A 55,793-nucleotide genomic window follows, 5' to 3' on the forward strand; every position below is an offset into this window, starting at 1 on the left:
ACCCTGCACCACACCCCCATCGGCGTCCTGCGCAGCTTCAAACGACCGGTCTACGACACCCTCATGTCCGACCAACTCGACGCAGCCGTCGAACAGCACGGCAAGGGCGACCTGTCCACGATGCTCGCGGGCGGCGACACCTGGACCGTCGTCGGCTGACACACGCCGTCGGCCGGTACGTACGGCGGCGCTCGGGCCCGGATCTCCCAGGAGGTCCGGGCTTCGTCGTGTCAGGCTCGGTCAGGTTCCGCCGTGTCAGGCTCCGTCAGGCTTCGCCGTGTCCCGCGGCCCGCGCCTCGTCGTACGCCGCACGCGCCGTGAACACGTCGTCCAGCCGCCGTTCCGACCAGCGCGCCAGCCCCCAGACCTGCTCGGCGGCCTCCCGCCCCAGCCCGGTCAGCGTGTAGTCCACGCGCGGCGGGATCACGGGCTTGGCGTCCCGGTGGACGAAGCCGTCGCGCTCCAGCGTCCGGAGGGTCTGGGCGAGCATCTTCTCGCTGACGCCGCCGACCTCGCGCCGCAGTTCGCTGAAGCGGTACGAGCGCTCCAGCAGGGCGGCGAGCACGAGCACGCCCCAGCGGCTGGTGACGTGCTCCAGGACCAGCCGGGAGGGGCACATCTGCCGGTTGACGTACGGCCTGTCGCTTACGGTCATGCCAGTACCTTACTTCAAAGTGGGTACTTTCCCTTGGATAGTACCCACCATAGGGTGAGTGACAGAGACCTACCAAACCGCACCAACTGGAGAAATCCCCCATGAGCATCGTCGTCACCGGAGCCACCGGGCACCTCGGCCGCCTCGTCATCGCCGCCCTGCTGGCCGCGGATGTCCCCGCCGAGGGGATCGCCGCCGCCGTGCGGGACAAGGAGAAGGCCGCGGACCTCGCGGCGCACGGCATCGAACTGCGGCTCGCCGACTACGACCGGCCCGAGACGCTGGCGGGGACGTTCCGGGCCGGCGACCGGGTGCTGCTGGTCTCGGGCAGCGAGGTCGGCCGACGCGTGCCGCAGCACACCGCGGTCATCGAGGCCGCGCGGGCGGCCGGGGTGGCGCAGCTGGCGTACACGGGCGTGCTGGGCGGACCCGAGGCCGACTTCCAGCTGGCGGCCGAGCACCAGGTCACCGAGCAGCTGATCCTCGGCTCGGGGCTGCCGTACACCTTCCTGCGCAACGGCTGGTACACCGAGAACTACACCGAGAACCTCGCCCCCGTGCTGGAGCACGGCGCCGTCGTCGGCAACGCGGGCGAGGGCCGTGTCGCCTCGGCCGCCCGCGCGGACTACGCGGCCGCGGCGGCCGCCGTACTCACCGGTGAGGGGCACCTGGGGAAGGCGTACGAGCTGAGCGGCGACACGGCGTGGTCCTTCGCCGAGTACGCGGCGGAGCTGTCGCGGCAGACCGGCGGGACCATCGCCTACCGCGAGGTCCCGCCCGCGGCGCGGCTCGAAATCCTCACCGGCGCGGGGCTGCCGGAGTCGCTGGCGGAGGTGCTCGTCGATGTCGACCACGCGATCGGGCGGGGGCTGCTCGCCCGTACGACGGGTGACCTGGCCCGGCTGACCGGCCGCCCGACCACTCCGCTCGCCGACTCGGTCGCCGAGGCGCTCAAGGCCTGACCGCACGCGCCCCTCCCCGCCCGGCCGCCCCTGCGTCATGACCGTATGACGATACGGACATGACATTCTGTTCCGCGCGGCGCTACCTTCGTGGAAGTCGCCGTCTGGGGGCGGCGGGCGTGCGGTGGGAGGGCAAGTGAAGGCGGACAGCGAGCAGCGGGCAGGTCTGCTGTACGGGATCGGCGCCTACGGGATGTGGGGGCTGGTCCCGCTCTTCTGGCCGCTCCTCAAACCGGCCGGGGCGATGGAGATCCTCGCCCACCGGATGGTCTGGTCGCTGGCGTTCGTCGCGATCGGGCTGCTCGCGCTGCGCCGCTGGGCCTGGGTCGGGGAGCTGCTGCGCCAGCCGCGCAAGCTGGGGCTCATCGCTGTGGCCGCCACCGTGATCACCGTCAACTGGGGCTTCTACATCTGGGCGGTCAACACCGGCCGGGTCGTCGAAGCGTCCCTGGGCTACTTCATCAACCCGCTGGTGACCATCGCCATGGGCGTCCTGCTGCTCAAGGAACGGCTGCGGCCGGCCCAGTGGACGGCGGTCTTCATCGGCTTCGCGGCGGTGCTGGTGCTCGCGATCGGGTACGGGCAGCCGCCCTGGATCTCGCTGACGCTGGCGTTCTCGTTCGCGACCTACGGCCTGGTCAAGAAGAAGATCAATATCGGCGGTCTGGAGTCGCTGGCGGCGGAGACGGCTGTCCTGTTCCTGCCGGCGCTCGGCTATCTCGTCTGGCTGAGCGCGTCCGGCTCGGCGACCTTCGCCGCGGAGGGCGCGGGACACGCGACCCTGCTCGCCGCGACGGGCCTGGTCACCGCCGTGCCGCTGGTCTGCTTCGGCGCGGCGGCGATACGGGTACCGCTGTCGACGCTGGGGCTGCTGCAGTATCTGGCCCCGGTCTTCCAATTCGTGCTGGGCGTCGCGTACTTCCACGAGGCGATGCCGGCGGAGCGGTGGGCGGGCTTCTCGCTGGTCTGGCTGGCGCTGACGATCCTGACCTGGGACGCGCTGCGGACGGCCCGCCGCAACAGGGCGCAGGCGCTGCGGCTGTCGGCGCTGGCGGCGGAACAGGGCGCGATCGTGCCGCCTCCGGCCTCCGCCGTCTCGGACCCGGAGCCGATGCCCGCGCCCTCCTCCGCCCCCGGACCGCGGGAACCCGCGACCTGACGCCGCGCGCCGGCCGCGGATGCCCGCCGGACCCGCCGCTACCGAGGCGCGGGCTCCGCGGGCCGGTGCGCCGTCTCGTGCGGGACGGCGGTGGCGACCGTGGACGAGCCGGACTTCCCGCCCGGTCCGCGCAGACCCGTCGCCGTGATCAGGGCGCCCAGGGCCACCATCGCCACCGGGACCATCAGCGCCGTACGGAACGCGTCCAGAGTGGCGGCCGGGGAGCCGTCCGTGCCGGCGACGGCGATGCCGTAGACCGCTGTCACCGCCGAGATACCGACCGCGGAACCGAACTGGGTAGCGGTCTGCAGCAGTCCGCCCGCCAGGCCCTGTTCCGCCGGAGCCACCCCGTCCGTCGCCGCGATGGTCAGCGGACCGTACGCCAGCGCGAAGGCGGTTCCGGTCAGGATCAGGGTCGGGAACATCGCCGCGTACGACCAGTCCATGCCGACCGGCAGGAACAGTCCGTACGACACGATCCCGAGGATGAATCCACCGAGGATCACCCGGGCGTTGCCGAAGCGGTTCACCAGGCGCGGGGTGAGTGTCGGGGCGACGACCGCGTCGATGCCGATGATCACCAGGGCGAGCGCGGTCTCCAGGGAGGACCAGCCGCGCAGCTCCTGGAGGTAGAGCGTCACGACGAACTGGAAGCCGAAGAAGGAGCCGACGAAGAGCAGCGCGCCCAGGTCGGCACGGACCATCGACGCCTTGCGGAAGATCGCGAGGCGGACCAGCGGGGCGGCCGAGCGGCGCTCGATCAGCGTGAAGAGACCCACCAGCAGCAGTCCCGCCGCGAAGGCGCCCGCCGTCAGCTGCCAGCCGGAGCCGCCGTGCTCCAGCCGTACGATCCCGTACGCCAGCAGCAGCATCGCCCCGGCCGCCGTGGCCGCACCCGGCAGATCGAAGCCTCCGGACCCCCGTACCGGAGGCTGTTCGGCGGCGGAACGCGGCAGCAGCCGTACCGCCGCGAACAGGATCGCCCCCGCCAGCAGCACCGGCGCGAAGAACACCCAGCGCCAGCCGAGCTGCGTCAGCAGACCGCCGATGACCAGGCCGAGCGAGAACCCCGCCGCGGCCGTACCCGCGAAGACCAGCAGCGCCTTGTTGCGCTGCGGCCCCTCCTCGTACGACGTGGTGATGATCGACATGGCGGCGGGGGTCATGAACGCCGCCGACACGCCTGTGATGAAGCGCGCGACGATCAGCATCCAGCCCTCGTTCGCGAGCCCGCCCAGGCCGGAGAAGAGCAGAAAGACCGTGAGCCAGCCCAGGAACATCCGCCGCCGGCCGAGGAGATCGGCCGCGCGGCCGCCGAGCAGGGTGAAACCGGCGTAGCCGAGGACGTAGGCGCTCATCACCCAGGCCGCGGTGCCGGTCGACAGGTCCAGATCGGATCTGATCGAGGGGACGGCCACCGCGAGCATGGCGACGTCGATGCCCTCCAGGAAGATCGTCCCGCAGAGGACCAGAAGCAGCGCCCAGGCACGGGCGGACATGGCCGGCGCGGCGGACACGGATGACATGGGTGACTCCTCGGGGAGCAACGGAAGCAGCAGGAAGCCGCAGAAAGGGAGGCGGTTACACGAGGTGGTTACCTGACCGATGGCCAGTTCCTTCTTGTAACCACCCGAAGCCTGCGGCAGCATGACGGGTTATGGAAGAAGGCACTTCGAAGTCACCGAGTAACTGCGCGCATACCGCCTCTGACGTCGGCTACGGGGACACCGACCCCTTCCAGTGGGACACCCGGGAGGACTGCGAGGTACGGCAGATCCTGGACCGGGTCGCCGACAAGTGGTCGCTGCTGGTCATCGCCCTGCTCGAACTCCGCAAGCTCCGCTTCACCGAGCTGCGCCGGGAGATCGACGGCATCAGTCAGCGGATGCTGACGGTGACGGTGCGGCAGCTGGAGCGGGACGGTCTGGTCGAGCGGACGGTGCATCCGGTCGTGCCGCCGCGGGTGGAGTACGAGCTCACGCCGCTCGGCCGCACGCTGCACACCACGATCCGCGCGCTGGTGACCTGGACGGAGGAGCACCAGTCGGAGATCGCGGCGGCGCGGGCCGCGTACGACGCTCGTACGGCGGCCACGGCTGCCACGGCGGCCACGACAGGGACGAGCGCACTCTGACCGGCAGCCGCCCTATACGGACACCCGTGCAATCGCATGGCCGACACGCGTGGCTCGATCCGATCGGTGTCCGCCATTCGGACGATCCCTGTCAGGAGGAGAGCGGCATCGGGCTCGGCCGCCGGATTCCCTTCCGGCGCGTACCGGAGGCGAAGACCGTCAGGGGACGGACCGGGGGCGTCCGGCGTCCGTTCAACGAACACCCCTGTCCGGATCCCGCCCTTGACGGTGACTCGATCTCTCACTGACCATTCAGCACGCACAGCGCACCACAAGCGCCGAAGCTCCACCAGCTCCAACGCCCCACGCCACCGTTGCCGTGGGGCGCTCGCACGTTCCGTCCCGTCCCCGTTCGGAATCCGGAGCCCCCACATGAAAATCACCCTCCCCGGAGTGCGCCACATACCCACGCGCACGGCCGCGGTCGCCGCGCTCGCCCTCGCCGGGCTGCTAGCCGCCGCCGCGCCGGCCGCCACAGCGGCCCCCGTGACCTCTCAGAGACCCGCGCGATCCGCACCGGCCCCCGCCCTCGAAGCGGCCGCCCTCGCGGCCCCTGACATCCCGCTCGCCAACGTCAAGGCGCATCTGACCCAGCTGTCGTCGATCGCCGCCGCCAACGGCGGCAACCGCGCCCACGGCCGCGCCGGCTACCTGGCGTCCGTCAACTACGTGAAGGGCAAGCTGGACGCGGCCGGATTCACCACCACCGTGCAGCAGTTCACCTCCAGCGGCGCCACCGGCTACAACCTGATAGCCGACTGGCCCGGCGGCGACCCGAACCAGGTGCTCATGTCCGGCGCCCACCTCGACTCGGTCACCTCGGGCGCCGGCATGAACGACAACGGCTCGGGCTCCTCCGCCGTCCTCGAAACCGCGCTCGCCGTCTCCCGCGCGCAGCTCCAGCCGACGAAGCATCTGCGGTTCGCCTGGTGGGGCGCCGAGGAGCTGGGCCTGATCGGCTCGAAGTACTACGTCACCAACCTGCCGAGCGCCGAGCGGTCCAAGGTCAGCGGCTATCTGAACTTCGACATGATCGGCTCCCCGAACGCCGGTTACTTCGTCTACGACGACGACCCGACGATCGAGCAGACCTTCAAGGACTACTACGCCGGCCTCGGTATCTCGACGGAGATCGAGACCGAGGGCGACGGCCGCTCCGACCACGCCCCGTTCAAGAACGTCGGCATCCCGGTCGGCGGGCTGTTCAGCGGCGCCGACTACATCAAGACCGCGGCGCAGGCCCAGAAGTGGGGCGGCACCTCGGGGCAGGCCTTCGACCGCTGCTACCACTCCTCCTGCGACTCCCTGACCAACATCAACGACACGGCGCTCGACCGCAACAGCGACGCCGTCGCCTACGCGGTCTGGACGCTCTCGGCCGGCTCCACCATCCCCTCGGGTGAGGTCTTCGAGACGCTCACCGATGTCTCCATCCCGGACAACGGCGCCGCCGTCACCTCGTCGCTCACCGTCTCGGGCCGTACGGGCAACGCCCCCACCGCGCTCAAGGTGGGCGTGGACATCAAGCACACCTGGCGCGGTGACCTGGTCGTCGACCTGGTCGCCCCGGACGGGACGGCCTACCGGCTGAAGAACTCCAGCAGCGGTGACTCCGCGGACGACGTGATCGCCACCTACACGGTGAACGCGTCGAGCGAGGTCGCGAACGGCGTCTGGAAGCTGCGGGTCCAGGACGTCGGCGCCCAGGACACGGGCTACATCAACAGCTGGCGGCTCACCTTCTGAGACCGGCCCGCTCAGGCCGGTGGCCCGGATCCCCGGGCCGCCGGTCACTGGCCATCGGTCACGGGGTGGCCGCCGGTCGACCGGCGGCCACCCCGGCTCAGGCCGTGATGTCCTTCGCCGTGAAGCGCGCCCAGGCCGCCGAGCCGAACACCGCCGCGTACAGCGCCTGCAGCCCCAGGTTCTTGACCACGTCGTCCCAGTAGACCGGCTCGCGCAGCAGATCGGCGAACGACATCCAGTAGTGCGTGAAGAGGTACGGCTGGATCGCGTGCAGCTGCGGGATCGTGTCCAGGATCTGCACCGTGATCAGCAGCCCGACCGTCGCCGCCATCGCCGCGATCCCGCTGTTGGTCAGGGTGGAGATGAACAGGCCGAGCGCCGCGAGCCCGATCAGCGAGGCGGCGACGACCAGCGCGATCAGCACGGCCCGCACCAGCCCCTCCCCGAAGGAGATCCGGGTGCCGGAGATCGTGGTGACCTCACCCAGCGGGAAGAGCAGCGCGCCGACGGCGAGCGCCGAGGCCGCCACGGCCAGCGTCGCGGCCAGGCAGAAGGCCAGCGTGGAGGCGTACTTGGCGAGCAGCAGCCGGGTTCGCCCGGCGGGGGCCACCAGCAGATAGCGCAGCGTCCCGCCGCCGGCCTCGCCGGCCACCGAGTCCCCCGCGATGACCCCGACGGCCATCGGGAGGAAGACCGGGAGCGTCGCGGCGAGCGCGGCGAAGACCAGGAACAGTCCGTTGTTGGTGATCTGGGTGAGGAAGGCGGGGCCACCGCCGCCCGGGCCGCCGACCCCACCGCCGTCGCTCGTCTCGATCTTCACGGCGATCCCGATGAGGACGGGTACGGCGGCGAGCACACCCAGCAGGGCCAGTGTGCGCCCGCGCCGGAAGGTGATGGTCAGCTCGGAGCGGAACAGTCCGAGCGTCCACCACAGGCGCGTCTCCCGCGCCCCGGGCCGCTCCGGCGGCGTCCCTGTCGCGTCCAGTACCTCAGCCTGCGACATCGAAGCCCTCCCCGGTCAGCGCGACGAAGGCGTCCTCCAGCGAGGCACGCTCGATGCCGAAGGACCGTACCCGCACGCCTGCCTGTACGAGCGCGGCGTTGAGGTCCGCGAGCTCCACCTCGCCGGCGGGCGGCTCACCGCTCACCCGGTCCTCGGCCACGGTCACCTCGGTGACGCCCAGCTCCTTCAGCACCCGCGCGGCCTCGCCCGGGTCGGGAGTCGTGACCGCCAGTCTCCCCCGGGCCCCGGCCGCCAGATCGGCGACCGATCCCTGGGTGATCAGCCGTCCCTGGGCCATCACGGCGGCATGCGTGCACACCTGCTCGATCTCGTCGAGGAGATGGGAGGAGAGAAAGACGGTCGTGCCGTCCGCCGCCAGCTCCCGCACCAGAGTCCTGATCTCGCGCATGCCCTGCGGGTCGAGACCGTTCGTCGGCTCGTCCAGCACCAGCAGCCGACGCGGCTGGAGCAGCGCGGCCGCGAGCCCGAGCCGCTGCTTCATCCCGAGCGAGTACGCCTTCGCCCTCTTGCCGCCGGCGGCGGTCAGCCCGACCCGGTCCAGCGCCTCCGCCACCCGGGTGCGGCGGGTGCGGGGATCGGCCGTCGGGTCGGCGGAGTCGTACCGTACGAGATTGTCCCGGCCGGTCAAGTACCCGTACAGCGCGGGGCCTTCGATCAGGGTGCCCACCTCAGGGAGTACGGCACGGGCCGCGCGCGGCATGGGCCGTCCGAGGAGGGTGGCCGAGCCGGCGGTCGGGTCGATCAGGCCCATCAGCATCCGGATGGTGGTGGTCTTGCCCGACCCGTTGGGTCCGAGGAAGCCGAATACGCTGCCTGCGGGTACGGCCAGGTCGAGGCGGTCGACGGCGAGCTGTCCGCCGCGGAAGCGCTTGGTGAGCCCGCGTGTCTCGATGACGGCTGTCATCTCGCTCCTCCCTTCGCTCGTGGGCGGTATGCGGTCCTGCGGTCCTGCTGGCTTGCGGTCCTGCTGGCTTGCGGTCCTGCTGGCCTGCGGTCCTGCTGCCTTGCGGTCCTGCTGCCTTGCGGTCGGCGGTGCCCGGCAGGAAGCCGGCCGGCCCCGGTCAGCATTCCGCCCCGCCGTACGGAGCGTACGACGGGGCGGGCGTTGCTGCCTTACTTGGCCTGGTTGGCGGCCTTGACCAGAGCGTCCTTCGTCACGGCGCCGACATAGACCCTGCCGTCGTCCGTCATCAGGGCGTTGACCAGGCGGGTCTGGAAGACCGTGCCCGAGCCGAACTTGCCGGTGACCTTGTCGCCCAGCGCGTCCATGAACTTCTGGGCGTCCTGCGGCATCTCACCCGACGTCGACGGCGCGGACGCGCCGTCCGAGGATCCCAGCACGTAGACCGCGTTCCAGCCCTCGCCGATGACCTTCGGCTGGTTGAGCTCGTTGCGGTCCTTGAGCTCCTTCAGGTCCTTGAGGTCCTTGGCGCCCTCGCCGCCCTTGGCGGACTCCCGCGCCGTGTCCTCGTCGGCCTGCGTCACCTTCGCGCCCTTGGGCGGCGTGAAGTCGAACGTCGACGCGGCCGGCCTGGCGAAGTCGACCTTGGTGAAGCCCACGTCGACCACGGCCTTGCCGCCACTGGTCGGCATGAGCGTGAACTTGAGCGGGGTACCGGTCTTCGCGTCGACCGCGACGGTGATCGAGCCGACCGTGGAGCCTGCGGCCTGCTTGGGCTTGATGAGCAGCTGGTACGCGTCGCGCCCGGCGATCCGCGCCGTGCCGTCGACGCTCACCGAGGTCGTGTCGCCCGCGGCCTTCAGTGCCTGCTCGGCGAAGTCCTTGGGCGTGGCGGGGACGCCCTTCCCAGCCGGCCGCTCCTTGCCCTGGTGCGAGCCGTCCGCGCCCTTCGGAGAGGCGGCGTGGTATGCCTCGTTGGAGGCGCTGTCGTACGCCCAGACCTCGCCGGCGTTGTGGATCAGGCTGTACTCGGCAGCGTCGTTCATGATCGACACGCGCTGCTTGTCGGGGCCGTCCGCCGCGACCCGCAGCGTGTGGGTGCCGGCGCCGAGCTCCATCAGCTTCGTGGTCGGGTCCGCCGTGGAACCTCCCTTGCCGTCCTCGGCGCCCTGCGGGGCGAGCGAGCTGCCCATCGCGCCGGTGAGGCCGCCCAGCGACGGGATGCCCAGGTCCGTGGTGATCTTCACCGAGCCCGAGAGCCGCTCGGTGTCCGACGCGGCGATCTTCTCGATGAGCTGCTGCGCGCTGATCTTCGGCAGATCGGGATCACCCGACGCGGCGAGTGCCGGGACGAGTCCGATGGTCGCCGCAGCCACCCCCGCCACCGCGACCGGGACCGCGTAACGCGTGAGGCGACGACGCCCCCCGCGGGCCTCCCCGTCCTCCTCGGTGATCTGTGCGCTGTCGTTCGGTGCCATGTGTGCCCTACCTCCGTGGTCGGCGGCCTTCCGTCCGTTGCACTCGTCCACCCCTCGCCGCCATTCTCACCCGAATTGGTCAGGAGTGGTGTTGTCCATCTGACCAAATCGAACTGGCGTAAGCGTCAGACCGCGGAAGCAACTTCCCGTACTGCTCTGGGATGACATACGGACGAGATGCCTCCCCCATCCAGTAGGGGACGCGTGGGGGACCGTCAGCCGGCGCGGTGGACCACCGCGTCGCACAGCTCGACCAGCGCGGACTTCGCGTAGCACTCGGGCAGCGGCGTCAGCGTGGCCCGCGCCGCCTCCGCGTAGTGCACGGTGTCGCGCCGCGCCTGCTCCAGGGCCGGGTGCGCGCGCAGCAGACGCAGCGCCCGCGCGTGCCGGGCGTCGTCCGTCAGATCGCCGTCCAGCAGCTCGACCAGCTCCAGGTCGTCCTGCCTGCCGTGCGCCTCGGCCTGCGCACGCAGCAGCAGCACCGGCAGCGTCGGGATGCCCTCGCGCAGATCCGTGCCGGGGGTCTTGCCCGACTCGTGGGAGTCGCTGGCGATGTCGAGGACGTCGTCGGCGAGCTGGAAGGCGACGCCGAGCCGCTCCCCGTACTGGGTGAGGATGTCGACGACGGAGTCGTCCGCGCCCGACATCATCGCGCCGAAGCGTCCGGAGACGGCGATCAGCGAGCCCGTCTTGCCGCCGATGACATCGAGGTAGTGGTCGACCGGGTCGCGTCCGTCGCGCGGTCCCGCCGTCTCCAGGATCTGGCCCGTGACCAGCCGTTCGAAGGCTTCCGCCTGGACACGGACGGCCTCGGGGCCCAGGTCGGCCAGGATGTGCGAGGCGCGGGCGAAGAGGAAGTCACCGGTGAGGACGGCGACCGAGTTGCCCCAGCGGGCGTTGGCGCTGTCCACCCCGCGGCGGACCTCCGCCACGTCCATCACGTCGTCGTGGTACAGCGTCGCCAGATGCGTCAGCTCGACGACCACGGCGGACGGGACGACACCGGGCGCGTACGGATCACCGAACTGCGACGCGAGCATCACCAGCAGCGGCCTGAACCGCTTGCCGCCGGCCCGCACCAGATGCTGAGCGGCCTCCGTGATGAAGGGGACCTCGCTCTTGGTGGCGTCGAGCAGACCCGCCTCGACAGCCGCCAACCCGGTCTGGACATCGGCCTCAAGAGCCTGGTCCCGCACGCTCAGCCCGAACGGCCCGACGACGGTCACGAGAGGTACTCCTGTCTGCTGACGCTCACACGCATTGTCGATGTGTCGCTGCCCTCACTCAAGTCAGCGTATCCGGTCGCGTTTCGATCACCATGGGCGCCTTCCCGGCACCGCCGGTATGTTCGGGGTCGCACATACGGCCAAGAGTGGAACTTCTGTCCGAAACAGCGGCCGACGCGGACCCGAACGCAGGGCGTACGGCCGCCAAGGACTCCATGGGTGACGACGGCGGGTCCGGCGCGGCGCGACGCGGGGGCTGGTGGGGCTACCGCCGGTACGGTTCCCGAACTCCCCGGCCCACCCAGCCCTTTTCGGTCGAAGCGGGCTTTTCAGCACTGACGCGGCTGGGCAACAGCGACGTAACGTGTCCTGCATCGATCCGGAAAGCGAGGCAGCACCAATGTCCGAGCAGAGCCCGCTCGAACCGGCCGAGGGCGATCCCTTCGGTCCGCACAACCTGCCGTACGGAGTCTTCTCCACCGGCGACGAGCCGGACCGTCGCCGGCTCGGGGTCCGTATCGGCGATCAGGTGCTCGACGCGGGAGCGGCGGCGCACGCCCTGGGCTCCCCGTACGCGGCGCTGCTGGACCGGCCGAGCCTCAACCCCCTGATGGCGGCGGGTCGCACGGCCTGGCGCGATGTACGCCGCGCCCTCACCGCATGGGTGACCGTCCCCGCACACCGCGCGGAGATCGAGCCGCTCCTCCACCCGCTGCGCTCGGTCACGCTGCATCTTCCGTACGAGGTCGCGGACTATGTCGACTTCTACGCGAGCGAGCACCACGCCACCAATGTGGGCCGGATCTTCCGCCCGGACGGGGACGCGCTGACCCCCAACTGGAAGCACCTGCCGATCGGTTACCACGGCAGGGCCGGCACGATCGTCGTCTCCGGTACGGACGTGACGCGCCCCTCGGGCCAGCGCAAGGCCCCGTCCGACCCGGCGCCGGTCTTCGGGCCCTCGGTGAAGCTCGACATCGAGGCGGAGGTCGCCTTCGTCGTCGGTACGCCGTCCCGGCAGGGCGCTCCGGTGGAGCTGGCCTCCTTCCGCGACCATGTCTTCGGGCTCTCCCTGCTCAACGACTGGTCGGCGCGTGACATCCAGGCCTGGGAGTACGTTCCGCTCGGCCCGTTCCTCGGGAAGTCCTTCGCCACCTCCGTCTCCGCGTGGGTGACCCCGCTGGAGGCCCTGGACGCGGCCCGGGTGACGCCGCCGGCCCGTACCGCCGAGCTGCTCCCCTATCTGGACGACGCGGACGACGAGGAGCCGGGCGGCTTCGATCTGCGGATCTCCGTCTCCCTCAACGGCCAGGTGATCTCCGAGCCGCCCTTCTCCACCATGTACTGGACGGCGGCCCAGCAGCTGACCCATATGACGGTCAACGGCGCCTCGCTCCGTACGGGAGACCTCTTCGCCTCCGGCACGGTCAGCGGCGCCACGCGCGAGGAGCGCGGCTCCCTCCTCGAACTCACCTGGAACGGCACCGAGCCCATCGAACTCCCCGACGGCAAGCGGACGTTCCTGGAGGACGGCGACGAGGTCACTCTGACGGCCTGGGCCCCTGGCCCCGACGGCACCCGGGTCGGTCTGGGTGAGGTGACGGGCCGGATCGCGCCCCGATGAACCGCCGCCAGGGCGCCGCCCTCCTCATACTCGTCCCGGTCCTCACCCTCGGCGCCTGCGCCGAGGGTGAGGACCGGAGCCCGGCCGAAATCTACGAGGACGGCTACCTCTTCGGCCGGGACGAGGGCCCGGCCAACCACCTCAGCGGCACGGACATCGACCGCGGCGTCGCGGAATCCGAGTGTGGCGAGCACGCGGAAACAGACAGCGTGAAGACCAGCCCGATCTGGATGGACGGCTGCACCGACGCCGCCCGCGACCTGGCCGCCAGCCCCCCGGCGCCACCCCCGAAGTAACCCGTCCCGTCAACGTCCCGCCACGCCTTCACACGTCCGCAGGACCTTGATCCGGTATCCCGCGGCTACGCTGAACGGACCCGCGAGACTCCGTCGCATGGGAGCACTGATGAGCGTCGTACCCGAGGCCCCGGAGCCCAGGTGGCCGATCCCGCCGGAGGGCGGCTGGACCGCCGACGACCTGGACCGGCTTCCGAACCTGCCTCCGCACACGGAGCTGATCGACGGGAGCCTCGTCTTCGTGAGTCCGCAGACCCTCTTCCATTCCCGGGCGGTCAGCTTCTTCGAATGGCAGCTGCAATCCCTCGCCCCCGCCGATCTGGAGATCATTCGCGAGTTCACCATCGACATCGACCGGTACAACCGTCCCGAGCCCGATGTCATCGCCGTGCGCAGTGAGATCGTCGAGGACCCGGAACAGACCCGGCTTCCCGCCGAGTCCGTGCTGCTGGCCATCGAGGTCGTCTCACCCGAGTCGAGGTCGCGGGACCGTGAGACCAAGCCGGTGAAGTACGCCCGTGCCAAGATCCCGCACTACTGGCGGGTGGAGAACAGCGAGGGCCGCGCCGTCGTCTATGTCTTCGAGCTGGAGCCGGCCACCGGCGCGTACACCAGCACGGGGATCTTCCACGACCGGCTGAAGGTCTCGGTCCCGTTCCCCATGGACCTCGATCTGAACGCGATCACCCCACGTCGGCGCACCACCGGGTGACCGGCCGCTCGCGTCAGGCGGGCGGGGGGACGGCAGAGGCCCGGCACCTGGGGACGGTGTCGGGCCTCTGGTGGGTGGAACGGGTGGCTAGCGGACGAAGACGCCCGCCTGGTTCGCCAGGTCCAGGAAGTACTGCGGGGCCACGCCCAGGACCAGGGTGACCACGACGCCCACGCCGATCGCCGTCATCGTCAGCGGTGACGGCACCGCGACCGTCGGGCCGTCGGCCTTCGGCTCGCTGAAGAACATCAGCACGATGACCCGGATGTAGAAGAACGCCGCGATGGCCGAGGCGATCACACCGACCACGACCAGCGCTCCCGCGCCGCCCTCCGCCGCCGCCTTGAAGACCGCGAACTTACCGGAGAAGCCGGAGGTCAGCGGGATACCGGCGAAGGCGAGCAGGAAGACCGCGAAGACCGCGGCCACCAGCGGCGAACGCCGGCCGAGCCCTGCCCACTTGGACAGATGCGTCGCCTCGCCGCCCGCGTCGCGCACCAGCGTGACGACCGCGAACGCGCCGATCGTGACGAAGGAGTACGCCGCCAGGTAGAAGAGGACGGACGAGACACCGTCGGGCGTCGCGGCGATCACACCGGCCAGGATGAAGCCCGCGTGCGCGATCGACGAGTACGCCAGGAGGCGCTTTATGTCCGTCTGGGTGATGGCGACGATCGCGCCGCCCAGCATGGTGATGATGGCGATGGCCCACATCACCGGCCGCCAGTCCCAGCGCAGGCCCGGCAGGACGACGTACAGCAACCGCAGCAGCGCGCCGAAGGCGGCCACCTTGGTCGCCGCGGCCATGAAGCCGGTGACCGGGGTGGGAGCGCCCTGGTAGACGTCCGGGGTCCACATGTGGAACGGCACGGCGCCGACCTTGAAGAGGAGCCCCATCAGGATCATCGCGCCGCCGATCAGCAGCAGCGCGTCGTTCCCCATGGTGTCGGCGAGCGCCGGACTGACGTTCTGGACGGTGCCGTCGACGACCTCCGCGATGCGCGCGTACGAGACGGAGCCCGCGTACCCGTACATCAGCGCGATCCCGAAGAGCAGGAACGCCGACGAGAAGGAGCCCAGCAGGAAGTACTTGACCGCGGCCTCCTGCGACATCAGCCGCTTGCGGCGGGCGAGGGCGCAGAGGAGGTAGAGCGGGAGCGAGAAGACTTCCAGCGCGATGAAGAGCGTCAGCAGATCGTTGGCCGCCGGGAAGGCGAGCATTCCCGCGATGGCGAACAGCGCCAGCGGGAACACCTCGGTCGTGGCGAACCCGGCCTTGACCGCGGCCTTCTCGCTGTCACTGCCCGGCACGGCCGCGGCCTGCGCGACGAAGGAGTCCGCGCGGTTGCCGTGGGTCTCCGGGTCGAGCCGGCGCTCGGCGAAGGTGAACACCGCGACGACCGAGGCCAGCAGGATCGTGCCCTGCAGGAAGAGCGTCGGGCCGTCGATGGCGATGGCGCCCATGGCCGCGATATGCGCCTTGGTCGTGCCGTATCCGCCGGCCGCGAGCGCGATCACCGCCGCGAAGGAGGCGGCCAGGGCGACCACGGAGAGGAAGAGCTGCGCGTGGTACCGCCCCTTGCGGGGGACGAACGCCTCGACCAGGATCCCCAGGACCGCGCCGCCCACCACGATCAGCATGGGGGCCAGCTGGGCGTACTCGATATTCGGGGCCGGGATCTTGTCGATCCCGTCGGCCGCCGTCGTTGTCCACAGGCTGTGGACAGCTGTCGCACTCACGGGGCGGCCTCCACCTCGGGCTTGGGATCGGTCTGCTGTACGTCGGACATCGTGTGCTGCACCGCCGGGTTGACGATCTCGGTCAGCGGCTTCGGATAGACGCCCAGGAAGAGGAGGAGCGCGATCAGCGGGGTGACGACCACCAGCTCCCGGACCCGCAGATCCGGCATGTTCCGGACCTCGGCCTTCACCGGGCCGGTCATCGTGCGCTGGTAGAGGACGAGCACGTACAGCGCGGCGAGCACGATGCCGATGGTGGCGATGATGCCGACCACCGGATACCTGCTGAACGTGCCGACCAGGACCAGGAATTCACTCACGAACGGGGAGAGCCCCGGCAGCGAGAGCGTGGCGAGACCGCCGATCAGGAACGTACCCGCGAGGACCGGCGCGACCTTCTGCACCCCGCCGTAGTCCGCGATGAGCCGCGAGCCGCGCCGGGTGATCAGGAAGCCGGCCACCAGCATCAGCGCGGCCGTCGAGATCCCGTGGTTGACCATGTAGAGCGTGGCGCCCGACTGGCCCTGGCTGGTCATCGCGAAGATGCCCATGATGATGAAGCCGAAGTGCGAGATCGACGCGTACGCGATCAGGCGCTTGATGTCGCGCTGGCCGACCGCGAGCAGCGCTCCGTAGATGATGCTGATCAAGGCCAGCACCAGGATCACCGGCGTGGCCCACTTGGACGCCTCCGGGAACAGCTGGAGACAGAAGCGCAGCATCGCGAACGTGCCGACCTTGTCGACCACCGCGGTGATCAGTACGGCGACGGGCGCGGTGGCCTCCCCCATGGCGTTGGGCAGCCAGGTGTGCAGCGGCCACAGCGGCGCCTTCACGGCGAACGCGAAGAAGAAGCCGAGGAAGAGCCACCGCTCGGTGCCGGTCGCCATGGTCAGCGTGCCGTCGGCCCGCGCCGCGGCGATCTCGGTGAGCGAGAACGTACCCGTGACGACATGGAGGCCGATGACCGCGGCCAGCATGATCAGGCCGCCGACCAGGTTGTAGAGGAGGAACTTCACGGCCGCGTACGTACGCTGCTTGGCCGCCGCCTCGTCCCCGCCCGCGTGGGCGCGGTCGCCGAAGCCGCCGATGAGGAAGTACATCGGGATGAGCATGGCTTCGAAGAGGATGTAGAAGAGGAAGACGTCGGTGGCCTCGAAGGAGAGGATCACCATCGCCTCGACCATCAGGATCAGCGCGAAGAAGCCCTGGGTCGGCCGCCAGCGGCGGTTCGGGTTCGCGTCCTCCATCGGGTCGGCGTCATGCCAGCCGGCCAGGATCACGAACGGGATCAGCAGCGCGGTCAGCGCCAGCAGCGCCACCCCGATGCCGTCCACGCCCAGTTCGTACCGCACACCGAAGTCCGCGATCCAGGCGTGCGATTCGGTGAGCTGGTAGCGGGCGCCGCCGGGCTCGAAGCGGACCAGCACGAGGGCGGCCAGCACGAGCGTGGCGAGCGAGAAGATCAGCGCCAGCCACTTGGCGGCGGTGCGCCGGGCGGCCGGGACGGCCGCCGTGACGATCGCGCCGACCGCGGGAAGCACCGCCGTCGCCGTCAGAAGAGGGAACGACATATCCGTTTACACCGCCCTCATCAACAGGGTCGCGGCGATGAGCACTGCCGTACCTCCGAACATCGAGACCGCATAGGTGCGGGCGTAGCCGTTCTGCAGCTTGCGCAGCCGGCCCGAGAGCCCGCCGAACGACGCCGCGGTGCCGTTGACCACTCCGTCGACCAGGGTGTGGTCGACATAGACGAGCGAGCGGGTGAGGTGCTCGCCGCCGCGGACCAGGACCACATGGTTGAAGTCGTCCTGGAGAAGATCGCGGCGGGCGGCGCGGGTGAGCAGCGAGCCGCGCGGGGCGGTCACCGGGACCGGCTTGCGTCCGTACATCACCCAGGCGATGGCGACACCGATCACCAGGACGACCATGGTGGCCGCGGTGACGGTGCCGGCGCTGATCGGCGGGTTGCCGTGCCGGTGTCCGGTGACGGGCTCCAGCCAGTGCAGGAAGCGGTCACCGATGGAGAAGAACCCGCCGGCGAAGACCGAGCCGAACGCCAGGATGATCATGGGGATCGTCATGGACCGCGGGGACTCGTGCGGATGCGGCGCGTTCCCCTTCTCGTCGGGCTGCCAGCGCTTCTCGCCGAAGAACGTCATCAGCATCACGCGGGTCATGTAGAACGCGGTGATCGCGGCGCCCAGCAGGGTCACGGAGCCGAGGATCCAGCCCTGCGTACCGCCCTTGGCGAAGGCCGCCTCGATGATCAGGTCCTTGGAGAAGAAGCCCGACAGGCCGGGGAAGCCGATGATCGCCAGATAGCCGAGGCCGAAGGTGACGAAGGTGACCGGCATGTACGTCCGCAGGCCGCCGTACTTCCGCATGTCGACCTCGTCGTTCATGCCGTGCATGACCGAACCGGCGCCGAGGAAGAGACCGGCCTTGAAGAAGCCGTGCGTCACCAGGTGCATGATCGCGAAGACATAGCCGATCGGGCCGAGGCCCGCCGCCAGGATCATGTAGCCGATCTGCGACATCGTCGAACCCGCGAGGGCCTTCTTGATGTCGTCCTTCGCGCAACCGACGATCGCACCGAAGAGGAGCGTGACCGCTCCGACCACCACGACCGCCAGCTGGGCGTCCGGGGCGGCGTTGAAGATCACGCCGGAGCGGGTGATCAGATACACGCCCGCGGTCACCATCGTCGCCGCGTGGATCAGGGCCGAGACCGGGGTCGGGCCCTCCATCGCGTCACCGAGCCAGGACTGCAGCGGCACCTGGGCCGACTTGCCGCAGGCGGCCAGCAGCAGCATCAGGCCGATCGCCGTCAGCTTGCCCTCGGTCGCGTCCCCCGCGGCCCCCAGCACCGGCCCGAAGGCGAAAGTCCCGAAGGTGGTGAACATCAGCATGATCGCGATCGACAGACCCATGTCGCCGACGCGGTTGACCAGGAAGGCCTTCTTGGCGGCCGTGGCCGCGCTGGGCTTGTGCTGCCAGAACCCGATGAGCAGGAACGAGGCGAGACCGACGCCTTCCCAGCCCACGTACAGCAGCAGGTAGTTGTCGGCCAGGACCAGCAGCAGCATCGCCGCCAGGAACAGGTTCAGATAGCCGAAGAAGCGGCGCCGCCGCTCGTCGTGCTCCATGTACCCGATCGAGTAGATGTGGATCAGAGTGCCCACACCGGTGATCAGCAGGACGAAGGTCATCGACAGCTGGTCGAGCTGGAAGGCGACGTCCGCCTGGAAGCTCTCGACGGGAATCCAGCTGAACAGATGCTGGTGCAGGGAGCGGTCTTCACCGGTCCTGCCGAGCATGTCGCTGAACAGCACCACCGCGATCACGAAGGACGCGGCGGCCAGCAGTGTGCCGAGCCAGTGGCCCGTGCGGTCGAGCCGGCGGCCGCCGCACAGCAGGACTCCAGCTCCCAGTAGGGGCGCCGCGACGAGCAGCGCAATCAAGTTCTCCACGATTCAGCGACCCCTCAGAGCTTCATCAGGCTGGCGTCGTCGACCGAGGCCGAGTGGCGCGAACGGAACAGCGACACGATGATCGCGAGCCCGACCACGACCTCCGCGGCGGCGACGACCATCGTGAAGAAGGCGATGATCTGGCCGTCGAGATTGCCGTGCATCCGGGAGAAGGCGACGAACGCGAGGTTGCAGGCGTTGAGCATCAGCTCGACGCACATGAAGACCACGATCGCGTTCCGCCGGATCAGCACGCCTGCCGCACCGATGGTGAACAGCAGGGAGGCGAGATAGAGGTAGTAGACCGGGTTCACTTGTTGATCTCCTCCTCCTCGCGGCCGAGCCGCTCCGCCGACCGCTGCTCCAGCGCCTTGAGGTCCGCGATGGCCTCGTGCGACACATCGCGGATCTGACCCCGGTCCTTGAGCGTCTTGTTGACCGTCAGCTCGGACGGGGTGCCGTCGGGCAGCAGCCCGGCGATGTCCACCGCGTTGTGCCGGGCGTAGACACCGGGGGCCGGCAGCGGCGGCAGCTGCGTGCCCTTACGGACGCGCTCCTCGGCCATCTCCCGCTGCGTCTTGGCCCGTTCGGTGCGCTCGCGGTGCGTGAGCAGCATCGCCCCGACGGACGCGGTGATCAGCAGCGCGCCGGTGATCTCGAAGGCGAAGACGTACTTGGTGAAGATGAGAGCGGCCAGTCCCTCGACATTCCCGCCGGCGTTGGCCTGGGCGAGTCCGGTGAAGGAGTTCAGCGAGGCGTGGCCGATCCCGCCGATGAGCAGGACACCGAAGCCGAGCCCGCAGGCGGCGGCCCACCAACGCTGGCCCTTGAGTGTCTCCTTGAGGGAGTCGGCGGCGGTGACGCCCACCAGCATGACCACGAAGAGGAACAGCATCATGATCGCGCCGGTGTAGACGATGATCTGGACGACGCCCAGGAAGTACGCCCCGTTGGCCAGGTAGAAGACCGCCAGGACGATCATCGTCGCGGCCAGCGACAGCGCGCTGTGCACGGACTTCTTCATCAGGATCGTGCAGAGCGCGCCGATCACGGCGACCGTGCCGAGGATCCAGAACTGGACGGCCTCGCCGGTCGAGGTGGTGGAGGCGGCGGCGAGCGTGTTCATGCACCGGCCTCCTTGTCGGACGGCGTCTCGCCCTTGCTCACCGCGGTCTGCTGGACCGTGCCGGGAGCGGCCTCGGTGACCAGACCCCGGTAGTAGTCCTGCTCGTCCGTGCCCGGGAAGATCGAGTGCGGCGACTCGACCATGCCTTCCTCGAGCCCGGCGAGCAGCTGCTCCTTCGTATAGATGAGGCTCTCGCGGGAGCTGTCGGCCAGCTCGAAGTCATTGGTCATCGTGAGCGCCCGGGTCGGGCAGGCTTCGATGCACAGTCCGCAGAGGATGCAGCGGGCGTAGTTGATCTGGTAGACGCGGCCGTACCGCTCGCCCGGGGAGTAGCGCTCCTCCTCGGTGTTGTCCGCGCCTTCGACATAGATCGCGTCCGCCGGGCAGGCCCAGGCGCACAACTCGCAGCCGATGCACTTCTCCAGACCGTCCGGATGACGGTTCAGCTGGTGCCGGCCGTGGAAGCGCGGCGCCGTCACCTTCTCCTGTTCCGGGTACTGCTCGGTCAGCCGCTTCTTGAACATGGCCTTGAAGGTCACGCCGAAGCCGGCCACCGGATTCCGGGGGGTACGGGGGGCGTCCCCCTGCGAAGAGTCAGACACCGTCAGCCTCCTTTCCATCACTCTCGGTACCGTCACTCACAGTATTGGCCCCGCCACTGACAATCAGCTCCCGCTCACGGCGCGGGCGCCTGCGCGGGACGGGCGGCAGCGTCTGCCCCGGCAGCGGTGGCACGGGATAGCCGCCCGCCATCGGGTCGAAGGCGGGAGGCTCCGGCTCGTTCGCCGCCTCGGCCTTCTCCTTCTTGTCGCGGAAGATGTCCGCGATGAAGGAGATCAGCAGGACCGCGATGACCGCCCCGCCGACGTACAGCACGATCGACTGGAAGTCGTAGTTCTCGTTCCGCAGTGCCCGTACGGTCGCCACGAGCATCAGCCAGACCACCGAGACCGGGATCAGGACCTTCCAGCCGAGCTTCATCAGCTGGTCGTAGCGGACGCGCGGCAGCGTGCCGCGCAGCCAGATGAAGAAGAACAGCAGCAGCTGGACCTTGACGACGAACCAGAGCATCGGCCACCAGCCGTGGTTCGCGCCCTCCCAGAAGGTGGAGATCGGCCACGGAGCGCGCCAGCCGCCCAGGAAGAGCGTGGTCGCGACGGCCGAGACGGTGACCATGTTGACGTACTCGGCGAGCATGAACATCGCGAACTTGATCGACGAGTACTCGGTGTTGAAGCCACCGACGAGGTCGCCCTCGGACTCCGGCATGTCGAAGGGGGCGCGGTTGGTCTCGCCCACCATCGTCACGATGTAGATGATGAAGGAGACCGGCAGCAGGATGATGTACCAGCGGTCCGCCTGCGCCTCGACGATCGCCGACGTCGACATCGACCCGGAGTAGAGGAACACCGAGGCGAACGCGGCGCCCATGGCGATCTCGTACGAGATCATCTGCGCGCACGAGCGCAACCCGCCGAGCAGCGGATACGTCGAACCCGACGACCAGCCCGCGAGGACGATGCCGTAGATCCCGATCGAGGCGACCGCGAGGATGTAGAGCATCGCGATCGGCAGGTCGGTCAGCTGCATCGTGGTGCGCTGGCCAAAGATCGAGACCTCGTTGCCTGCCGGGCCGAACGGGATCACGGCGATGGCCATGAAGGCCGGCACCGCGGCGATGATCGGCGCGAGGACATAGACGACCTTGTCCGCGCGCTTGACGATCAGGTCTTCCTTCAGCATCAGCTTGATGCCGTCGGCGAGCGACTGGAGCATGCCCCAGGGGCCGTGCCGGTTGGGGCCGATGCGCAGCTGCATCCAGGCGACGACCTTGCGCTCCCACACGATGGAGAAGAGCACGGTCACCATCAGGAACGCGAAGCAGAACACCGCCTTGATGAGCACCAGCCACCACGGGTCGCGGCCGAACAGCGACAGGTCCTCGGCCGCGAGAACAGTCTGCGGGGCCGCCGCGAATTGGGCGAAGGCGGTCATGCGCGCACCTCCGGTGCCGGGTTGGCGGGGCCGATACGGACCAGCGTGCCGGGGCGGGAACCGGTGTCGGCGAGGACACCGCCGCCCGTGGAGTTGAGCGGCAGCCAGACGACCCGGTCGGGCATCCGCGTCACCCGCAGCGGGAACGTGACCGTGCCCGCGGGGCCGGTGACGGCCAGTTCGTCGCCGTCCTTGACGCCCGTCTCCGCGGCCGTCGTGGCGGAGAGCCTGGCGACCACGGCGTGCCGGGTACCGGCCAGCGCCTCGTCGCCCTCCTGGAGACGGCCCTGGTCGAGCAGCATCCGGTGGCCGGCGAGAACCGCCTCGCCGTCGCCGGGCCGCGGCACGGGCCTGGACGGCTCCAGCGGTCCGTCGGCCCGGGGGCCTTCCCAGCCGCCGAGCCGGTCCAGCTCGGCGCGTACGGCCCTGAGGTCGGGCAGCGCGAAGTGCACATCCAGCGCGTCGGCCAGCATGTGCAGGACGCGCGCGTCGCTCGGTGCGAGCCGCCGTGTCATCTGCTCCGGCTTCAGCGAAGCCTCGAACAGCCGGGCCCTGCCCTCCCAGTTGAGGAAGGTGCCGGGCTTCTCGGCGACGGCCGCGACCGGGAAGACCACGTCCGCGCGGTCGGTGACCTCGCTGGGCCGCAGCTCCAGCGAGACCAGGAAGCCGACCGCCTCCAGCGCGGCCCGCGCGGCCGCCGGGTCGGGCAGGTCCGCGAGCTCGACGCCCGCGACGACCAGCGCGCCCAGCGCGCCGGTGGCGGCGGCCTCGATGATCTGGCCGGTGTCCCGGCCGTAGGCGTGCGGAAGCTCCCGTACGCCCCAGACCGCCGCGGTCTCCTCACGGGCCCGCGGGTCGGTGGCCGGACGGCCGCCGGGCAGCAGCGAGGGGAGCGCGCCCGCCTCGACCGCGCCGCGCTCGCCGGCCCGGCGCGGGATCCACACCAGCCTGGCGCCGGTCGCGGTGGCGGCCCTGGCGGCGGCGGTGAGTCCGCCGGGGACGGCGGCGAGCCGCTCGCCGACGACGATCACGGCGCCCGGCGCGCGCAGCGCCTCGGCGGCCTGCGCGCCGTCCCCGTCCAGCCCGGCGCCGGAGGCCAGGGCGTCCAGCCATTCGGTCTCGGTGCCCGGCGCGGCCGGCAGCAGCGTGCCCCCGGCCTTCTCCAGACCGCGGGTGGCGTGCGTGGCGAGCGAGAAGGTGCGCTGGCCGTGCTTGCGGTGGGCCTTGCGCAGCCGCAGGAAGACGCCGGGCGCCTCCTCCTCGGACTCGAAGCCCGCGAGCAGGACGGCCGGAGCCTTCTCCAGCGTGGTGTACGTGAGGCCCGTACCGTCCAGATCGCGGCCTCGGCCGGCGACATGGGCGGCCAGGAAGTCGGCCTCCTCGGCGCTGTGCACGCGCGCGCGGAAGTCGATGTCGTTCGTGTGGAGGGCGACCCGGGTGAACTTGGCGTACGCGTAGGCGTCCTCGACGGTGAGCCGGCCGCCTGCCAGCACACCTGCCCGGCCGCGCGCGGCGCCCAGACCGCGGGCAGCTGCCTCCAGCGCCTCGGGCCAGCTCGCCGGTTCGAGGACTCCGTCCGCGTTCCGTACGAGCGGGGTCGTGAACCGGTCGGGCTTCTGCGCGTAACGGAAGCCGAACCGCCCCTTGTCGCAGATCCACTCCTCGTTGACCTCGGGGTCGTCGGCCGCCAGGCGCCGCATGACCTTGCCGCGCCGGTGGTCGGTACGGGTCGCGCAGCCGCCCGCGCAGTGCTCGCAGACGCTCGGCGAGGACACCAGGTCGAACGGGCGGGAGCGGAAGCGGTACGCCGCCGAGGTCAGCGCGCCGACCGGGCAGATCTGGATGGTGTTCCCGGAGAAGTACGACTCGAAGGGGTCACCCTCGCCGGTGCCGACCTGCTGGAGAGCGCCGCGCTCCAGCAGCTCGATCATCGGGTCGCCCGCGACCTGGTTGGAGAACCGGGTGCAGCGGGCGCACAGCACGCACCGCTCACGGTCGAGCAGCACCTGGGTGGAGATCGGGACGGGCTTCTCGAACGTCCGCTTCTTGCCCTCGAAGCGGGTGTCCGGCTCGCCGACCTGCATGGCCTGGTTCTGCAGCGGGCACTCGCCGCCCTTGTCGCAGACCGGGCAGTCCAGCGGGTGGTTGATGAGCAGCAGCTCCATCACCCCGCGCTGGGCCTTCTCGGCGACCGGCGAGGTCAGCTGCGACTTGACGACCATGCCGTCGGTGCAGGTGATGGTGCAGGAGGCCATCGGCTTGCGCTGGCCCTCGACCTCGACGATGCACTGGCGGCAGGCGCCGACCGGGTCGAGGAGCGGATGGTCGCAGAAGCGCGGGATCTCGATGCCGAGCAGCTCGGCGGCGCGGATCACCAAGGTCCCCTTGGGGACGGAGATCTCGATGCCGTCGATCGTCAGCGAGACGAGATCTTCGGGCGGGACCGCCGCCTCGCCGCCTCCGGAGGGGGCAGACGTGGTGACTGTCATGCGTTCACCTCCAGGTGCGGGTTCTGGTCTGCCCACGCGGTGGTCTTCGCGGGGTCGAAGGGGCAGCCCTTGCCGTTGATGTGCTGCTCGTACTCCTCGCGGAAGTACTTGAGCGAGGAGAAGATCGGGGCGGCGGCGCCGTCACCGAGCGCGCAGAACGACTTGCCGTTGATGTTGTCGGCGATGTCGTTCAGCTTGTCGAGGTCGGACATCTGTCCCTTGCCGGCCTCGATGTCGCGCAGCAACTGCACCAGCCAGTAGGTGCCTTCGCGGCACGGCGTGCACTTGCCGCAGGACTCATGGGCGTAGAACTCGGTCCAGCGGGTGACGGCCCGTACGACACAGGTGGTCTCGTCGAAGCACTGGAGCGCCTTCGTGCCGAGCATCGAGCCGGCCGCGCCCACGCCCTCGTAGTCCAGCGGGACGTCGAGGTGCTCGTCGGTGAACATCGGGGTCGAGGAGCCGCCCGGCGTCCAGAACTTGAGCCGGTGTCCCGCCCGGATGCCGCCGCCCATGTCGAGCAGCTGGCGCAGGGTGAGGCCGAGGGGCCCTTCGTACTGGCCGGGGTTGGTGACATGGCCGCTGAGCGAGTACAGCGTGAAGCCCGGGGACTTCTCGGTGCCCATCGACCTGAACCAGTCCTTGCCGCGATGGAGGATCGCGGGAACGGACGCGATGGACTCGACGTTGTTCACCACAGTGGGGCACGCGTAAAGGCCCGCGACCGCCGGGAAGGGGGGACGCAGCCGGGGCTGTCCGCGCCGGCCCTCCAGGGAGTCCAGCAGCGCGGTCTCCTCACCGCAGATGTACGCGCCCGCGCCCGCGTGCACGATGACATCGAGATCGAGTCCGCTGCCCAGGATGTTCTTGCCGAGGTAGCCCGCCGCGTACGCCTCGCGTACCGCTTCGTGCAGCCTCCGCAGTACGGGGACGACCTCGCCGCGGAGATAGATGAACGCGTGCTGCGAGCGGATCGCGTAGCAGGCGATCACGATTCCCTCGATGAGGGAGTGCGGATTGGCGAAGAGGAGAGGGATGTCCTTGCAGGTCCCCGGCTCCGACTCGTCCGCGTTGACGACGAGGTAGTGCGGCTTGCCGTCGCCCTGCGGGATGAACTGCCACTTCATCCCGGTGGGGAAGCCCGCGCCGCCGCGGCCGCGCAGACCCGAGTCCTTGACGTACGCGATCAGATCGTCCGGCGACATGGCGAGGGCCTTCTTGAGGCCCTCGTACCCGTCGTGCCGCTCGTAGGTGTCCAGGGTCCAGGACTCCGGCTGGTCCCAGAAGGCGGACAGCACGGGCGCGAGGAGCTTCTCGGGGCTGGTCCCGTTCTCGTCGAGCTCGGTGGCCATGGTCATCACTCCCCCTCCTCGGCAGCGGGTCCGGCCGGGTTGGCCGGGTCGGAGGCCGATGTCTGCTGCGGTGCGTCGTGCGAGCTGAGGTGCTGCGAGCCGGGCTGCGGCTCGTCACGCGGGGCCCCGGAGTCGCGCGGGCGGACCACGCGCGGCTGGGGCTCCTCACCCTTGGCGAGACGCAGGCCCGCGAGCGACGCGGGTCCGGCACCGCCGGTGGCCTCGACGGCGCCGGGGCGCTCGTCGGGGAAGCCGGCGAGGATGCGCGCGGTCTCCTTGTAGGTGCACAGGGGGGCGCCGCGGGTGGGCTCGACGGGGCGGCCTTCGCGCAGATCGTCGACGAGCCGCTTGGCGCTGTCCGGCGTCTGGTTGTCGAAGAACTCCCAGTTGACCATCACCACGGGCGCGAAGTCGCAGGCCGCGTTGCACTCGATGTGTTCGAGCGTGACCTTGCCGTCCTCGGTCGTCTCGTTGTTGCCGACGCCGAGGTGCTCCTTCAGCTCGTCGAAGATGGCGTCGCCGCCCATCACCGCGCAGAGCGTGTTGGTGCAGACACCGACCTGGTAGTCACCGCTCGGCTTGCGGCGGTACATGGAGTAGAAGGTCGCGACGGCCGTGACCTCCGCGGTGGTCAGGTCGAGCTGCTGGGCGCAGAAGGCCATGCCCGTACGGGAGACATAGCCCTCCTCCGACTGCACGAGGTGCAGCAGCGGGAGCAGCGCGGACCGCGACCCGGGGTAGCGGGCGATGATCTCCTTGGCGTCCGCCTCGAGCCTGGCCCGTACATCGGCCGGGTAGTCGGGGGCGGGGAGCTGCGGCATACCCAAGCTGGTCGGGGATGCGGGGGTGGTCCCCCCGGAAGACATGGTGGTCACCGGTCGACGCCTCCCATCACGGGGTCGATGGACGCGACGGCGACGATGACATCGGCGACCTGGCCGCCCTCACACATCGCCGCCATGGACTGGAGATTGGTGAAGGACGGGTCGCGGAAGTGGACCCGGTACGGGCGCGTGCCCCCGTCGGAGACGACATGCGCGCCGAGCTCGCCCTTGGGCGACTCCACGGCGGCGTACGCCTGGCCCGCCGGAACCCGGAAGCCCTCCGTCACCAGCTTGAAGTGATGGATCAGGGCCTCCATGGAGGTGCCCATGATGTTCTTGATGTGGTCGAGCGAGTTGCCGAGGCCGTCCGGGCCGAGCGCGAGCTGCGCGGGCCAGGCGATCTTCTTGTCGGCGACCATCACCGGTCCCGGCTCCAGCCGGTCCAGGCACTGTTCGACGATCCGCAGCGACTGGCGCATCTCCTCGAGACGGATGAGGAAGCGGCCGTACGCGTCGCAGGTGTCGGCGGTCGGTACGTCGAACTCGTACGTCTCGTAGCCGCAGTACGGGTCGCTCCTGCGCAGGTCGTGCGGGAGCCCGGCGGAGCGCAGGATCGGTCCGGTGGCGCCCAGCGCCATACAGCCGGCCAGATCGAGATAGCCGACGTCCTCCATGCGCGCCTTGAAGATGGGGTTGCCGGTGGCGAGCTTGTCGTACTCCGGCAGGTTCTTCCGCAGCGTCTTCAGCAGCTCGCGGATGTGGTCGACGGCGCCCGGGGGGAGGTCCTGGGCGAGTCCGCCGGGCCGGATGAACGCGTGGTTCATGCGCAGGCCGGTGATCAGCTCATAGGCATCGAGAATCAGTTCACGATCACGGAAGCCGTAGATCATGATCGTCGTCGCGCCGAGCTCCATACCGCCGGTGGCGATACAGACCAGGTGCGAGGAGAGCCGGTTCAGCTCCATCAGCAGGACGCGGATGATGGTGGCCCGGTCCGGGATGGTGTCCTCGATGCCGAGCAGCTTCTCCACGCCCAGGCAGTACGCCGTCTCGTTGAAGAACGACGTCAGGTAGTCCATGCGCGTGACGAAGGTGGTGCCCTGCGTCCAGTTGCGGAATTCGAGGTTCTTCTCGATACCGGTGTGCAGATAGCCGATGCCGCAGCGGGCCTCGGTGACGGTCTCGCCCTCGATCTCCAGGATCAGCCGCAGCACTCCATGGGTGGAGGGGTGCTGAGGACCCATGTTGACGACGATGCGCTCGTCGTCGGCCTTGGCCGCGGACTGGACGACCTCGTCCCAGTCGCCGCCGGTGACGGTGTATACGGTGCCCTCGGTCGTCGCGCGGGGCGTTGCGTGGGGAGCAGACATCAGGAGTACGACCTCCGCTGGTCCGGAGCCGGGATCTGGGCGCCCTTGTACTCGACGGCGATGCCGCCGAGCGGATAGTCCTTGCGCTGCGGGAAGCCCTGCCAGTCGTCCGGCATCATGATCCGGGTCAGGGCGGGGTGGCCGTCGAAGATCAGGCCGAAGAAGTCGTACGTCTCGCGCTCGTGCCAGTCGTTGGTCGGGTAGATCGCGACCAGGGACGGCACATGCGGGTCGGCGTCCGGGGCGGACACCTCCAGCCGGATCAGCCGGCCGTGGGTGAGCGAGCGCAGGTGGTACACCGCGTGCAGCTCACGGCCCGTGTCGCCCAGGAAGTGGACGCCCGACACACCGGTACAGAGTTCGAAGCGCAGCGCCGGGTCGTCACGCAGGGTGCGCGCGACCTGGACGAGATGCTCGCGGGCGATGTGGAAGGTGATCTCGCCGCGGTCGACGACCGTCTTCTCGATGGCGTTCTCCGGGACGAGTCCCTGCTCCTCCAGAGCGCCTTCCAGCTCGTCGGCGATCTCGTCGAAGACCCCGTCGGGGCCGCCGTACGGCCGGGCGGAGGCGCCCGGCAGCGTCACGGTCCTTACGAGACCGCCGTAGCCGGAGGTGTCGCCGCCGTTGTTGGCGCCGAACATGCCCTTCCGCACGCCGATGACCTCCCCGGTGTCGTCACGCGGGGAGGGAACGTTATTTCCGGACTCCTGTTCGCCAGGTCCGGATCGCTGCTCGTCACTCACTGCAGCAGCCCCTTCATCTCGATCATGGGGAGCGCCTTGAGGGCCGCCTCCTCCGCCTCACGGGCCGCTTCCTCCGCGTTGACCCCGAGCTTGGAGCTCTGGATCTTCTGGTGGAGCTTGAGGATGGCGTCCATCAGCATCTCGGGGCGCGGCGGGCAGCCGGGCAAATAGATGTCAACAGGGACAATATGATCAACACCCTGCACAATCGCGTAATTGTTGAACATACCGCCCGATGATGCGCAAACCCCCATGGAGATCACCCACTTCGGGTTCGGCATCTGGTCATAGACCTGCCTCAGCACGGGCGCCATCTTCTGGCTCACCCGCCCGGCCACGATCATCAGATCGGCCTGGCGCGGCGAGCCGCGGAAGACCTCCATGCCGAACCGCGCCAGGTCGTACCGCCCGGCGCCGGTCGTCATCATCTCGATGGCGCAGCAGGCGAGGCCGAAGGTGGCGGGGAAGACGGACGACTTCCGCACCCAGCCCGAGGCCTGTTCGACGGTGGTCAGCAGGAAACCGCTCGGCAGCTTCTCTTCGAGTCCCATTGGTGGCCCCTCAGCCCCTTTAGTCCCATTCCAGACCGCCGCGCCGCCACACATACGCGTAGGCGACGAAGACGGTGAGCACGAAGAGCAGCATCTCCACGAGCCCGAAAATCCCCAGAGCGTCGAAAGTGACGGCCCAGGGGTAAAGGAAGACGATCTCGATATCGAAGACGATGAAGAGCATCGCCGTCAGGTAGTACTTGATGGGGAAACGGCCGCCTCCGGCCGGCGTGGGAGTGGGCTCGATGCCGCACTCGTACGCTTCAAGTTTCGCCCGGTTGTACCGCTTTGGACCGATAAGCGTGGCCATGACCACGGAGAAGATCGCAAACCCAGCCCCGAGGGCGCCGAGCACGAGGATGGGTGCGTAGGCATTCACGCCCCTCAGCTCCTTCCAGTCGTCCTTGACCGTTGATCCGCACCGGGCGATTCACTTCACCGCCCCACCGAGGATCGCCGGTCTTTACCGAAGATCGTCTACATGTGAGGCAGTTCACAAGCCCGACTGCCCCGCATCCTATGCCTGTCGGTCTGTGATCTGCGACACGGGGTACGACAACACCTTTGTGATCTCCACCACCGGGCGAAGGATCATGAAGTCGGATGAGCGGTGATCTTCACACGCAAAGCCGTTGACCGATCACCATATGTGACATCCATGTCCATCGCCGCTGGTCGGAGGCTTGCTTCGCTATCAAGCGTTGCACCATACAGGCAAATTGGCGAGTAACTGCTTTCGAGTGATAAGGCACCGGGCCTCACCCGCGCGAGGGGGCGCGGGAAATGGGGTGGACACGTGCACGCGTTCACGAGCAACCGGCACGCGTTCACGAGCGACCGGGTGTCGACGCCGCCGGCGCCGGAGGACTGCTCGTAATCGGCCGTGCGCACTCCGCAATCGCCCCTCCGGAGGCGCCTCCTTGATCGTCCGGACCGCCGATCAGTGATCACACTGTGACCTGTACCACTCCACTCAACCTCCGCGACAAGCGGGCTTGGCCATGAGTGTGAAGGGGTGGTAAGTGGCGGGCAATCCGGACCTTTCTCGGAAACCCTGTGATCACAGCCGTGATCACCCATGTCCGTTTCGCCCGTTACGGCGTCAATAAAGCCCGACCGTAAGCGGATTAACAGGTTCCGAACGTAACTGTGGCGCAACACACGTTGCTTGACGGGAACCAGGTCCCGCCTGATAGCCGTAGTTCTTATGTCCCACACCGCTCACATACCCAGCCACCGGAAGCCCCGCCGCAGCGCGTCGAGAGTCGCCCTTCGCGCCGGAGTTGCCGGTGGCGTCCTCAGCACCATCGCGGTGGCCGGTGCCGCCGGACCGGCCAACGCCGAACCGGTGACCGAGACCATCGAAATGCCGACGCTCACCTCTGGGCTCGCCGGCAGCATCGCGCAGTCCGCGGACGCCACCCAGCAGGTCGCGTTCACCCTGGAGCTGCGCGCCCAGGAAGACGCCGCCGCCACCAAGGCCGCCGAGATCGCCAAGAAGGCCAAGGCCGAGGCGCAGCGCAAGGCCGAGGCCAAGAAGAAGGCCGAGGAGGCCGCACGCGCCGAGGCAGCCGCCACCGAGCGCGCGTCCCGCTCCGCCGCGCGCACGACGCTCGCCGCGGCCTCCACGAGCTCGGGCTCCGACTCGGGGTCGAGCTCCGCCTCCGCGTCCGCCTCGCAGGCCACCGGCTCCGCTGCCGCCGTCCTGGCGTTCGTCCAGGCCCAGCTCGGCGACGCGTACGTGATGGGCTCCACCGGCCCCAACGCCTGGGACTGCTCCGGGCTCGTCCAGGCGGCGTACCGCCAGATCGGCGTCGACCTCCCCCGCGTCTCGGGCGACCAGTCCACGGCCGGCACCCAGGTCTCCCTGTCGAACCTCCAGCCGGGCGACATCCTCTACTGGGGCGGCGCGGGCAGCGCGTACCACACGGGTATCTACGTGGGTGGCGGCCAGTTCATCGGTGCGCAGAACCCCAGCACCGGCGTGGTGCAGAAGTCCCTGGACTGGGATCCGCCGAGCGGCGCGGTCCGCGTCCTCTGACACGTCGGCGTCCCGCTGAAGTAGCCGTAGATGTAGTACCTGTAGCTGTAGCACCGTACGAATACGGCGAAGGCCCGCACCCCGCTCGGGGGGATGCGGGCCTTCGCCGTACCCGGACACCGGATGACGGGCGGAGCCAACCGCCAGTGGGTAGTAATGACTTGAAGTACATCGCACCAGGGGCGTTCTTCGAGCCCAGGAGGCACCACCCATGAGCATCAAAGGCATCGACGTCTCGTCATACCAGAGCTCTACCTACGGCACGGCCGGCCTCGACTTCGTATTCGTCAAGGCCACCGAAGGGACGTCCTACATCAACCCGCGCATGACCGCGCAGGCCCAGCACGCCCGCGCCGCCGGGCTGGTGGTCGGTTTCTACCACTTTCTCCGCCCCGGTGACATGAAGGCGCAGGCCGCGTACTTCGTCGAGGAGTGCGCCAGCATCGAGGGCGACCCCCTGTTCGCCGACTGGGAGGACACCGGGGTCTCCTGCGCCGAGAAGGACAACTTCTTGGCGCAGGTGAAGCGCCTGCGCGGCGCCACCCACCGGGTGGGGCTGTACTGCGGTCAGTACTTCTGGCTGAACCGCGACACCACCAGCGACGCGGGCGACGCCCTGTGGATCGCGGACTACGTGACCGCGGGAAAGCCCCGGATCAAGGCCACGTGGACGTTCCACCAGTACACCGACACTCCCGTCGACACGAACCTCGGCGCGTTCGCCGACCGCGCCGCACTGCGGAAGTGGGCCCGCGTCGGCTGAGGGGTGTCCTGCTTGCCCCGACGGTCGCTCAGGCCTTCGGGGCCACCTTCGACAGGCCGTTGATGATGCGGTCCATCGCGTCGCCGCCGGTCGGGTCCGTCAGGTTCGCCAGCATCTTCAGCGTGAACTTCATGAGCAGCGGATGCGTCAGACCGCGCTGCGTCGCGATCTTCATGACCTTCGGGTTGCCGATGAGCTTCACGAACGCGCGGCCCAGCGTGTAATAACCGCCGTAGGTGTCCTTGAGGATCTTCGGGTAGTGGTGCAGGGCCAGTTCGCGCTGCGCCGGGGTGGCGCGGGCGTGCGCCTGGACGATGACATCCGCGGCGATCTGGCCCGACTCCATCGCGTACGCGATGCCCTCGCCGTTGAACGGGTTGACCAGGCCGCCCGCGTCACCGACCAGCAGCAGGCCCTTGGTGTAGTGCGGCTGGCGGTTGAACGCCATCGGCAGCGCCGCGCCGCGGATCGGCATCGTCATGTTCTCCGGGGTGTAGCCCCAGTCCTCCGGCATCGAGGCGCACCAGGCCTTGAGCACCTCGCGCCAGTCCAGCTCCTTGTAGGCGGAGGAGGAGTTGAGGATGCCCAGGCCGACGTTGGACGTGCCGTCGCCCATGCCGAAGATCCAGCCGTAGCCGGGCAGCAGCCGGTCCTCGCCGGGGCCGCGCCGGTCCCACAGCTCCAGCCAGGACTCCAGATAGTCGTCGTCGTGGCGGGGCGAGGTGAAGTACGTACGGACCGCCACACCCATCGGCCGGTCCTCGCGCCGGTGCAGCCCCATGGCGAGCGACAGCCGCGTCGAGTTGCCGTCGGCGGCGACGACGAGCGGCGCGTGGAAGGTGACCGGGGTCTTCTCCTCGCCCAGCTTGGCGTGCACGCCGGTGATCCGGCCGGTGCGCTCGTCGGTGATCGGGGCGCCGACGTTGCACCGCTCGTGCAGCCGGGCTCCGGCCTTCTGCGCCTGCCTCGCGAGTTGTTCGTCGAAGTCGTCGCGCTTGCGCACCAGTCCGTAGTCCGGATAGCTGGCGAGATCCGGCCAGTCCAGCTGGAGCCGGACGCCGCCGCCGATGATCCGCAGGCCCTTGTTGCGCAGCCAGCCGGCCTCTTCGGAGATGTCGATGCCCATCGACACCAGCTGCTTGGTGGCACGCGGCGTGAGACCGTCGCCGCAGACCTTCTCGCGCGGGAACGCCGTCTTCTCCAGCAACAGGACGTCCAGGCCCGCCTTGGCGAGGTAGTACGCGGTCGTCGAGCCGGCCGGGCCCGCACCGACGACGATCACATCTGCGCTGTTTTCGGAGAGGGGCTCGGTCACAGCGGGTTCTCCCGAAGACTCGAAATTGCGTACCGAACGGCACTGGGCATGTGCAGTCTATGGGTGCGTACTGACACCTCCAGTGAAGGGCCACCTTCGTGAAGAACATGACCGAGCCGCTCCCCGTGGTCCAGCTCCGCGTCCCCACGGATGAGGACGCACTCGCCTGGCACCGGGCCTTCGACGACCCCGACGTGATGGAGTTCCACGGCGGGGAGTCGGCGGAACTGTCGGTGTACGAGGAGCTGACCGCCCGTCAGCGTAGACACGACGCGGAGCGCGGGTTCTGCTTCTGGACGATGCTCGACGAGAACGACGAGGTCATCGGCTTCACCGGCGCCCAGCCCTGGCCGCACGAGTCGTTCGGTCCGGTCGGCGAGATCGAGATCGGCTGGCGGCTGGGCCGGGCGCACTGGGGACGTGGTTACGCCACGGCCGCCGCGCGGGCCACCCTGGAGCGGGTACGCGCGGCGGGCGTCGGCCGGGTCGTGGCCATGGTCAACTCCCGCAACACGCGCTCGGTCGCGGTGACGCGGCGGCTGGGGATGGAGCTGGTGGAGACGTACACGACGCCGGTGTCCAAGCAGGAGGCGTACTGCTTCCGGCTGGAGCTGTGAGCCGACGCCGCTGAAGCCGCCGGATCAACCCGTCGGCTCAACCCGCCGGATCAACCCGTCGGCTCAATCCCTCGGCCGGGTCTTCCGGTTCAGTCCCGTACGCCCCGGTGCAGCGCCACGACCCCGCCCGTCAGATTCCGCCATGCCACCTTGGACCAGCCCGCCCCTTGCAGCCGCGCCGCGAGGGCGGGCTGGTCCGGCCAGGCGCGGATCGACTCGGCGAGATAGACGTACGCGTCGGGGTTGGAGGACACGGCACGCGCGGTCGGCGGCAGCGCCCGCATCAGATACTCCGTGTAGACGGTCCTGAACGGCGCCCATGTCGGATGCGAGAACTCGCAGATCACGACCCGGCCGCCCGGCTTCGTCACGCGGTACAGCTCGCGCAGCGCGAGATCCGTGTCGTGCACATTGCGCAGGCCGAAGGAGATCGTCACCGCGTCGAAGACCTCGTCGGCGAACGGCAGCCTCGTCGCGTCCCCCGTCGTGAACGGCATCCACGGGTGCCGCTTCTTGCCCTCCCGCAGCATGCCCTGGGAGAAGTCGCACGGCACGACGTACGCGCCGGTCGCGGCGAACGGCAGCGAGGAGGTCGCGGTGCCCGCGGCCAGGTCGAGGACCTTCTCCGCCGGGCGCGCGTTCACGGCCTTGGCGACCTCCTTGCGCCACAGCCTGGCCTGGCCCAGCGAGAGCACATCGTTGGTGAGGTCGTAGTTCGCCGCCACGTCGTCGAACATCGAGGCGACTTCGTGCGGCTGCTTGTCCAGGGATGCTCGGGTCACCCGTCCATTCAAGCAGTACGGCTCCGATGTCCCTACGCCCGCCGGTGTACGAGCCGTCCGTCGAGCGCCGTGGCCAGGCACCGGCCGTCCGCCGCGAAGACCGCGAAGTCCGCGGGCCGGGCGCGGATCAGGGCCCGGGTGGGTACGGCGGGCGGCGGCGCCGGATACCAGCGGATGCCGGACCGTTCGACGGCCGCGCGGACCGGGGCCCGGTCGAAGGGGCCCGCGATCAGCACCGTGCCCCGTGCGAGCAGCCGCTGCACCCCGCGCCGGGCGCTCGCGCCCCAGCGGGTGTCGGTCATGTCCAGGGCGGCGAGGGCGTCACCGGTCAGCGGCTCGGTGCCGAGTGCGTCGGCCTCGCGCGGGTCGGGCCAGTAGGCGGCCTCCAGCAGGGCCGCGCCGTCGCGTTCGTACCGCCCGGGGGTCAGGACGCCGTCCCACTCCCGGACCCGGGCGCGCTCGCCGTACGCGGCGAACAGCTCCTCGTACGGGCCGACGGCGGCGAGACTTCTTCCCTCGACGACCACCGCGTGCCCGAGGTCCGGGTCGGCGTCCTCGGTGACCCGGACCCCGAGCGGCCGGTGGATCGTCAGCACGGCGGCGTCAGTTGGCGCTGAGCAGCTTCAGCTCCGGGTGGGCCGTACCGCCCTCGATCGCCGTCGACGAGATGTGCGAGACCACGCGGTCGTCGACCGGGTCGTTCGCCGGGTCGTCGTGCACGACGAGGTGCTCGTACGTCGTGGCGCGCTGCGCCGGGACACGGCCCGCCTTGCGGATCAGGTCGATGATCTCCAGGCGGTTGGAGCGGTGCTTGGCGCCGGCCGAGGACACCACGTTCTCCTCCAGCATGATCGAGCCGAGGTCGTCGGCGCCGTAGTGCAGCGACAGCTGGCCGACCTCCTTGCCCGTGGTCAGCCAGGAGCCCTGGATGTGCGCGACGTTGTCGAGGAAGAGACGCGCGAGCGCGATCAGGCGCAGGTACTCGAAGAGCGTGGCCTGCGTCTGGCCCTTCAGATGGTTGTTCTCGGGCTGGTAGGTGTACGGGATGAACGCGCGGAAGCCGCCCGTCCGGTCCTGTACGTCGCGGATCATCCGCAGGTGCTCGATGCGCTCGGCGTTGGTCTCGCCGGTGCCCATGAGCATCGTGGACGTGGACTCGACACCCAGTCCGTGCGCCGTCTCCATGATCTCCAGCCAGCGCTCGCCGGACTCCTTGAGCGGCGCGATGGCCTTGCGCGGCCGCGCGGGCAGCAGCTCGGCGCCGGCGCCCGCGAAGGAGTCGAGACCGGCCGCGTGGATGCGCTGGATCGCCTCCTCGACGGAGACCTTGGAGATCCGGGCCATGTGCTCGACCTCGGAGGCGCCGAGGGAGTGGATGACCAGCTGCGGGAAGTCCTTCTTGATCGCCGCGAAGTGCTGCTCGTAGTACTCGACGCCGTAGTCCGGGTGGTGGCCACCCTGGAACATGATCTGCGTACCGCCGAGCTCGACGGTCTCCGCGCAGCGGCGCAGGATGTCGTCGAGGTCGCGGCTCCAGCCCTTGGCGGTGTCCTTGGGCGCGGCGTAGAAGGCGCAGAACTTGCAGGCCGTCACGCAGACGTTGGTGTAGTTGATGTTCCGCTCGATGATGTACGTCGCGATGTGCTCGGTGCCGGCGTACCGGCGGCGGCGTACGGTATCGGCGGCCGCGCCCAGCGCGTGCAGCGGCGCCCAGCGGTACAGGTCGAGCGCCTCCTCGGGGGTGATGCGCTCACCTGCGGCGGCACGATCAAGGACACCAGTGACATCTACGGACGTAAGGTCGGCCTTCTCGGTCACCGGGGCGGGTCCTTCCCAAGGGGGCTATAACGACCGATCCAGCGTACGCCAGGGATCGCGGCGCACTGCGGGCGCCATGTCCAAGGCCGGGGCTCACCGCCTGGTTCGCCGTCCGGTTCACGCCTGGTTCACTGCCGGGTGAGCGTGCCCGTCGGCGTCCCGGCGGCCTCTTCGCCGGACTCGAAGCGCAGGGTGTCGTCACCGGTGAGCGTGAAGGTCAGTTGGGCCCGACCCCCCGTACATACGCCGGCGGTACCGGGCTTGTCCGGATCGACCCGCTCTTCGACAAGCAGCTGACGCGAGGTGCCCGAGACGAGCGTGCCCACGCCGTGGCACTCCGCCTCGACTCCGAGGACGGAGAGGGAACTCGTCGTACGGACCACGTCCTCGCCCTTCGCACCCTCGCTGAACACGGCGGTGTATTCGCCGTGCGTGACGCCGCTGCGTTCGCTGGTCGGCCCCTTCCAGCTGCCGATGAACTCCTTCGGCACGTCGACGGCCGAGCCCGCGTCGGACGCCGGCTCCGAGGACGCGGGGCGGGGCGGCCCCTGGCTGGCGGAGTCGTTGGAGCCGTCCGGCACAAGGCCGAGGAGGTACACGCTGCCCACCATCACCGCGGCCAGCGCGCCGGTCACCGCCAGGGCCACCGTGCAGCTCACCTTGCGGCCACGGCGGCCCGCGCCGGTACCGCCCGTGCCTTCCGCGTCGCCCGCGTCGCCCGTTCCGGTGTCTGCGGTGAACGAAACGGCGATCCGGCGGTCGGACGCATCGGACCTGCCGGACGTACGCGGATCAGGGGGCGAATCGAACGGCACAGGCTCCGTCCGTACGGGCGCCACCGCCTCCAGGTCCAGCAGCCGGACCGCCGCCCTGCTGACCTCCTCGACCAGCGGTCCCGGCAGCCAGCCCGCCGCCACCAGCCGGCCGGCCCCGTCGGGGGCGAGCCGGCGCGCGACCTCCCGCGGAGCGGGGCGCGCGGACGGATCCTTGGCGAGGCAGTGCGCGACCAGTTCCCGCAGATCGCCCCGCACGGCGCCCAGTTCGGGCTCCTCGTGCACCACCTTGTAGAGCAGCGCGGCCGAGGAGTCGCCCGGGAAGGGGCTCTCGCCCGACACGGCGTACGCGAGCACCGCGCCCAGCGAGAAGACATCGGCCGCGCCGGTGACGCTCTTGCCGAGGATCTGCTCGGGCGACATATAGCCGGGCGAGCCGACCGAGACACCGGTCGAGGTGAGTGAGGCGGTGCCGTCCGTGGCCCGGGCTATCCCGAAGTCGATCAGCCGCGGCCCGTCGAGGGCCAGCAGTACGTTCGACGGTTTGACGTCCCGGTGGACGAGCCCGAGACCATGAACCGCCTCCAGGGCCTCCGCGAGTCCGGCGCCCAGCGCCCGTACGGAATGCTCGGGCAGCGGCCCGTGCGCCGCGACCGCCTGGGTCAGCGAGGGGCCCGACACATAAGCGGTGGCCACCCACGGAACGGCTGCCTCCGGATCGGCGTCCAGCACCGCCGCCGACCAGCGGTGCCCGGCCGCGCCCGTGCCGACCCGCCGCGCGGCGTCCACCTCGCGCCGGAAGCGGGCCCGGAACTCCTCGTCCGTCGCGAAGTGCGGATGGACGACCTTGACCGCGACCGTACGACCGCCCTCCGAACGGGCGAGATAGACCCTGCCCATCCCGCCCGACCCCAGACGTCCGAGCAGCCGGTAAGGACCTATGACCGTCGGCTCGCCCGCCCCCAGCGGCTGCATGCCCCGTCCCCCTCAAAAGTCCCGTGGACCTGTACCCAGCAGACTAGGGGCGGCGGTTGGCTCAGGGGGGGTCAGGGCGTGAGCAGTTCGACATTCACATCGGCCGGGAACCCTGTCGTCGGCCCGGTCCTGAGCGCGAACTCCCGTACGCCGGCCAGCTGGTCGGGACCGAAGCGGAAGTCGAGCGTCGTGAAGTAGCGCTCCAGCAGCTCCGCGTCGAAGGACTCCCAGCGCGCCGCCTGCTTCGCCACCTGCGTGACCTCCTCCAGGGAGAGATCGCGGGACGCGAGGAACGCCTCGTGCACCTTCCGTACGACCTCCGGCTCACGCGCCAGATAGTCCTTGCGCGCCGCCCACACCGCGAAGACGAACGGCAGCCCGGTCCACTTTTTCCACATCAGCCCGAGGTCATGCACCTGGAGGCCGAGCCGGGGCGCGTCGTGCAGCGAGGCACGCAGCGCGGCGTCGCCGATCAGGACGGCCGCCTCCGCCTCCTGCATCATCAGGCCGAGGTCGGGCGGGCAGGTGTAGTAGTCCGGCCGGACCGCGAACTGCTCGTTCAGCAGCAACTGCGCCAGCCGTACCGAGGTACGGGACGTGGAGCCGAGGGCCACCCGGGCACCGTCCAGCTGGTCCAGCGGCACCTGCGAAACGATCACGCAGGACATGACGGGTCCGTCGCAGCCGACCGCGAGATCGGGGAATGCGACAAGCTCATCGGCGTTGCGGAGGAATTCGACCAGGGTGATGGGGGCGATATCCAGATCGCCCCGCACCAGCTGTTCACTCAGCTTCTCCGGCGTGTCCTTCGTCAGTTCGAGATCGAGAAGGGTTCCGGTCCTGGCGAGCCCCCAATAAAGGGGAAGGCAGTTCAGGAACTGGATATGGCCGACGCGGGGCCGGCTACGGCTCTGTCCGGCTCCGGCGGGTCCATCGGCGCCGGCGGCTCCGGCCGGTGCGCCGGCTCCGGCGGCCTTGGCCGCGCCCGCTTCTACTGCTTCTGCCGCTGCGTTTTCTACTGGACTGTCCACATCGCGAGGCTAGACCCGCGGCGTGCGGTGGGCAGCCCCGGGGCACGGTTCGTCAGCACGTCAGGACCCCTGTCAAACGTCCGGGTGAAGTGATCTTTCCCTCTATCGCTGTGCACACGCTGCGTGCTAGGCTCGCCGCAAGTTGCAGTTTGGTTTCCCTTGCAGTACAGAGCCTGCGGAGCATGTAACCCGCAGGCTTTTGTAGTTTTCAGACTTCTTTGCAGGTTCTGGAGCAGGGCAACCCTTTGGCCCAAGGAGGGCTTATGGCTACCGGAACCGTCAAGTGGTTCAACGCTGAAAAGGGCTTCGGCTTCATCGCCCAGGACGGCGGCGGCCCGGATGTCTTCGTCCACTACTCCGCGATCAACGCGACCGGCTTCCGCTCCCTCGAGGAGAACCAGGTCGTGAACTTCGACGTCACCCAGGGTCCGAAGGGCCCCCAGGCGGAGAACGTCACCCCGGCCTAGTTGCCCGGTCAGGTGATCGCGAACAACGTGAGTAGCAGTACCCAAGGAGCCCTGTTTCCCCCACTCGGGTGGGGAAAACAGGGCTCCTGCCTCACTTCGGGTACAAGCTCTCGATCTCCGCGGCGAAGTCCTCCGCGATCGACGCCCGCTTCAGCTTCAGGGACGGCGTCAGATGGCCGGCCGCCTCGGTGAAGTCCACCGTCAGGACGCGGAACCGGCGGATGGACTCGGCGCGGGAGACCAGCCGGTTGGCCTCGTCTATCGCGCGCTGGAGCGGTCCGCGCAGATCCTCGTCCTCGACCAGCGCGTCCAGCGGGACGTCCTGCTTGTTCCTCATCTGCCGCCAGTGGGCCAGGCCGTCCTGTTCGAGAGTGATCAGGGCCGTGATGTACGGACGGTTGTCGCCCAGCACCATGCACTGGCTGATCAGCGGATGCGCGCGCAGCCAGTCCTCCAAGGGGGACGGGATGACGTTCTTGCCGCCCGAGGTGATGATGATGTCCTTCTTGCGGCCGGTGATCGTGAGATAGCCGTCGTCGTCCAGCGCGCCCAGGTCCCCCGTCGCGAACCAGCCGTCCTCGGCCCCCGCCTCCCGTACCGCCTCGCCGCGCTGCGCGTCCCAGTAGCCCGCGAACAGCTGGCCCCCGCGCACCAGCACCTCCCCGTCGTCGGCGATCCGTACCGCCGTGCCCGGCAGCGGCCAGCCCACCGTGCCCAGCCGGGGCTTGAGCGGCGGGGTGACGGTCGACGACGCCGTCGTCTCCGTCATGCCGTACCCCTCGAAGATCTCGATGCCCGCCCCCGCGTAGAACGCGGCGAGCCGGCGCCCCAGCGGGGAGCCGCCGCAGACCGCGTACTTCACCTTGCCGCCGAGGGCGGCGCGGATACGCCGGTAGACCAGCGGGTCGTACAGCGCGCGAGCCGCCCGCAGCCCGAGGGAGGGTCCAGGTCCTGTGCCGTGTTCCGCCGCCTCCACGGCCTGCCCGTACAGCTTCGCGATCTTCGACGCGCGGTCGAAGGACGAGGCGCGGCCCATCTTCTCGGCGGTGGCGCGGCCGGTGTTGTAGACCTTTTCCAGGACGTACGGGATGGCCAGCAGGAACGTCGGCCGAAAGGCCCCCAGGTCCCGGATCAGGTCCTTGGTCTTGATCGAGGGCGCGTGTCCGAGCCGTACCCGCGCGCGCAGACAGCCGATCGCGACCATCCGCCCGAAGACATGCGAGAGCGGCAGGAACAGCAGCGTGGAGGCGGGCTCCTTGCTCACCGACTTGAAGACGGGGTGGAGCAGCTCGATGGCGTTGTCCACCTCCGCGAAGAAGTTCGCGTGGGTGAGGACGCAGCCCTTGGGGCGTCCGGTGGTCCCCGAGGTGTAGATGAGAGTGGCGGCGGACTCCGGGGTAAGGCCGGCGCGGCGCGTGGTGACGGCCTCGTCCGGGAGGTGGGCGCCCGCGCGGCGCAGGATGTCGACGGCGCCCGTGTCGAACGTCCACAGATGGGTGAGACCGGGCAGCTGCTTGCGTTCCTCGCTGATGAGCCGCGTCTGTGGCAGATCCTCCACGGCGCACGCCACCGCACCCGAGTCCTGGAGGATCCAGCGGGCCTGGAAGGCGGAGGAGGTCGGGTAGATGGGAACGGTGATCAGGCCCGCGGCCCAGGCCGCGAAGTCGAGGAGGGTCCACTCGTAGGTCGTATTGGCCATGATCGCGAGCCGGTCGCCGGGGAGCAGCCCCTCCGCGATCAGCCCTTTGGCGACGGCCCGGACGTCGTCGGCGAACGCGGCGGCCGTGATGTCCTGCCACTGCCCCTCGGCCCCCTTGCGGCTGATGACGGCCTCGTCCGGGGCCTCGCGGGCGTTGTCGAAGGGGATCTCGGCGAGTGAACCGCGCCGGACGGGCGGGACGAGCGGCGGTACCGAGACCTCCCGGACCGTCCCGTCCACCCATACCTTCTCGGGCTCGACCAGCACGAGGGACGGGGCCGGGACATCGGCGGAGGGGACATCGGCGGACGAGGCGTCGGCGGACGGGGCATCGACGGACATGGCAGCGGACACAGGGTAAAAGCTATGACCGTGCGGCGAATCAGGACAGTGGCCGGACCGCTATCTGCACGTCACCGGCACAGCACCCGCTGACCGTGACCATCTGACCTGCGGACCGACGGAGACCGGCGCCCCCCGTCGTGAGACCGGGGGGCGCTGCGGTGCGAGGCGGCTGAACGATCAGGCGGCGACGGGCACGTTCGCCCTGGGCTCGGCCTCGCGGCTGTCGAAGTCGTCCACCGGTGAAGCCGAGGCGGAGTTGTACTTGTCGTGGTCGAGGATCTTCTCCCGCGCCGCGACGATGACCGGCACCAGCGCCTGGCCGGCGACGTTCGTGGCCGTACGCATCATGTCCAGGATCGGGTCGATCGCCATCAGCAGGCCCACGCCCTCCAGCGGGAGGCCCAGCGTGGAGAGGGTCAGGGTCAGCATGACCGTCGCGCCGGTGAGGCCGGCGGTGGCCGCGGAGCCGACGACCGAGACGAAGGCGATCAGCAGGTAGTCCTGGATGCCCAGCTGGACGTCGAAGATCTGCGCGATGAAGATCGCCGCCAGCGCCGGGTAGATCGCGGCGCAGCCGTCCATCTTGGTCGTCGCGCCGAACGGCACAGCGAAGGAGGTGTACTCCTTCGGGACGCCGAGGCGTTCGGTGACCCGCTGGGTGACCGGCATCGTGCCGACGGAGGAGCGGGAGACGAAGGCCAGCTGGATCGCGGGCCAGGCGCCCTTGTAGAACTGGAGCGGGTTGACCTTGGCGACCGTCGCGAGCAGCAGCGGGTAGACGCCGAAGAGGACGAGCGCGCAGCCGATGTAGACATCCGCGGTGAAGGTCGCGTACTTGCCGATGAGGTCCCAGCCGTAGTCGGCGATGGCGAAGCCGATGAGGCCGATCGTGCCGATCGGGGCGAGCCGGATGACCCACCACAGGGCCTTCTGGAGCAGTTCGAGCACGGCCTCGCTCAGCGTGAGGATCGGCTTGGCCCTCTCACCGAGCTTCAGCGCGGCGATACCGGCGACGGCGGCCATGAAGACGATCTGCAGGACGTTCAGTTCGGTGAACGGCGTGATGACGTCGGTCGGCACGATGCCGGTCAGGAAGTCGATCCAGGAGCCGGAACCCTCGGGGGCCTTGCCGTCCTTCGGGGTGAGGCCGGTGCCCGCGCCCGGGTTGGTGATCAGGCCGATCGCCAGGCCGATGGCGACCGCGATCAGGGACGTGATCATGAACCAGAGCAGGGTACGGGACGCCAGCCGGGCCGCGTTGTTGACCTTGCGCAGGTTGGTGATCGACACCAGGATCGCGAAGAAGACCAGCGGCGCGACGGCCAGCTTCAGCAGCTGGACGAAGATGCTGCCGACCTTGTCGAGCGTGGTGTACAGCCAGCCGATGTCCTGGCTGCGGGCGAGCCAGCCGAGCAGGACGCCGAGGACCAGACCGGCGACGATCTGGGCCCAGAACGGGACCTTGGGTATACGGGAACCGGAAGAGCCGGAACCGGCCGGCTTCTCGGTCGTGGCGGGCGCGGAGTTCGCGGACACGAACACACTCCAGACGTGACGTATCGGGGGCATACGGGGACAGGGGTGCGGCGCTCGTGCTTCAGAGGAGGCGCCGCTGCATGATGCCGGGTCAGACCACGCGGCAACAGACCGCGGACATACAGCGGCAGAGATCGACATGCAGGCGTGCCACGAGCGGGATGCCCGCATCGTGGCGGGGACGCACTGCTGTCTTCATGGCAATCACGTTAACACTCGGCCTTTGACAGGCTCAAAGCATCGCTTTGGGGAGGAAGGGACGGCGCGGGGCGCGAAAGCCCTGGGAAACACAACACCCCAGCGCCGGAAGGACAGTTCCGGAGCTGGGGTGTCGTACCGAAGGCAAGGGTGTGAGGAAGCTTACGTGGCGCTTACCGCACGGAGCAGGGACTCGCTCACCCGAGGGCGCCGTCCTCCTGGGACCGGTTGGCGTCCAGCTTGGCCTTGGCGCCGTCGACCTTGGTGACGATCTGCGCGGACATCTCGTCGCGCTGCTTGCGCAGCAGTACAAAGCTGAGCGGCGCCGAGATGACGATGGCGAGCAGCAGCACCCAGATGAAGTTGGAGTCGCCGAGCCCCTTGGGCAGCGCGCCGACCTGGACCAGGCCGGCGACGACCAGGAAGCAGCCGGCGAAGATGCCGAGGCGCATCGCGGTGTAGCGGATGGTGGCGCTCGTCTTCGCAGCGGTCACAGCGGGCCTTCTCTCTTCCTGGCGTTCAGATGTCCTGGCGTGCCCGAACAGTGAAGCACGCCCCGTTCAGTACTGATTAAGGGGGAGCAGCATCGTGATGTCGTCGCGGTCGTCACCCGGGGCGACGCGGATCGCGTCGGGCACGCGCCCGACCTCCTTGTAGCCGCACGAGGCATAGAACCTGTCCACGCCCGTGCCGCCGCGGCAGGTGAGCCGGATCGCCTCGATGCCCTCGAAGCCGCAGGCGGCCTCCGCGGCCGCCGCCATGAGGTCGCGGCCGTACCCCTGGCCCTGATGGCCGGGGTGGACCATCACGGTGTAGAGCCAGAGCCAGTGCCGCATCAGCCGGTGGGTGTTGAACGTGAGGAACGCCGTCGCGGCGACGGCGCCCTCCTCGTCGTACCCGACCAGCAGCCGGCAGTGGCCGTCGGCCATGGCCGCGAGGTGCTTGATCACCTCGGGCCGGATGTCGTCGGCCGTCACCGGCGGTACGAATCCGACGGCGCCGTCGGCGTTGGAGACGTCCACCCAGAGGGCGACGATGCCGTCGCTCAGGGCGCGGTCCACCGCCGGATCCAGTTCGAATATGAGCGCCACGCCGGATCCTCAGACCCGCATCGGCTGCGGGGACTCGCGGCGGCCGGCGTCCGGCCCCGGGTACTCGCGGATGATCTCGTAACGGGTGTTCCGCTCCACGGGCCGGAAGCCCGCGTCGCGGATGAGGTCGAGCAGATCGTCACGGCCGAGCTTGTTGGGCGTGCCGTAGTTGTCCGCGTCGTGCGTGATCTTGTACTCGACGACCGAGCCGTCCATGTCGTCCGCGCCGTGCTGCAGCGCGAGTTGGGCGGTCTGGACGCCGTGCATCACCCAGAACACCTTGACGTGCGGGACGTTGTCGAAGAGCAGCCGGGAGACCGCGAAGGTCTTCAGCGCCTCCGCGCCCGTGGCCATCGTCGTACGGGCCTGAAGGCGGTTACGGATCTTGCCGTCCTTCATGTCCACGAAGTCGTGCTGGTAGCGCAGCGGGATGAAGACCTGGAACCCGCCGGTCTCGTCCTGCAGTTCACGCAGCCGCAGTACGTGGTCGACGCGGTGGCGGGGCTCCTCGATATGCCCGTACAGCATCGTCGCCGGGGTCTTGAGCCCCTTCGCGTGCGCGAGCCGGTGGATGCGCGACCAGTCTTCCCAGTGGGTGTTGTGGTCGACGATGTGCTGCCGGACCTCCCAGTCGAAGATCTCGGCGCCGCCGCCGGTCAGCGATTCCAGACCGGCCTCGATCAGCTCGTCGAGGATCTCGGAGGCCGACAGCCCCGAGATCGTCTCGAAGTGGTGGATCTCGGTGGCGGTGAACGCCTTGAGGGAGACCTGCGGGAGGGCCTCCTTCAGCGCGCTGAGCGAGCGCGGGTAGTAGCGCCACGGCAGCGTCGGGTGGAGGCCGTTGACGATGTGCAGCTCGGTGAGGCTCTCGCCCTCCATCGCCTTGGCGAGGCGGACGGCCTCCTCGATGCGCATCGTGTACGCGTCCTTCTCGCCCGGCTTGCGTTGGAAGGAGCAGTAGGCGCAGGACGCGGTGCACACGTTCGTCATATTGAGATGACGGTTGACGTTGAAGTGCACGACGTCGCCGTTCTTGCGCGTCCGCACCTCGTGGGCGAGACCGCCGAGCCAGGCCAGGTCGTCCGAAGCGTAGAGGGCGATGCCGTCCTCGCGGGACAGCCGCTCCCCGGCCCGGACCTTTTCCTCCAGCTCGCGCTTGAGCCCCGCGTCCATATCCGGCCGCCTCCCCTACGTCTACCAATCGGGCCTGTCGAGCCTACGCCCCCCGGCGGACGGAACCGACGCGGCCCTCCGGTCCGCCGGCCGCCGGTCCGCCGCCCGGGGAGCGGTCCCGTCACTCCTCGGGCAGTACTCAGATCACTCCTCGGGCGATCACTCCTCGGGCAACTCCCCGACCCGGTCCTCCCACTTGGTGGAGAGCACGATGGTCGTACGGGTCCGGGAGACGCCCTTCGTGCCGCTCAGCCGGCCGATCGTCTTCTCCAGACCGTCCACATCGCTCGCCCGCACCTTGAGCATGTACGAGTCGTCGCCCGCGATGAACCAGCAGTCCTCGATCTCCCCGAGATCGCGCATCCGGCGGGCCACGTCCTCGTGGTCGGCGGCGTCGGAGAGCGAGATGCCGATCAGCGCCGTGACCCCGAGGCCGAGCGAGGCCGAGTCGACCGTGGCGCGGTAGCCGGTGATGACGCCGGCCGCTTCGAGACGGTTGATGCGGTCGGTGACGCTGGGCCCCGAGAGCCCGACGAGCCGGCCGAGTTCGGCGTACGAGGCCCTGCCGTTCTCTCTGAGGGCCTGGATGAGCTGCCTATCCACGGCGTCCATAGTCCTGAAGCCTTCCATTATTCAGCGATCTCGCAAGTTTACGTGTAGAATCTAAGGCATGCAGGGCTGAAGCCCTGCGAATCTTTCAAACGATCAACGATGATTCATCGACTGTCAGGAGTGGACTTCACCGTGTACACGATCGAGATGGCCTACGCCCATATGCGCTCGCTGCAGGAGCTGGCCAACCGCTCGCGTGCCCACCAGCCGGCCGCCGCACAGCGCGTCGACCAGGCCAACCGACCCGCGCGCCGCGCCAAGAAGCGCTGACCAACGCGTCGGACGGCGCGGGTTCCGACCCATCCGTCAGGCCTGTCACCTCTCATCACCGCGAGAGCCCCCCAACTCTCCCTCCCAACGGCGGTACAGCCGGTGCGGCACCCCCGCCGCGTCCAGCACCCGCCCCGCGACGAAGTCCACCAGATCCTGGATGTGCGTCGCCCCCGCGTAGAACGCCGGAGAGGCGGGCAGCACCACGGCGCCCGCCTCGTCCAGCGTCACCAGATGCTTGAGCGTCTGCCCGTTCAGCGGCGTCTCCCGCACCGCGACCACCAGCGGGCGCCGCTCCTTGAGCGTCACGCTCGCCGCCCGTTGCAGCAGATCCTTCGACAGACCGAGCGCGACCCCCGCCACGCACGCCGTGGACGCGGGCACGATCAGCATCCCCTTGACCGGATACGACCCCGAGGACGGCCCGGCGGCCAGATCGCCGGCGCCCCAGTGCCGTACGTCCGCCGTCCCCTCCCCCGTATCCTCCGCCTCCGCCGTATCCGCCGCCGCCGGCAGGTGCGGGGTGAAGGTGTCCGGCTTGCCGTCCGCGCCCCGCGCCAGCCAGGTACGCAGATCGTCCCGCCAGTACGCGTCACGGAAGGCGATCCCCGTCTCGTCGAGCAGGGTCAGCCGCGACGCCCGGCTGACCACGAGATCGACGCTCTCACCGGCGTCCAGCAGCCCCCGCAGCACGGCCGCGGCGTACGGCGTCCCGGAGGCGCCGGAAACACCGACGACCCAGGGCCGCCGCGGCTGTCGCGGGCTCTGCTGGTCTGCGTACTGTCCGGGCTTCACGCGTCCGAGCCTATCCGGCGGCCCCGGGCAGGAACCGGCGACCGTGCCCCGGACGTTCCCCGCACGGGAGCATGTGGACGGCCACGGCTGCCGCGTACCGCTCCGGCACGTCCATCCAGGTGCTGCCACGGACCGCAGGGGGCTTCGATGTCGTATCCGACCGTCAACCCGACGGCGCAGAGCAGGACCGGCCGGGTGAAGACGGCCGCGGCCGTGATGACCGGCTGGGTCGCGCTGCTCTGGGTGCTGGAAGTGGTCAACACCGCGACCGGCGCGCTCGACACCTACGGGCTGAGCCCACGGCGGTTCGGCGAGCTGCGCGATGTCATCCCGATGGCTTTCCTGCACCACGGCTTCGACCATCTCGCGTCCAACACCGTGCCGCTGCTGATCCTCGGATTCCTCGCCGCGCTGAGCGGCGTCCGCCGCTTCGCGGCCATGGTCCTCACGATCATGGTCGTCGGCGGTCTCGGCGTCTGGCTCACCGCCGCCGACCACTCGATAACGGCGGGCGCCTCGGGCGTCGTCTTCGGCCTGCTGGGCTATCTGCTGGTCCGCGGTTTCGCGAACCGCAGCGCGGTGGACATCGTGGTCGGCCTGCTGGTCCTCGCGGTCTACGGCTCCGCCCTCTGGGGCGTCCTGCCCACCAACCCGGCCATCAGCTGGCAGGGCCATCTGTTCGGACTGATCGGCGGGGTGCTCGCGGCGTTCCTCTTCCGCAGGAAGCGGCCCGCGGCCGCGCTCATACCCTGACCGCGGCGACCCGGCCGATGGTCCCCGCCCACGGCCGGACTGTCAGACCGTCAGGCCACGCACCAGGAGGTCGAGCAGCGCGCAGGCGAACAGCGCGATCCCGATGAAGCCGTTCACGCTGAAGAACGCCCGGTTGAGGCGGGACAGATCGTGCGGCTTCACGATCGTGTGCTCGTAGAGGAAGGCCCCCACGACGATCACCAGCCCGGCCCAGAAGAACACCCCGGCGCCGGTGGCCAGCGCGTACCAGACGAGCAGGATCGTGGTCACGACATGGGACGCGCGCGCTCCGTACAGTGCGGCCGGGATGCCGAAGCGGGCCGGCACGGACAGCACCCCGTGCGCGCGGTCCGCCTTGACGTCCTGGCAGGCGAAGATCAGATCGAAGCCGCCGATCCAGATCCCGACGGCGAAACCCAGGATCACCGCGTCCCAGGACCACTGCCCCGTGACCGCGATCCAGGCACCGACCGGGCCTATGGCCTGGGCGAGGCCGAGGATGGCGTGCGGGAAGTTGGTGAACCGCTTCCCGTACGGATAGACCACCATCGGGATCACCGCGATGGGTGCGAGGGCGAGACAGAGCGGGTTGAGTGCCGCGGCGGCCGCGAGGAAGACGACAACGGCGACCAGCGCGCCCGTCCAGGCGGACCGTACCGACACCGCGCCCGTCACCAACTCGCGTCCGGCGGTGCGCGGATTACGGGCGTCGATCTCGCGGTCGATGATGCGGTTGCAGGCCATCGCGAACGTACGCAGCCCGACCATGGCGATCGTGACCAGCAGCAGCCGGACCCAGTGGATGTTCCCGTCGTCCTGGAACATCGCGGTGAGCGCGGCGATATAGGCGAAGGGCAGCGCGAAGACCGAGTGCTCGATCATCACGAGCCGCAGGAAGGCCTTGGTGCGGCCCGGCTGCGGTACTGCTGCGGCGGCGCTGGTCACAGCCCGTACTCCCTCCACCGGCGGTCGACTTTCGCCGCCGTCTCCGGGTCGGACTCGACCATCTCCGGCCAGCCGCCGTCCCGGGTGTACCCCTCCTCGGGGAGCTTCCTCGTCGCGTCGATCCCCGCCTTGCCGCCCCAGAACTGCTGGTAGGAGGAGTGGTCGAGATGGTCGACCGGCCCCTCGACGACGGTGAGGTCACGCGCGTAGTCGGTGTTGCCCAGCGCCCGCCAGGACACCTCGTGCAGATCGTGGACATCGCAGTCCGCGTCGACAACCACGATCAGCTTGGTCAGCGACATCATGTGCGCGCCCCAGATGGCGTGCATGACCTTCTGCGCGTGCTTCGGGTACTTCTTGTCGATCGAGACGATCGCACAGTTGTGGAAGCCGCCCGACTCCGGCAGGTGGTAGTCCACGATGTCCGGCACGATGATCTTCAGCAGCGGCAGGAAGAACCGTTCCGTCGCCCGTCCCAGCGGTCCGTCCTCCGTCGGCGGCCTGCCGACCACGATCGACTGGAGCAGTGGCCGCTTCCGCATCGTCACGCAGTCGATGGTGAGCGCAGGGAACGGCTCCTGCGGCGTGTAGAAGCCGGTGTGGTCCCCGAACGGGCCCTCGGGGAGCGTCTTCCCCGGCTCCAGCCACCCTTCGATGACGACCTCGGCGTTGGCCGGCACCTGAAGGGGCACGGTCTTGCAGTCGACCATCTCGATCCGCCGGCCCTGTACGAAGCCCGCGAAGAGGTACTCGTCGATATCGCCGGGCAGCGGCGCGGTGGAGGCGTACGTCACGGCCGGCGGACACCCGAACGCGATGGCGACCGGCAGCCGTTCCCCGCGCTTCGCGGCCACCTGGTAGTGGTTGCGGCTGTCCTTGTGGATCTGCCAGTGCATCCCGATGGTGCGCCGGTCATGGCGCTGGAGCCGGTAGAGCCCGAGATTGCGGACGCCAGTCTCTGGGTGCTTGGTGTGCGTCAGACCGAGGTTGAAGAAGGACCCGCCGTCCTCCGGCCAGGTGAACAGCGCGGGCAGCTGGTCGAGGTCCACGTCGTCCCCGGTGAGGACCACCTCCTGGACCGGTGCGTCCTTGATCTTCTTCGGCGGTACGTGCGCCATCGCGCCGAGCTTCCCGAAGGCCTCGCGCATCCCCATGAAGCCCTGTGGCAACTCGGGCTTGAGCAGACCGCCGATCTTCTCGCTGATCTCGCTGTACGACGTGAGGCCGAGCGCCTTGAGCAGCCGGCGGTCGGTGCCGTACACATTCATGGCCAGCGGCATGGCGGAGCCCCTGACATTCTCGAAGAGCAGCGCGGGCCCGCCGGCCTTGTTGACCCGGTCGACGATCTCCCCGACCTCCAGATACGGGTCGACTTCGGCCTTGATGCGCTTGAGGTCACCCTCGCGCTCCAGCGCCCGGAGGAGTGAGCGGAGATCGTCGTAAGCCATGCGGTCCAGTATCGGCCACTCGCTACCCTGGACTTGTCACGGGGGCCGTTGAACCGGCCTCGATCTCCACATGCAGGGGGACCTCCATGCTTCGGGTGCTGATGATTCTGGTGCCGTTGGCTCTCAGCATCTACGCCTTCATCGACTGCATCACCACCGATGAGAAGGAGATCCGCTATCTCCCCAAGCCCATCTGGGCGATTCTGGTGCTGCTCTTTCCGCTGGTCGGTTCCATCTCCTGGCTGATCGCGGGCCGGGACCGTACGACGGCGGTGCGCCGCGGCGGATGGGTCGCGCCCGACGACAACCCGGACTTCCTCAACTCCCTCAAGGAGGACAAGGACAGCAAGGGAACCGGCAGGAAGAGCGACGACGGCAAGGGTGTTCGGGGCGACACGCCCACCGGCACGCCGCCCGCCTCGCCTTCCTCCTCGCCCTCCGCCTCGCCGCGCGACGACCAGGAGGCGGCCTCTCATCTGGAGCAGTGGGAAGCGGATCTGCGGCGGCGCGAAGAGGAGATCGAGCGCCGCGAGAAGGGCGGCGACGCCGCGGACGACACCCCGCCGAAGCCCTGAATCCCCGGGACCGCCGCATGGACCGCTTCCCCGTGGACCGCTTCCCCTTGGACGCGGCACGGGCACGGGAATGGCTGGCGACCGCCGTCGCCGAGGCGCGGGCCGGGCTGGCCGAGGGCGGGATTCCGATCGGCGCGGCGCTGTACGGCGCGGACGGGACGCTGCTCGGCCGGGGTCACAACCGCCGTGTCCAGGACGGTGATCCGTCCCTGCACGCCGAGACGTCCGCCTTCCGCGCGGCCGGGCGGCAGCGCTCGTACCGGGGTACGACCATGGTGACGACGCTCTCACCGTGCTGGTACTGCAGCGGCCTGGTCAGGCAGTTCGGGATCTCCCGGGTGGTGATCGGCGAGGCGGAGACCTTCCACGGCGGTCACGACTGGCTGGCGGAGCACGGTGTGGAGATCGTGCTGCTCGACGACCCCGAGTGCGCTGCCCTCATGCGGGCCTTCATCGCGGACCGCCCGGAGCTGTGGAACGAGGACATCGGCCAGGACTGACGGAGGCGGGTCTGTACGGCCGCGCGTCACACGCCCGCGTAGGAGTGCTTGCCGTTGACGAAGATGTTCACGCCGTAGTAGTTGAACAGCCAGCAGCCGAAGGCGATCAGCGCCAGATATGCGGCCTTGCGGCCCTTCCAGCCGGCGGTGGCGCGGGCGTGCAGGTAGCAGGCGTATGCCACCCAGGTGATGAAGGACCAGACCTCCTTAGGATCCCAGCCCCAGTAGCGGCCCCAGGCGTCGCCCGCCCAGATCGCGCCCGCGATGATCGTGAACGTCCAGAGCGGGAAGACAGCGGCGTTGACGCGGTATGCGAACTTGTCGAGCGTCGCGGACGCGGGGAGCCGCTCCATGACGGAGGTGGCGAAGGAGCCGGGCTCGCGGCCGGCGGTGAGGTTGGACTCGTACCGCTCACGGAAGAGGTACAGGAGCGTGGAGACCGCGCCGACGTAGAAGACCGCGCCGCAGAAGATCGCGGTGGAGACGTGGATCCACAACCAGTACGAGTGAAGGGCGGGAACCAATTGGTCACTGTCGGTGTACAAGACAGTGACAGCGAGCCCGAGATCGAGGAGGACCGTGGTGACGAGCGGCAGCCCCATCCAGCGGACGTTCTTCTTCAGCGCGAGCAGGGTGAGATACACCCCGACGGCCACGGTGGAGAAGGTGATGCTGAATTCGTACATGTTGCCCCACGGCGCCCGCTGCACGGACATCGCGCGGGCGACCACACCGGCCGCCTCGATGGCGAAGGCGAGGACCGTGAGGGACACAGCCACCCGGCCGTACAGATCGCCCTGCGCGTCACCACCGTGCGCGCCGGGGCCGTCCGGAAGGTCGCGGGAGCCGGCCGCGGAGCGGGTGATGATCTTCGGCCGCTCCAGGACGGCCGTGCCGCCGTCCTTCTGGGCGACCTGGACCTTCACCGAACCAGCGGTGGACGCCTCGCCGTCGCCGGTGAGGGCCGCCGCGGTCCTGGCGACCTTGCTGCGGCTGCCGAACAGCCACTCGGCGATATGGGCGAAGAAGGCCAGCATGTAGACGGCCATGGACGAATAGATCAGCACATTGCTGGTCTGTGCCAGGCTCTCATTGGTTGCTGCGGCGGCGAGATTCACTTCTCAGCCCCTTCGACAGTCTCTTCTGCGGGATCAGGCGCGGTGGGCGCCTCTGAATTGAGGGTGATGGCCAGATCGGCCAGTTCCTCAGGGAGTTTGGCGGACTCGCTGCGGCCGAGTCCCGCCATCTCGACGACGGTGACGCCGTCGGCGCCCCGCACGGCCCGGACCCAGACCCGGCGCCGCTGGATGAAGAGCGAACCGGCGAGGCCCGCGATGGCGACGATCGCACCGGTGAGGGCCCAGGAGTTGCCGGGCTGCTGCGAGATCTGGAAGCTCGCCCACTCCTTGACGCCCTTCTCGAAGGTGATCGATCCTGCGCCGTCCGGCAGCGTGAGCTTGTCGCCCGGCAGCAGGGTCTTCTTCAGGACATTGCCCTTGGCGTCCTTGAAGGCCTTCATCTTGTTGGTGTTCAGCTGGTACACGTTCTGCGGCAGCCCCGAGTCGACGCCCAGACTGCCGTGGTACGCGCCCACATTGAGCACCGGGAAGTCCAGCGCGGGGAACCGCGAGAACATCTGCCCCGAGCCCTTCCCGCCGTAGGTCGGCACGAAGAACGCGGCGAAGCCCAGCTGGTCCCGCTTGCCGTTCTTGTCGCGGTAGCCGTCCATCACCTTGATGGCGCCCGTGGACGAGACGTTGTTGTCGATGGGCAGCAGCGGGACCGCGCCCTTGAAGACCTCCTGGCCGCGGCCGTCCCTGACGGTGACGACAGGGGCATACCCGTGCGAGATCAGATAGACCTTCGAGCCGTTGACGCTCAGGGGCTTGTTGACCTCGATGGCCGCCTTACGTTCCTTGCCGCCGGCGTCCGCGGTGTAGCGGATGTCGGCCCGGAAGGTGCGGGGGGTGCCCAGCTGCGGCCCGCTGCGCTCGTAGGTCCCGACGAATTCGTCGAGGGTGAAGCTGAAGGGGGCGAGGTTGTCCAGGTCGAACAGGGAGCCGGACTTGAAGTCGTCGTACTGCGTGAGGGTGTTGGAGAAGCCGTCGCCCTCGACGATCAGCTTGCCGCCCTCGGACTTGAAGAGCTGTCCGGTGGCGAAGGCCACCAGCATCACGATCAGCGCGATATGGAAGAGCAAGTTGCCGGCCTCGCGGAGGTAGCCCTTCTCGGCGGCGACCGCGTCGCCGACGGTATGGGCGCGGAAGCGGCGCTTCTTCAGCATCGCGAGCGCCGCCTCGCGGGCGGCCTCGGGCTCGGCCGTGGTGCGCCAGGTGGTGTACACGGGCAGCCGGGTGAGCCGCTTGGGCGCCCCCGGCGGGCGGCCGCGCAGCTGGCCGACGAACTGCCAGGTGCGCGGGACGATACAGCCGATGAGGGAGACGAACAGCAGGATGTAGATCGCGGAGAACCACACCGAGCTGTAGACGTGGAAGAGCTGGAAGGTGTCGTAGATCGGCGCGAGTGTCTGATGCCGGCCCTTGAAGTCCTGCACCTTGAGCTCGTCGACGCCGGCCTGCGGGATCAGCGAACCGGGGATGGAGCCGAGGGAGAGCAGGAAGAGGAGGATCAGCGCGATGCGCATGGAGGTGAGCTGCCGCCAGAACCAGCGGATCCAGCCGACGATCCCGAGGGTGGGGCCGCCGATGGCGGTCTCCTCACGGGGAGCGGTGGAGAGCTGCGCCCCGGCATCGCCCAGCTCCCGGGCGTCGCGGGCGTCCCGCGTCTCGGAGGCGTCCCCGGTCTCGGGGGCGGCTCCGTCGGCCGCAGCTGCCTCCGCCGTGCCGCCGGTCTCTGTCTCGTTCGTGGAAGCCCTGCTCATGGACGCCTTGCTCATGGAACTAGATCCCCACCGTGAAGCCGTTGGACCACGACTGCATCTCCTGCACGATGCCGTCCCACGCGCCGGTCAGCAGCAGCAGACCGGTCGCGATCATCATGCCGCCGCCGATCCGCATCACCCAGACGTAATGGCGCTTGACCCAGCCGAAGGCACCCAGCGTCTTGCGGAAGGCCACCGCCGTGAGCACGAACGGCACGCCGAGGCCCAGGCAGTACGCGACGGTCAGTATGGCCCCTCGGCCGGCGCTCGCCTGTTCGAACGCGAGTCCGTTCACGGCGGAGATGGTCGGACCGAGACACGGCGTCCAGCCGATTCCGAAGAGCGCGCCCAGGACGGGGGCGCCCGCGAGGCCGGTCACCGGACGCTTGTGGAGGCGGAACTCACGCTGGGTGAGCCAGGGCATCTTCCCCATGAAGAACACCCCCATGAGGATCATCAGTACGCCGAGCACCTTGGAGAGGGTCTCCCGGTACTCCTGCAGCGTCGAGCCGAAGTAGCCGAAGAGCGCCCCGCCCGAGACGAAGACCGCGGTGAAGCCGATCACGAACAGCGTGGCACCGACGGCCATCCGGCCCCGTCTGGCCTCGGCGAGATCGGTGCCGGTGACGCCGGTCACGTACGAGAGATAACCGGGCACGAGCGGCAGTACGCAGGGGGAGAAGAAGGAGACCAGCCCGCCCAGCAGCGCGATCGGCAGCGCGAGCAGCAGCGCTCCGCTGCGGACCGTCTCCTCGATGCCGGGGGTCGCGGCGAGAACCTGCACGGGATCACTTCTCCGCGATCAGC

54 protein-coding genes and 1 pseudogene (1 of these 55 running past the window's edge) are annotated in these 55,793 nt (G+C 69.4%); 16 read left to right on the forward strand and 39 right to left on the reverse strand.

Going from position 1 to position 55,793, the window contains the following annotated elements; translation table 11 throughout:
- A pseudogene (locus tag ACZ6MZ_RS30875) lies at positions 1–159 on the forward strand (2-oxoacid:ferredoxin oxidoreductase subunit beta); the annotation flags it as partial.
- A 106-nt stretch (positions 160–265) separates the two neighbouring features.
- Here the strand turns inward: ACZ6MZ_RS30875 and ACZ6MZ_RS30880 are convergent.
- A complete protein-coding gene (locus ACZ6MZ_RS30880) occupies positions 266–655 on the reverse strand; it encodes a winged helix-turn-helix transcriptional regulator (RefSeq protein ID WP_383913942.1) in 390 nt (129 codons plus the stop codon).
- A gap of 101 nt (positions 656–756) precedes the next feature.
- Between ACZ6MZ_RS30880 and ACZ6MZ_RS30885 the strand changes: the two genes are divergently transcribed.
- Positions 757–1,617, forward strand: coding sequence for an SDR family oxidoreductase (locus ACZ6MZ_RS30885; RefSeq protein WP_469355722.1), 861 nt, complete (start codon positions 757–759; stop codon positions 1,615–1,617).
- Between the two features lie 136 nt (positions 1,618–1,753).
- Positions 1,754–2,776 carry an EamA family transporter RarD gene (rarD, locus tag ACZ6MZ_RS30890; protein ID WP_469355724.1) on the forward strand — a complete coding sequence of 341 codons (1,023 nt, stop codon included), beginning with the start codon at positions 1,754–1,756 and terminating at the stop codon, positions 2,774–2,776.
- A gap of 38 nt (positions 2,777–2,814) precedes the next feature.
- On the opposite strand, the gene ACZ6MZ_RS30895 is transcribed toward rarD, so the two are convergent.
- On the reverse strand, positions 2,815–4,302 hold the full coding sequence (locus tag ACZ6MZ_RS30895; protein ID WP_469355726.1) for an MFS transporter: 1,488 nt from the start codon (positions 4,300–4,302) through the stop codon (positions 2,815–2,817).
- Between the two features lie 131 nt (positions 4,303–4,433).
- Here ACZ6MZ_RS30895 and ACZ6MZ_RS30900 point away from each other — a divergent pair, with 131 nt between their 5' ends.
- Both ACZ6MZ_RS30900 and ACZ6MZ_RS30905 read left to right on the forward strand, forming a co-directional pair.
- A complete protein-coding gene (locus ACZ6MZ_RS30900) occupies positions 4,434–4,910 on the forward strand; it encodes a winged helix-turn-helix transcriptional regulator (protein WP_389785927.1) in 477 nt (158 codons plus the stop codon).
- A gap of 372 nt (positions 4,911–5,282) precedes the next feature.
- The gene (locus tag ACZ6MZ_RS30905) at positions 5,283–6,656 is read left to right on the forward strand and encodes a M28 family metallopeptidase (protein WP_389785929.1); all 1,374 of its coding nucleotides are present in this window, start codon (positions 5,283–5,285) and stop codon (positions 6,654–6,656) included.
- 97 nt (positions 6,657–6,753) lie between these two features.
- On the opposite strand, the gene ACZ6MZ_RS30910 is transcribed toward ACZ6MZ_RS30905, so the two are convergent.
- From ACZ6MZ_RS30910 to ACZ6MZ_RS30925, 4 genes are all read right to left on the reverse strand, one after another.
- Entirely contained in the window at positions 6,754–7,659 is a 906-nt protein-coding gene (locus tag ACZ6MZ_RS30910; protein ID WP_389785931.1) for an ABC transporter permease, read from the reverse strand.
- The gene (locus ACZ6MZ_RS30915) at positions 7,646–8,584 is read right to left on the reverse strand and encodes an ABC transporter ATP-binding protein (RefSeq protein WP_469355729.1); all 939 of its coding nucleotides are present in this window, start codon (positions 8,582–8,584) and stop codon (positions 7,646–7,648) included. The genes ACZ6MZ_RS30910 and ACZ6MZ_RS30915 overlap by 14 nt, the downstream gene beginning before the upstream one ends.
- A 209-nt stretch (positions 8,585–8,793) precedes the next feature.
- Positions 8,794–10,059 carry a LolA family protein gene (locus tag ACZ6MZ_RS30920; RefSeq protein ID WP_389785933.1) on the reverse strand — a complete coding sequence of 422 codons (1,266 nt, stop codon included), beginning with the start codon at positions 10,057–10,059 and terminating at the stop codon, positions 8,794–8,796.
- A gap of 215 nt (positions 10,060–10,274) precedes the next feature.
- Positions 10,275–11,285: a polyprenyl synthetase family protein gene (locus ACZ6MZ_RS30925; protein ID WP_384185808.1), complete on the reverse strand. Its 1,011-nt coding sequence runs from the start codon at positions 11,283–11,285 to the stop codon at positions 10,275–10,277.
- Between the two features lie 400 nt (positions 11,286–11,685).
- Here ACZ6MZ_RS30925 and fahA point away from each other — a divergent pair, with 400 nt between their 5' ends.
- The 3 genes from fahA to ACZ6MZ_RS30940 all read left to right on the forward strand — a co-directional run bounded on the left by fahA (position 11,686) and on the right by ACZ6MZ_RS30940 (position 13,917).
- Entirely contained in the window at positions 11,686–12,909 is a 1,224-nt protein-coding gene (gene fahA, locus ACZ6MZ_RS30930) for a fumarylacetoacetase (RefSeq protein WP_389785938.1), read from the forward strand.
- Entirely contained in the window at positions 12,906–13,205 is a 300-nt protein-coding gene (locus ACZ6MZ_RS30935; RefSeq protein ID WP_469355732.1) for a hypothetical protein, read from the forward strand. Before fahA ends, ACZ6MZ_RS30935 begins: the two co-directional genes overlap by 4 nt.
- 109 nt (positions 13,206–13,314) lie before the next feature.
- On the forward strand, positions 13,315–13,917 hold the full coding sequence (locus ACZ6MZ_RS30940; RefSeq protein ID WP_469355852.1) for a Uma2 family endonuclease: 603 nt from the start codon (positions 13,315–13,317) through the stop codon (positions 13,915–13,917).
- 87 nt (positions 13,918–14,004) lie between these two features.
- Here ACZ6MZ_RS30940 and nuoN read toward each other — a convergent pair whose 3' ends face one another.
- The 14 genes from nuoN to ACZ6MZ_RS31010 are packed head-to-tail and all read right to left on the reverse strand — an operon-like array spanning position 14,005 to position 29,962.
- Positions 14,005–15,657, reverse strand: coding sequence for an NADH-quinone oxidoreductase subunit NuoN (gene nuoN, locus ACZ6MZ_RS30945; RefSeq protein WP_469355735.1), 1,653 nt, complete (start codon positions 15,655–15,657; stop codon positions 14,005–14,007).
- Positions 15,654–17,231, reverse strand: coding sequence for an NADH-quinone oxidoreductase subunit M (locus tag ACZ6MZ_RS30950; RefSeq protein WP_389785941.1), 1,578 nt, complete (start codon positions 17,229–17,231; stop codon positions 15,654–15,656). The genes nuoN and ACZ6MZ_RS30950 overlap by 4 nt, the downstream gene beginning before the upstream one ends.
- A gap of 6 nt (positions 17,232–17,237) precedes the next feature.
- The gene (gene nuoL, locus ACZ6MZ_RS30955; protein ID WP_389785944.1) at positions 17,238–19,133 is read right to left on the reverse strand and encodes an NADH-quinone oxidoreductase subunit L; all 1,896 of its coding nucleotides are present in this window, start codon (positions 19,131–19,133) and stop codon (positions 17,238–17,240) included.
- 14 nt (positions 19,134–19,147) lie between these two features.
- Positions 19,148–19,447: an NADH-quinone oxidoreductase subunit NuoK gene (nuoK, locus tag ACZ6MZ_RS30960; RefSeq protein WP_365638577.1), complete on the reverse strand. Its 300-nt coding sequence runs from the start codon at positions 19,445–19,447 to the stop codon at positions 19,148–19,150.
- The gene (locus tag ACZ6MZ_RS30965) at positions 19,444–20,259 is read right to left on the reverse strand and encodes an NADH-quinone oxidoreductase subunit J (protein ID WP_384185826.1); all 816 of its coding nucleotides are present in this window, start codon (positions 20,257–20,259) and stop codon (positions 19,444–19,446) included. Before ACZ6MZ_RS30965 ends, nuoK begins: the two co-directional genes overlap by 4 nt.
- Positions 20,256–20,879, reverse strand: a complete 624-nt coding sequence (gene nuoI / locus ACZ6MZ_RS30970; protein ID WP_384185829.1) for an NADH-quinone oxidoreductase subunit NuoI — start codon at positions 20,877–20,879, stop codon at positions 20,256–20,258. The genes ACZ6MZ_RS30965 and nuoI overlap by 4 nt, the downstream gene beginning before the upstream one ends.
- The gene (gene nuoH / locus ACZ6MZ_RS30975; protein WP_384185832.1) at positions 20,854–22,254 is read right to left on the reverse strand and encodes an NADH-quinone oxidoreductase subunit NuoH; all 1,401 of its coding nucleotides are present in this window, start codon (positions 22,252–22,254) and stop codon (positions 20,854–20,856) included. Before nuoH ends, nuoI begins: the two co-directional genes overlap by 26 nt.
- Entirely contained in the window at positions 22,251–24,743 is a 2,493-nt protein-coding gene (locus ACZ6MZ_RS30980) for an NADH-quinone oxidoreductase subunit G (protein WP_389785947.1), read from the reverse strand. Before ACZ6MZ_RS30980 ends, nuoH begins: the two co-directional genes overlap by 4 nt.
- Positions 24,740–26,101 carry an NADH-quinone oxidoreductase subunit NuoF gene (nuoF, locus tag ACZ6MZ_RS30985; RefSeq protein ID WP_384185838.1) on the reverse strand — a complete coding sequence of 454 codons (1,362 nt, stop codon included), beginning with the start codon at positions 26,099–26,101 and terminating at the stop codon, positions 24,740–24,742. The genes ACZ6MZ_RS30980 and nuoF overlap by 4 nt, the downstream gene beginning before the upstream one ends.
- A complete protein-coding gene (nuoE, locus tag ACZ6MZ_RS30990) occupies positions 26,101–26,916 on the reverse strand; it encodes an NADH-quinone oxidoreductase subunit NuoE (protein WP_384185840.1) in 816 nt (271 codons plus the stop codon). The genes nuoF and nuoE overlap by 1 nt, the downstream gene beginning before the upstream one ends.
- Positions 26,917–26,966: 50 nt before the next feature.
- Positions 26,967–28,289 (reverse strand): NADH-quinone oxidoreductase subunit D, encoded by a 1,323-nt coding sequence (locus tag ACZ6MZ_RS30995; protein WP_384185843.1) that lies wholly within the window; start codon positions 28,287–28,289, stop codon positions 26,967–26,969.
- The gene (locus tag ACZ6MZ_RS31000; RefSeq protein WP_384185846.1) at positions 28,289–29,032 is read right to left on the reverse strand and encodes an NADH-quinone oxidoreductase subunit C; all 744 of its coding nucleotides are present in this window, start codon (positions 29,030–29,032) and stop codon (positions 28,289–28,291) included. The genes ACZ6MZ_RS30995 and ACZ6MZ_RS31000 overlap by 1 nt, the downstream gene beginning before the upstream one ends.
- Positions 29,029–29,583, reverse strand: coding sequence for a NuoB/complex I 20 kDa subunit family protein (locus tag ACZ6MZ_RS31005; protein WP_389785953.1), 555 nt, complete (start codon positions 29,581–29,583; stop codon positions 29,029–29,031). The genes ACZ6MZ_RS31000 and ACZ6MZ_RS31005 overlap by 4 nt, the downstream gene beginning before the upstream one ends.
- 19 nt (positions 29,584–29,602) lie before the next feature.
- A complete protein-coding gene (locus ACZ6MZ_RS31010; RefSeq protein ID WP_003992243.1) occupies positions 29,603–29,962 on the reverse strand; it encodes an NADH-quinone oxidoreductase subunit A in 360 nt (119 codons plus the stop codon).
- Between the two features lie 828 nt (positions 29,963–30,790).
- Between ACZ6MZ_RS31010 and ACZ6MZ_RS31015 the strand changes: the two genes are divergently transcribed.
- Together ACZ6MZ_RS31015 and ACZ6MZ_RS31020 are read left to right on the forward strand one after the other, a co-directional pair.
- Entirely contained in the window at positions 30,791–31,624 is an 834-nt protein-coding gene (locus ACZ6MZ_RS31015; RefSeq protein WP_469355741.1) for a C40 family peptidase, read from the forward strand.
- 211 nt (positions 31,625–31,835) lie between these two features.
- Positions 31,836–32,387, forward strand: coding sequence for a glycoside hydrolase family 25 protein (locus ACZ6MZ_RS31020; protein ID WP_469355743.1), 552 nt, complete (start codon positions 31,836–31,838; stop codon positions 32,385–32,387).
- A gap of 28 nt (positions 32,388–32,415) precedes the next feature.
- On the opposite strand, the gene ACZ6MZ_RS31025 is transcribed toward ACZ6MZ_RS31020, so the two are convergent.
- Entirely contained in the window at positions 32,416–33,702 is a 1,287-nt protein-coding gene (locus ACZ6MZ_RS31025; RefSeq protein WP_469355745.1) for a geranylgeranyl reductase family protein, read from the reverse strand.
- 107 nt (positions 33,703–33,809) lie between these two features.
- On the opposite strand from ACZ6MZ_RS31025, the gene ACZ6MZ_RS31030 reads away from it, so the two are divergent.
- Complete coding sequence (locus ACZ6MZ_RS31030) at positions 33,810–34,319, forward strand: GNAT family N-acetyltransferase (RefSeq protein WP_469355747.1); 510 nt, start codon at positions 33,810–33,812, stop codon at positions 34,317–34,319.
- Between the two features lie 89 nt (positions 34,320–34,408).
- Here the strand turns inward: ACZ6MZ_RS31030 and ACZ6MZ_RS31035 are convergent, their stop codons facing one another.
- The 5 genes from ACZ6MZ_RS31035 to ACZ6MZ_RS31055 all read right to left on the reverse strand — a co-directional run bounded on the left by ACZ6MZ_RS31035 (position 34,409) and on the right by ACZ6MZ_RS31055 (position 39,551).
- Complete coding sequence (locus ACZ6MZ_RS31035; protein WP_389785960.1) at positions 34,409–35,101, reverse strand: demethylmenaquinone methyltransferase; 693 nt, start codon at positions 35,099–35,101, stop codon at positions 34,409–34,411.
- 32 nt (positions 35,102–35,133) lie between these two features.
- Positions 35,134–35,697, reverse strand: a complete 564-nt coding sequence (locus ACZ6MZ_RS31040; RefSeq protein ID WP_469355750.1) for a hypothetical protein — start codon at positions 35,695–35,697, stop codon at positions 35,134–35,136.
- Between the two features lie 7 nt (positions 35,698–35,704).
- Positions 35,705–36,919 (reverse strand): cyclic dehypoxanthinyl futalosine synthase, encoded by a 1,215-nt coding sequence (gene mqnC, locus ACZ6MZ_RS31045; protein WP_384185864.1) that lies wholly within the window; start codon positions 36,917–36,919, stop codon positions 35,705–35,707.
- A 128-nt stretch (positions 36,920–37,047) separates the two neighbouring features.
- Positions 37,048–38,667, reverse strand: coding sequence for a serine/threonine-protein kinase (locus ACZ6MZ_RS31050; protein WP_469355752.1), 1,620 nt, complete (start codon positions 38,665–38,667; stop codon positions 37,048–37,050).
- A gap of 71 nt (positions 38,668–38,738) precedes the next feature.
- Positions 38,739–39,551, reverse strand: coding sequence for a menaquinone biosynthetic enzyme MqnA/MqnD family protein (locus ACZ6MZ_RS31055; RefSeq protein ID WP_469355854.1), 813 nt, complete (start codon positions 39,549–39,551; stop codon positions 38,739–38,741).
- Positions 39,552–39,961: 410 nt separating this feature from the next.
- Here ACZ6MZ_RS31055 and ACZ6MZ_RS31060 point away from each other — a divergent pair, with 410 nt between their 5' ends.
- Positions 39,962–40,165, forward strand: coding sequence for a cold-shock protein (locus tag ACZ6MZ_RS31060; RefSeq protein WP_017948713.1), 204 nt, complete (start codon positions 39,962–39,964; stop codon positions 40,163–40,165).
- Between the two features lie 91 nt (positions 40,166–40,256).
- Here ACZ6MZ_RS31060 and ACZ6MZ_RS31065 read toward each other — a convergent pair whose 3' ends face one another.
- The 6 genes from ACZ6MZ_RS31065 to ACZ6MZ_RS31090 all read right to left on the reverse strand — a co-directional run bounded on the left by ACZ6MZ_RS31065 (position 40,257) and on the right by ACZ6MZ_RS31090 (position 46,819).
- Entirely contained in the window at positions 40,257–42,206 is a 1,950-nt protein-coding gene (locus tag ACZ6MZ_RS31065) for an AMP-dependent synthetase/ligase (RefSeq protein ID WP_469355755.1), read from the reverse strand.
- A gap of 180 nt (positions 42,207–42,386) precedes the next feature.
- Complete coding sequence (locus ACZ6MZ_RS31070; protein ID WP_469355757.1) at positions 42,387–43,745, reverse strand: dicarboxylate/amino acid:cation symporter; 1,359 nt, start codon at positions 43,743–43,745, stop codon at positions 42,387–42,389.
- Positions 43,746–44,140: 395 nt separating this feature from the next.
- On the reverse strand, positions 44,141–44,437 hold the full coding sequence (locus ACZ6MZ_RS31075; protein WP_384185872.1) for a DUF4229 domain-containing protein: 297 nt from the start codon (positions 44,435–44,437) through the stop codon (positions 44,141–44,143).
- A gap of 66 nt (positions 44,438–44,503) precedes the next feature.
- Complete coding sequence (locus ACZ6MZ_RS31080) at positions 44,504–45,034, reverse strand: GNAT family N-acetyltransferase (protein WP_384185875.1); 531 nt, start codon at positions 45,032–45,034, stop codon at positions 44,504–44,506.
- Positions 45,035–45,043: 9 nt separating this feature from the next.
- Positions 45,044–46,207, reverse strand: a complete 1,164-nt coding sequence (gene mqnE, locus ACZ6MZ_RS31085) for an aminofutalosine synthase MqnE (RefSeq protein ID WP_384185877.1) — start codon at positions 46,205–46,207, stop codon at positions 45,044–45,046.
- A gap of 159 nt (positions 46,208–46,366) precedes the next feature.
- On the reverse strand, positions 46,367–46,819 hold the full coding sequence (locus tag ACZ6MZ_RS31090) for an Lrp/AsnC family transcriptional regulator (RefSeq protein WP_384185880.1): 453 nt from the start codon (positions 46,817–46,819) through the stop codon (positions 46,367–46,369).
- Positions 46,820–46,918: 99 nt separating this feature from the next.
- Between ACZ6MZ_RS31090 and ACZ6MZ_RS31095 the strand changes: the two genes are divergently transcribed.
- A complete protein-coding gene (locus ACZ6MZ_RS31095; protein WP_469355861.1) occupies positions 46,919–47,089 on the forward strand; it encodes a hypothetical protein in 171 nt (56 codons plus the stop codon).
- 45 nt (positions 47,090–47,134) lie between these two features.
- On the opposite strand, the gene ACZ6MZ_RS31100 is transcribed toward ACZ6MZ_RS31095, so the two are convergent.
- The gene (locus ACZ6MZ_RS31100) at positions 47,135–47,884 is read right to left on the reverse strand and encodes a UbiX family flavin prenyltransferase (RefSeq protein ID WP_469355761.1); all 750 of its coding nucleotides are present in this window, start codon (positions 47,882–47,884) and stop codon (positions 47,135–47,137) included.
- 147 nt (positions 47,885–48,031) lie between these two features.
- Here ACZ6MZ_RS31100 and ACZ6MZ_RS31105 point away from each other — a divergent pair, with 147 nt between their 5' ends.
- Complete coding sequence (locus ACZ6MZ_RS31105) at positions 48,032–48,637, forward strand: rhomboid family intramembrane serine protease (protein ID WP_469355763.1); 606 nt, start codon at positions 48,032–48,034, stop codon at positions 48,635–48,637.
- A gap of 42 nt (positions 48,638–48,679) precedes the next feature.
- Here the strand turns inward: ACZ6MZ_RS31105 and mqnP are convergent, their stop codons facing one another.
- Positions 48,680–49,582 carry a menaquinone biosynthesis prenyltransferase MqnP gene (gene mqnP / locus ACZ6MZ_RS31110; protein WP_389676214.1) on the reverse strand — a complete coding sequence of 301 codons (903 nt, stop codon included), beginning with the start codon at positions 49,580–49,582 and terminating at the stop codon, positions 48,680–48,682.
- The gene (locus ACZ6MZ_RS31115) at positions 49,579–51,030 is read right to left on the reverse strand and encodes a menaquinone biosynthesis decarboxylase (protein WP_384185891.1); all 1,452 of its coding nucleotides are present in this window, start codon (positions 51,028–51,030) and stop codon (positions 49,579–49,581) included. The genes mqnP and ACZ6MZ_RS31115 overlap by 4 nt, the downstream gene beginning before the upstream one ends.
- An 86-nt stretch (positions 51,031–51,116) precedes the next feature.
- Between ACZ6MZ_RS31115 and ACZ6MZ_RS31120 the strand changes: the two genes are divergently transcribed.
- Both ACZ6MZ_RS31120 and ACZ6MZ_RS31125 read left to right on the forward strand, forming a co-directional pair.
- Positions 51,117–51,605 carry a PLD nuclease N-terminal domain-containing protein gene (locus ACZ6MZ_RS31120; protein ID WP_389785974.1) on the forward strand — a complete coding sequence of 163 codons (489 nt, stop codon included), beginning with the start codon at positions 51,117–51,119 and terminating at the stop codon, positions 51,603–51,605.
- Positions 51,606–51,622: 17 nt separating this feature from the next.
- The gene (locus tag ACZ6MZ_RS31125) at positions 51,623–52,105 is read left to right on the forward strand and encodes a nucleoside deaminase (RefSeq protein ID WP_469355766.1); all 483 of its coding nucleotides are present in this window, start codon (positions 51,623–51,625) and stop codon (positions 52,103–52,105) included.
- A 26-nt stretch (positions 52,106–52,131) separates the two neighbouring features.
- Here ACZ6MZ_RS31125 and ccsB read toward each other — a convergent pair whose 3' ends face one another.
- The 4 genes in view from ccsB to ACZ6MZ_RS31145 are tightly spaced (at most 4 nt apart) and all read right to left on the reverse strand, a layout consistent with a single transcriptional unit that may run on beyond the window.
- On the reverse strand, positions 52,132–53,223 hold the full coding sequence (ccsB, locus tag ACZ6MZ_RS31130) for a c-type cytochrome biogenesis protein CcsB (protein WP_384185899.1): 1,092 nt from the start codon (positions 53,221–53,223) through the stop codon (positions 52,132–52,134).
- On the reverse strand, positions 53,220–55,001 hold the full coding sequence (gene resB, locus ACZ6MZ_RS31135; RefSeq protein ID WP_469355768.1) for a cytochrome c biogenesis protein ResB: 1,782 nt from the start codon (positions 54,999–55,001) through the stop codon (positions 53,220–53,222). The genes ccsB and resB overlap by 4 nt, the downstream gene beginning before the upstream one ends.
- Positions 55,002–55,005: 4 nt before the next feature.
- Complete coding sequence (locus tag ACZ6MZ_RS31140; RefSeq protein WP_469355770.1) at positions 55,006–55,770, reverse strand: cytochrome c biogenesis CcdA family protein; 765 nt, start codon at positions 55,768–55,770, stop codon at positions 55,006–55,008.
- A gap of 4 nt (positions 55,771–55,774) precedes the next feature.
- Positions 55,775–55,793, reverse strand: partial view of a TlpA family protein disulfide reductase gene (locus tag ACZ6MZ_RS31145; RefSeq protein WP_469355772.1) — the 3' portion only. Its footprint extends 602 nt past the window's final position; only the last 19 of its 621 coding nucleotides appear in the window; its start codon lies beyond the right edge, outside the window; it ends in the stop codon at positions 55,775–55,777.

It is taken from the genome of Streptomyces sp. NPDC042201, assembly GCF_055582185.1.

What these genes read in the sequence shown, in the direction of transcription:
- ACZ6MZ_RS31020 (WP_469355743.1), top strand. Translation starts at nt 31,836, where the DNA reads ATGAGCATCAAAGGCATCGACGTCTCGTCATACCAGAGCTCTACCTAC.
- nuoH (WP_384185832.1), bottom strand. Translation starts at nt 22,254, where the DNA reads ATGACCGCCTTCGCCCAATTCGCGGCGGCCCCGCAGACTGTTCTCGCG.
- ACZ6MZ_RS31105 (WP_469355763.1), top strand. Translation starts at nt 48,032, where the DNA reads ATGTCGTATCCGACCGTCAACCCGACGGCGCAGAGCAGGACCGGCCGG.
- ACZ6MZ_RS31030 (WP_469355747.1), top strand. Translation starts at nt 33,810, where the DNA reads ATGACCGAGCCGCTCCCCGTGGTCCAGCTCCGCGTCCCCACGGATGAG.
- resB (WP_469355768.1), bottom strand. Translation starts at nt 55,001, where the DNA reads ATGAGCAAGGCGTCCATGAGCAGGGCTTCCACGAACGAGACAGAGACC.
- ACZ6MZ_RS30915 (WP_469355729.1), bottom strand. Translation starts at nt 8,584, where the DNA reads ATGACAGCCGTCATCGAGACACGCGGGCTCACCAAGCGCTTCCGCGGC.
- ACZ6MZ_RS30885 (WP_469355722.1), top strand. Translation starts at nt 757, where the DNA reads ATGAGCATCGTCGTCACCGGAGCCACCGGGCACCTCGGCCGCCTCGTC.
- ACZ6MZ_RS31095 (WP_469355861.1), top strand. Translation starts at nt 46,919, where the DNA reads ATGATTCATCGACTGTCAGGAGTGGACTTCACCGTGTACACGATCGAG.
- ACZ6MZ_RS31115 (WP_384185891.1), bottom strand. Translation starts at nt 51,030, where the DNA reads ATGGCTTACGACGATCTCCGCTCACTCCTCCGGGCGCTGGAGCGCGAG.
- ACZ6MZ_RS31120 (WP_389785974.1), top strand. Translation starts at nt 51,117, where the DNA reads ATGCTTCGGGTGCTGATGATTCTGGTGCCGTTGGCTCTCAGCATCTAC.
- ACZ6MZ_RS30900 (WP_389785927.1), top strand. Translation starts at nt 4,434, where the DNA reads ATGGAAGAAGGCACTTCGAAGTCACCGAGTAACTGCGCGCATACCGCC.
- ACZ6MZ_RS30895 (WP_469355726.1), bottom strand. Translation starts at nt 4,302, where the DNA reads ATGTCATCCGTGTCCGCCGCGCCGGCCATGTCCGCCCGTGCCTGGGCG.
- ACZ6MZ_RS31090 (WP_384185880.1), bottom strand. Translation starts at nt 46,819, where the DNA reads ATGGACGCCGTGGATAGGCAGCTCATCCAGGCCCTCAGAGAGAACGGC.
- ACZ6MZ_RS30910 (WP_389785931.1), bottom strand. Translation starts at nt 7,659, where the DNA reads ATGTCGCAGGCTGAGGTACTGGACGCGACAGGGACGCCGCCGGAGCGG.
- ACZ6MZ_RS30980 (WP_389785947.1), bottom strand. Translation starts at nt 24,743, where the DNA reads ATGACAGTCACCACGTCTGCCCCCTCCGGAGGCGGCGAGGCGGCGGTC.
- ACZ6MZ_RS31005 (WP_389785953.1), bottom strand. Translation starts at nt 29,583, where the DNA reads ATGGGACTCGAAGAGAAGCTGCCGAGCGGTTTCCTGCTGACCACCGTC.
- ACZ6MZ_RS31065 (WP_469355755.1), bottom strand. Translation starts at nt 42,206, where the DNA reads ATGTCCGTCGATGCCCCGTCCGCCGACGCCTCGTCCGCCGATGTCCCC.
- ACZ6MZ_RS30905 (WP_389785929.1), top strand. Translation starts at nt 5,283, where the DNA reads ATGAAAATCACCCTCCCCGGAGTGCGCCACATACCCACGCGCACGGCC.
- ACZ6MZ_RS30880 (WP_383913942.1), bottom strand. Translation starts at nt 655, where the DNA reads ATGACCGTAAGCGACAGGCCGTACGTCAACCGGCAGATGTGCCCCTCC.
- ACZ6MZ_RS30950 (WP_389785941.1), bottom strand. Translation starts at nt 17,231, where the DNA reads ATGTCGTTCCCTCTTCTGACGGCGACGGCGGTGCTTCCCGCGGTCGGC.
- fahA (WP_389785938.1), top strand. Translation starts at nt 11,686, where the DNA reads ATGTCCGAGCAGAGCCCGCTCGAACCGGCCGAGGGCGATCCCTTCGGT.
- nuoI (WP_384185829.1), bottom strand. Translation starts at nt 20,879, where the DNA reads ATGGAAAGGAGGCTGACGGTGTCTGACTCTTCGCAGGGGGACGCCCCC.
- ACZ6MZ_RS30920 (WP_389785933.1), bottom strand. Translation starts at nt 10,059, where the DNA reads ATGGCACCGAACGACAGCGCACAGATCACCGAGGAGGACGGGGAGGCC.
- ACZ6MZ_RS30995 (WP_384185843.1), bottom strand. Translation starts at nt 28,289, where the DNA reads ATGTCTGCTCCCCACGCAACGCCCCGCGCGACGACCGAGGGCACCGTA.
- ACZ6MZ_RS31060 (WP_017948713.1), top strand. Translation starts at nt 39,962, where the DNA reads ATGGCTACCGGAACCGTCAAGTGGTTCAACGCTGAAAAGGGCTTCGGC.
- nuoF (WP_384185838.1), bottom strand. Translation starts at nt 26,101, where the DNA reads ATGACCATGGCCACCGAGCTCGACGAGAACGGGACCAGCCCCGAGAAG.
- ACZ6MZ_RS30935 (WP_469355732.1), top strand. Translation starts at nt 12,906, where the DNA reads ATGAACCGCCGCCAGGGCGCCGCCCTCCTCATACTCGTCCCGGTCCTC.
- ACZ6MZ_RS31050 (WP_469355752.1), bottom strand. Translation starts at nt 38,667, where the DNA reads ATGCAGCCGCTGGGGGCGGGCGAGCCGACGGTCATAGGTCCTTACCGG.
- ACZ6MZ_RS30965 (WP_384185826.1), bottom strand. Translation starts at nt 20,259, where the DNA reads ATGAACACGCTCGCCGCCGCCTCCACCACCTCGACCGGCGAGGCCGTC.
- ACZ6MZ_RS30940 (WP_469355852.1), top strand. Translation starts at nt 13,315, where the DNA reads ATGAGCGTCGTACCCGAGGCCCCGGAGCCCAGGTGGCCGATCCCGCCG.
- mqnE (WP_384185877.1), bottom strand. Translation starts at nt 46,207, where the DNA reads ATGGACGCGGGGCTCAAGCGCGAGCTGGAGGAAAAGGTCCGGGCCGGG.
- ACZ6MZ_RS31015 (WP_469355741.1), top strand. Translation starts at nt 30,791, where the DNA reads ATGTCCCACACCGCTCACATACCCAGCCACCGGAAGCCCCGCCGCAGC.
- nuoE (WP_384185840.1), bottom strand. Translation starts at nt 26,916, where the DNA reads ATGCCGCAGCTCCCCGCCCCCGACTACCCGGCCGATGTACGGGCCAGG.
- ACZ6MZ_RS31125 (WP_469355766.1), top strand. Translation starts at nt 51,623, where the DNA reads ATGGACCGCTTCCCCGTGGACCGCTTCCCCTTGGACGCGGCACGGGCA.